Annotated in this window: 55 protein-coding genes (1 of these 55 cut by a window edge); 11 read left to right on the forward strand and 44 right to left on the reverse strand. The window is 70.7% G+C overall.

Annotated elements, in window-relative coordinates:
* Positions 1 to 446: 446 nt before the first annotated feature.
* From ABZ564_RS23525 to ABZ564_RS23535, 3 genes are all read right to left on the reverse strand, one after another.
* On the reverse strand, positions 447 to 2,945 hold the full coding sequence (locus ABZ564_RS23525) for a Helicase associated domain protein (RefSeq protein WP_360859813.1): 2,499 nt from the start codon (positions 2,943 to 2,945) through the stop codon (positions 447 to 449).
* An 84-nt stretch (positions 2,946 to 3,029) separates the two neighbouring features.
* On the reverse strand, positions 3,030 to 3,602 hold the full coding sequence (locus ABZ564_RS23530) for a transcriptional regulator (RefSeq protein ID WP_360859816.1): 573 nt from the start codon (positions 3,600 to 3,602) through the stop codon (positions 3,030 to 3,032).
* Between the two features lie 176 nt (positions 3,603 to 3,778).
* A complete protein-coding gene (locus tag ABZ564_RS23535; protein WP_360859819.1) occupies positions 3,779 to 4,255 on the reverse strand; it encodes a hypothetical protein in 477 nt (158 codons plus the stop codon).
* Positions 4,256 to 4,865: 610 nt separating this feature from the next.
* Here ABZ564_RS23535 and ABZ564_RS23540 point away from each other — a divergent pair.
* The 3 genes from ABZ564_RS23540 to ABZ564_RS23550 all read left to right on the forward strand — a co-directional run bounded on the left by ABZ564_RS23540 (position 4,866) and on the right by ABZ564_RS23550 (position 6,380).
* Positions 4,866 to 5,258 (forward strand): hypothetical protein, encoded by a 393-nt coding sequence (locus ABZ564_RS23540; protein WP_360859822.1) that lies wholly within the window; start codon positions 4,866 to 4,868, stop codon positions 5,256 to 5,258.
* 69 nt (positions 5,259 to 5,327) lie between these two features.
* Positions 5,328 to 5,570 (forward strand): hypothetical protein, encoded by a 243-nt coding sequence (locus ABZ564_RS23545; protein WP_360859826.1) that lies wholly within the window; start codon positions 5,328 to 5,330, stop codon positions 5,568 to 5,570.
* Positions 5,571 to 5,843: 273 nt separating this feature from the next.
* On the forward strand, positions 5,844 to 6,380 hold the full coding sequence (locus ABZ564_RS23550; RefSeq protein WP_360859829.1) for a helicase associated domain-containing protein: 537 nt from the start codon (positions 5,844 to 5,846) through the stop codon (positions 6,378 to 6,380).
* Positions 6,381 to 6,561: 181 nt separating this feature from the next.
* On the opposite strand, the gene ABZ564_RS23555 is transcribed toward ABZ564_RS23550, so the two are convergent.
* The 8 genes from ABZ564_RS23555 to ABZ564_RS23590 form a co-directional block, all read right to left on the reverse strand.
* A complete protein-coding gene (locus ABZ564_RS23555) occupies positions 6,562 to 7,149 on the reverse strand; it encodes a DsbA family oxidoreductase (RefSeq protein WP_360859832.1) in 588 nt (195 codons plus the stop codon).
* Positions 7,146 to 8,471, reverse strand: coding sequence for a nucleotide disphospho-sugar-binding domain-containing protein (locus ABZ564_RS23560; protein ID WP_360859836.1), 1,326 nt, complete (start codon positions 8,469 to 8,471; stop codon positions 7,146 to 7,148). Before ABZ564_RS23560 ends, ABZ564_RS23555 begins: the two co-directional genes overlap by 4 nt.
* A 25-nt stretch (positions 8,472 to 8,496) precedes the next feature.
* Positions 8,497 to 9,645 carry a nucleotide disphospho-sugar-binding domain-containing protein gene (locus tag ABZ564_RS23565; protein ID WP_360859839.1) on the reverse strand — a complete coding sequence of 383 codons (1,149 nt, stop codon included), beginning with the start codon at positions 9,643 to 9,645 and terminating at the stop codon, positions 8,497 to 8,499.
* Between the two features lie 41 nt (positions 9,646 to 9,686).
* Positions 9,687 to 10,562, reverse strand: a complete 876-nt coding sequence (locus ABZ564_RS23570) for a hypothetical protein (protein WP_360859842.1) — start codon at positions 10,560 to 10,562, stop codon at positions 9,687 to 9,689.
* Between the two features lie 99 nt (positions 10,563 to 10,661).
* A complete protein-coding gene (locus ABZ564_RS23575) occupies positions 10,662 to 11,255 on the reverse strand; it encodes an NAD(P)H-dependent oxidoreductase (RefSeq protein ID WP_360859845.1) in 594 nt (197 codons plus the stop codon).
* 67 nt (positions 11,256 to 11,322) lie between these two features.
* A complete protein-coding gene (locus ABZ564_RS23580; protein ID WP_360859847.1) occupies positions 11,323 to 12,381 on the reverse strand; it encodes a ketoacyl-ACP synthase III family protein in 1,059 nt (352 codons plus the stop codon).
* 52 nt (positions 12,382 to 12,433) lie between these two features.
* Positions 12,434 to 13,900: an MDR family MFS transporter gene (locus ABZ564_RS23585; RefSeq protein WP_360859986.1), complete on the reverse strand. Its 1,467-nt coding sequence runs from the start codon at positions 13,898 to 13,900 to the stop codon at positions 12,434 to 12,436.
* Positions 13,901 to 14,045: 145 nt separating this feature from the next.
* Positions 14,046 to 14,480, reverse strand: a complete 435-nt coding sequence (locus tag ABZ564_RS23590) for a nuclear transport factor 2 family protein (RefSeq protein WP_360859989.1) — start codon at positions 14,478 to 14,480, stop codon at positions 14,046 to 14,048.
* Between ABZ564_RS23590 and ABZ564_RS23595 the strand changes: the two genes are divergently transcribed.
* Positions 14,373 to 14,600, forward strand: a complete 228-nt coding sequence (locus ABZ564_RS23595) for a hypothetical protein (protein WP_360859995.1) — start codon at positions 14,373 to 14,375, stop codon at positions 14,598 to 14,600. The genes ABZ564_RS23590 and ABZ564_RS23595 overlap by 108 nt on opposite strands.
* A gap of 164 nt (positions 14,601 to 14,764) precedes the next feature.
* On the opposite strand, the gene ABZ564_RS23600 is transcribed toward ABZ564_RS23595, so the two are convergent.
* The 29 genes from ABZ564_RS23600 to ABZ564_RS23740 all read right to left on the reverse strand — a co-directional run bounded on the left by ABZ564_RS23600 (position 14,765) and on the right by ABZ564_RS23740 (position 45,324).
* On the reverse strand, positions 14,765 to 15,784 hold the full coding sequence (locus tag ABZ564_RS23600; RefSeq protein ID WP_360859850.1) for an alpha/beta fold hydrolase: 1,020 nt from the start codon (positions 15,782 to 15,784) through the stop codon (positions 14,765 to 14,767).
* Between the two features lie 53 nt (positions 15,785 to 15,837).
* Positions 15,838 to 15,981 carry a hypothetical protein gene (locus ABZ564_RS23605; protein ID WP_360859853.1) on the reverse strand — a complete coding sequence of 48 codons (144 nt, stop codon included), beginning with the start codon at positions 15,979 to 15,981 and terminating at the stop codon, positions 15,838 to 15,840.
* Complete coding sequence (locus tag ABZ564_RS23610) at positions 15,974 to 16,945, reverse strand: Gfo/Idh/MocA family oxidoreductase (RefSeq protein WP_360859855.1); 972 nt, start codon at positions 16,943 to 16,945, stop codon at positions 15,974 to 15,976. Before ABZ564_RS23610 ends, ABZ564_RS23605 begins: the two co-directional genes overlap by 8 nt.
* Entirely contained in the window at positions 16,942 to 18,324 is a 1,383-nt protein-coding gene (locus ABZ564_RS23615; protein ID WP_360859858.1) for an NDP-hexose 2,3-dehydratase family protein, read from the reverse strand. The genes ABZ564_RS23610 and ABZ564_RS23615 overlap by 4 nt, the downstream gene beginning before the upstream one ends.
* The gene (rfbH, locus tag ABZ564_RS23620; protein ID WP_360859861.1) at positions 18,321 to 19,625 is read right to left on the reverse strand and encodes a lipopolysaccharide biosynthesis protein RfbH; all 1,305 of its coding nucleotides are present in this window, start codon (positions 19,623 to 19,625) and stop codon (positions 18,321 to 18,323) included. Before rfbH ends, ABZ564_RS23615 begins: the two co-directional genes overlap by 4 nt.
* 43 nt (positions 19,626 to 19,668) lie before the next feature.
* On the reverse strand, positions 19,669 to 20,592 hold the full coding sequence (locus ABZ564_RS23625) for an NAD-dependent epimerase/dehydratase (protein ID WP_360859864.1): 924 nt from the start codon (positions 20,590 to 20,592) through the stop codon (positions 19,669 to 19,671).
* On the reverse strand, positions 20,589 to 21,578 hold the full coding sequence (rfbB, locus tag ABZ564_RS23630; protein ID WP_360859867.1) for a dTDP-glucose 4,6-dehydratase: 990 nt from the start codon (positions 21,576 to 21,578) through the stop codon (positions 20,589 to 20,591). Before rfbB ends, ABZ564_RS23625 begins: the two co-directional genes overlap by 4 nt.
* Complete coding sequence (locus tag ABZ564_RS23635) at positions 21,575 to 22,642, reverse strand: glucose-1-phosphate thymidylyltransferase (protein WP_360859870.1); 1,068 nt, start codon at positions 22,640 to 22,642, stop codon at positions 21,575 to 21,577. The genes rfbB and ABZ564_RS23635 overlap by 4 nt, the downstream gene beginning before the upstream one ends.
* Positions 22,639 to 22,884 carry an acyl-CoA carboxylase subunit epsilon gene (locus ABZ564_RS23640; RefSeq protein ID WP_360859873.1) on the reverse strand — a complete coding sequence of 82 codons (246 nt, stop codon included), beginning with the start codon at positions 22,882 to 22,884 and terminating at the stop codon, positions 22,639 to 22,641. Before ABZ564_RS23640 ends, ABZ564_RS23635 begins: the two co-directional genes overlap by 4 nt.
* Before the next feature lie 26 nt (positions 22,885 to 22,910).
* Entirely contained in the window at positions 22,911 to 24,473 is a 1,563-nt protein-coding gene (locus ABZ564_RS23645) for an acyl-CoA carboxylase subunit beta (RefSeq protein WP_360859876.1), read from the reverse strand.
* Between the two features lie 35 nt (positions 24,474 to 24,508).
* Complete coding sequence (locus ABZ564_RS23650; RefSeq protein WP_360859879.1) at positions 24,509 to 25,462, reverse strand: ACP S-malonyltransferase; 954 nt, start codon at positions 25,460 to 25,462, stop codon at positions 24,509 to 24,511.
* A 23-nt stretch (positions 25,463 to 25,485) separates the two neighbouring features.
* Complete coding sequence (locus ABZ564_RS23655) at positions 25,486 to 26,301, reverse strand: 4'-phosphopantetheinyl transferase superfamily protein (RefSeq protein ID WP_360859882.1); 816 nt, start codon at positions 26,299 to 26,301, stop codon at positions 25,486 to 25,488.
* The gene (locus tag ABZ564_RS23660) at positions 26,298 to 26,666 is read right to left on the reverse strand and encodes an acyl carrier protein (protein ID WP_360859885.1); all 369 of its coding nucleotides are present in this window, start codon (positions 26,664 to 26,666) and stop codon (positions 26,298 to 26,300) included. The genes ABZ564_RS23655 and ABZ564_RS23660 overlap by 4 nt, the downstream gene beginning before the upstream one ends.
* Positions 26,663 to 28,066 carry an MFS transporter gene (locus ABZ564_RS23665; protein WP_360859888.1) on the reverse strand — a complete coding sequence of 468 codons (1,404 nt, stop codon included), beginning with the start codon at positions 28,064 to 28,066 and terminating at the stop codon, positions 26,663 to 26,665. Before ABZ564_RS23665 ends, ABZ564_RS23660 begins: the two co-directional genes overlap by 4 nt.
* 114 nt (positions 28,067 to 28,180) lie before the next feature.
* Complete coding sequence (locus ABZ564_RS23670; protein ID WP_360859891.1) at positions 28,181 to 30,490, reverse strand: SDR family oxidoreductase; 2,310 nt, start codon at positions 30,488 to 30,490, stop codon at positions 28,181 to 28,183.
* A 2-nt stretch (positions 30,491 to 30,492) separates the two neighbouring features.
* Positions 30,493 to 31,452, reverse strand: coding sequence for an aromatase/cyclase (locus ABZ564_RS23675; protein WP_360859894.1), 960 nt, complete (start codon positions 31,450 to 31,452; stop codon positions 30,493 to 30,495).
* A 48-nt stretch (positions 31,453 to 31,500) separates the two neighbouring features.
* Positions 31,501 to 32,286 carry a 3-oxoacyl-ACP reductase FabG gene (gene fabG / locus ABZ564_RS23680; RefSeq protein ID WP_360859897.1) on the reverse strand — a complete coding sequence of 262 codons (786 nt, stop codon included), beginning with the start codon at positions 32,284 to 32,286 and terminating at the stop codon, positions 31,501 to 31,503.
* A 112-nt stretch (positions 32,287 to 32,398) separates the two neighbouring features.
* Positions 32,399 to 32,671, reverse strand: a complete 273-nt coding sequence (locus ABZ564_RS23685; RefSeq protein ID WP_360859900.1) for an acyl carrier protein — start codon at positions 32,669 to 32,671, stop codon at positions 32,399 to 32,401.
* Positions 32,672 to 32,703: 32 nt separating this feature from the next.
* On the reverse strand, positions 32,704 to 33,921 hold the full coding sequence (locus ABZ564_RS23690) for a ketosynthase chain-length factor (protein ID WP_360859903.1): 1,218 nt from the start codon (positions 33,919 to 33,921) through the stop codon (positions 32,704 to 32,706).
* Positions 33,918 to 35,174 (reverse strand): beta-ketoacyl-[acyl-carrier-protein] synthase family protein, encoded by a 1,257-nt coding sequence (locus ABZ564_RS23695; RefSeq protein WP_360859906.1) that lies wholly within the window; start codon positions 35,172 to 35,174, stop codon positions 33,918 to 33,920. Before ABZ564_RS23695 ends, ABZ564_RS23690 begins: the two co-directional genes overlap by 4 nt.
* 20 nt (positions 35,175 to 35,194) lie before the next feature.
* On the reverse strand, positions 35,195 to 35,524 hold the full coding sequence (locus tag ABZ564_RS23700) for a TcmI family type II polyketide cyclase (RefSeq protein ID WP_360859909.1): 330 nt from the start codon (positions 35,522 to 35,524) through the stop codon (positions 35,195 to 35,197).
* A gap of 33 nt (positions 35,525 to 35,557) precedes the next feature.
* Positions 35,558 to 36,214, reverse strand: coding sequence for a TetR/AcrR family transcriptional regulator (locus tag ABZ564_RS23705; RefSeq protein ID WP_360859912.1), 657 nt, complete (start codon positions 36,212 to 36,214; stop codon positions 35,558 to 35,560).
* 44 nt (positions 36,215 to 36,258) lie between these two features.
* Complete coding sequence (locus ABZ564_RS23710) at positions 36,259 to 37,734, reverse strand: FAD-dependent monooxygenase (RefSeq protein ID WP_360859914.1); 1,476 nt, start codon at positions 37,732 to 37,734, stop codon at positions 36,259 to 36,261.
* Positions 37,735 to 38,137: 403 nt separating this feature from the next.
* Entirely contained in the window at positions 38,138 to 38,629 is a 492-nt protein-coding gene (locus tag ABZ564_RS23715; protein ID WP_360859917.1) for a nuclear transport factor 2 family protein, read from the reverse strand.
* Positions 38,626 to 39,690: a 2-oxoacid:ferredoxin oxidoreductase subunit beta gene (locus tag ABZ564_RS23720; RefSeq protein WP_360859920.1), complete on the reverse strand. Its 1,065-nt coding sequence runs from the start codon at positions 39,688 to 39,690 to the stop codon at positions 38,626 to 38,628. Before ABZ564_RS23720 ends, ABZ564_RS23715 begins: the two co-directional genes overlap by 4 nt.
* Positions 39,683 to 41,590 carry a 2-oxoacid:acceptor oxidoreductase subunit alpha gene (locus tag ABZ564_RS23725; RefSeq protein WP_360859923.1) on the reverse strand — a complete coding sequence of 636 codons (1,908 nt, stop codon included), beginning with the start codon at positions 41,588 to 41,590 and terminating at the stop codon, positions 39,683 to 39,685. Before ABZ564_RS23725 ends, ABZ564_RS23720 begins: the two co-directional genes overlap by 8 nt.
* Before the next feature lie 10 nt (positions 41,591 to 41,600).
* Positions 41,601 to 43,358, reverse strand: a complete 1,758-nt coding sequence (locus tag ABZ564_RS23730; RefSeq protein ID WP_360859926.1) for a biotin carboxylase N-terminal domain-containing protein — start codon at positions 43,356 to 43,358, stop codon at positions 41,601 to 41,603.
* A gap of 86 nt (positions 43,359 to 43,444) precedes the next feature.
* Entirely contained in the window at positions 43,445 to 44,383 is a 939-nt protein-coding gene (locus ABZ564_RS23735; RefSeq protein ID WP_360859929.1) for an NAD-dependent epimerase/dehydratase family protein, read from the reverse strand.
* Between the two features lie 26 nt (positions 44,384 to 44,409).
* A complete protein-coding gene (locus ABZ564_RS23740) occupies positions 44,410 to 45,324 on the reverse strand; it encodes a ScbA/BarX family gamma-butyrolactone biosynthesis protein (RefSeq protein WP_360859992.1) in 915 nt (304 codons plus the stop codon).
* A 474-nt stretch (positions 45,325 to 45,798) separates the two neighbouring features.
* On the opposite strand from ABZ564_RS23740, the gene ABZ564_RS23745 reads away from it, so the two are divergent.
* Positions 45,799 to 46,524: a response regulator transcription factor gene (locus ABZ564_RS23745; protein ID WP_360859932.1), complete on the forward strand. Its 726-nt coding sequence runs from the start codon at positions 45,799 to 45,801 to the stop codon at positions 46,522 to 46,524.
* 319 nt (positions 46,525 to 46,843) lie between these two features.
* Positions 46,844 to 47,512 carry a ScbR family autoregulator-binding transcription factor gene (locus tag ABZ564_RS23750; RefSeq protein WP_360859935.1) on the forward strand — a complete coding sequence of 223 codons (669 nt, stop codon included), beginning with the start codon at positions 46,844 to 46,846 and terminating at the stop codon, positions 47,510 to 47,512.
* A gap of 31 nt (positions 47,513 to 47,543) precedes the next feature.
* On the opposite strand, the gene ABZ564_RS23755 is transcribed toward ABZ564_RS23750, so the two are convergent.
* Positions 47,544 to 48,116, reverse strand: coding sequence for a TetR family transcriptional regulator (locus tag ABZ564_RS23755; RefSeq protein WP_360859938.1), 573 nt, complete (start codon positions 48,114 to 48,116; stop codon positions 47,544 to 47,546).
* Positions 48,117 to 48,440: 324 nt separating this feature from the next.
* Here ABZ564_RS23755 and ABZ564_RS23760 point away from each other — a divergent pair, with 324 nt between their 5' ends.
* Positions 48,441 to 49,097 carry an ADP-ribosyltransferase gene (locus tag ABZ564_RS23760; RefSeq protein WP_360859941.1) on the forward strand — a complete coding sequence of 219 codons (657 nt, stop codon included), beginning with the start codon at positions 48,441 to 48,443 and terminating at the stop codon, positions 49,095 to 49,097.
* Positions 49,098 to 50,595: 1,498 nt separating this feature from the next.
* Here the strand turns inward: ABZ564_RS23760 and ABZ564_RS23765 are convergent.
* On the reverse strand, positions 50,596 to 51,396 hold the full coding sequence (locus ABZ564_RS23765; RefSeq protein ID WP_360859944.1) for an alpha/beta hydrolase: 801 nt from the start codon (positions 51,394 to 51,396) through the stop codon (positions 50,596 to 50,598).
* A gap of 44 nt (positions 51,397 to 51,440) precedes the next feature.
* Positions 51,441 to 52,061 (reverse strand): TetR/AcrR family transcriptional regulator, encoded by a 621-nt coding sequence (locus ABZ564_RS23770; RefSeq protein WP_360859947.1) that lies wholly within the window; start codon positions 52,059 to 52,061, stop codon positions 51,441 to 51,443.
* Positions 52,062 to 52,187: 126 nt separating this feature from the next.
* Between ABZ564_RS23770 and ABZ564_RS23775 the strand changes: the two genes are divergently transcribed.
* The 3 genes from ABZ564_RS23775 to ABZ564_RS23785 are packed head-to-tail and all read left to right on the forward strand — an operon-like array spanning position 52,188 to position 53,721.
* Positions 52,188 to 52,739, forward strand: coding sequence for a dihydrofolate reductase family protein (locus ABZ564_RS23775; protein ID WP_360859950.1), 552 nt, complete (start codon positions 52,188 to 52,190; stop codon positions 52,737 to 52,739).
* Between the two features lie 47 nt (positions 52,740 to 52,786).
* Positions 52,787 to 53,455 carry a DUF998 domain-containing protein gene (locus tag ABZ564_RS23780; protein WP_360859953.1) on the forward strand — a complete coding sequence of 223 codons (669 nt, stop codon included), beginning with the start codon at positions 52,787 to 52,789 and terminating at the stop codon, positions 53,453 to 53,455.
* A 56-nt stretch (positions 53,456 to 53,511) separates the two neighbouring features.
* On the forward strand, positions 53,512 to 53,721 hold the full coding sequence (locus tag ABZ564_RS23785) for a DUF4287 domain-containing protein (protein ID WP_360859956.1): 210 nt from the start codon (positions 53,512 to 53,514) through the stop codon (positions 53,719 to 53,721).
* 49 nt (positions 53,722 to 53,770) lie between these two features.
* Here the strand turns inward: ABZ564_RS23785 and ABZ564_RS23790 are convergent, their stop codons facing one another.
* Entirely contained in the window at positions 53,771 to 54,013 is a 243-nt protein-coding gene (locus tag ABZ564_RS23790) for a hypothetical protein (protein WP_360859959.1), read from the reverse strand.
* A gap of 511 nt (positions 54,014 to 54,524) precedes the next feature.
* Between ABZ564_RS23790 and istA the strand changes: the two genes are divergently transcribed.
* Positions 54,525 to 55,585, forward strand: the 5' portion of a protein-coding gene (gene istA, locus ABZ564_RS23795) for an IS21 family transposase (RefSeq protein WP_360859962.1). It continues 196 nt past the right edge of the window; 1,061 of the gene's 1,257 nt are visible here — the first part of the coding sequence; the start codon lies at positions 54,525 to 54,527; its stop codon lies off the right edge, out of view.

The raw sequence follows: 55,585 nt of genomic DNA on the forward strand, positions 1-55,585 counted from the left end.
GACGCTCACGTACCGCGTCTACAAGGACGGGGCGAGCACCCCCGTCCACACCACGACGGGCTACTCCGTGTTCTGGGACCGGCCGCAGCTGCGGTCGCGCGCTTCGCTCCGCGAAGACAACGCGCCGTCGCTACGCGACGGATACATCGTGATGCTCCGCATCACTGACCCTGCGTCACTCCGTGACGCAGTCGGCCGCTCTGCGGCCGAGCGTACGAGATCCCGCTCCGCGGTCTCTCTCAACGGAGCTCGCTCCGCGAACTCCTAGGCTGGCTATAGGGGCCGGTGGCCGGCCGCGTTCGAGGGCCTTCGGAGTCTTGAATGCTGGGCCTCGAGGTTCCGAACTACTCTCGTTTCGATGAGGTGACCCGAGGTTAGGCGGCTCCTCCATCGTACCCACGGTAGCACTTTCGGGGTGCTTCCTTACGGAAGTGTGGGCAAAAAAGTTACGGGACCTCTGAGTTTTCGGGACGCTCCTCTTTGGCGGGGGTAGCGCCGGCTTCGCGGAAGATACTCTGGATCAACTGGCTTCGTTTCTCGGAGAGTTGGCCGTTCTTCTGGCCGGTGCGGACCTTGCAGAGCCAGGGTCCGATCATGACGCGCTCCCCGTCCACCTCGATCCCCTCCCGGGCTCCGGGAAGGCGGTCGTGACGTTCCACGAAGGCGCGCAGCAATGTGGCTGTCTGTTCGAAGGAGCGGCGCTTTCTGGTCTGGGGAGCGTTGGGCGTGGCGGGGGCGGTGGTGGTCTTCTTCGTCGTGAGGGTGATGTGCTCCGGGGTGAGGCCGAGGTGGGCCAGGAGGTGGCGTTGGCCGGGGTTGAGGGTGTTCCAGGTGGTGAGTTGGCGGTGCAGCCAAGCGCCGGCCTTCACGCCGTCAATCACCTTGTCACGGTGCAGAGTTGTGGGGTCGTGTCCGTCCTGGAGGTGGCGGGCCAGGAGGTGGTACTTGCGGTGCCAGTCAGGTCCGTGAGGGAGGAGCCAGTCGGCGTCGAGGGCGGTGAGGCGGGTGTGGCGGGTTTCGGAGAGTTTGCCTTTGCGGGCGAGGCCGCGTTGGTCGACGAGGAACTGGCCGCCGGGGTCCTGGGCGGGGATGGCGAGGTGGCCGTGTTCGGCGTGGAAGGTCTCGATGAGGGTCATGTTGCCCTCGAAGGCGGCTTCGTTCTCGTCCCAGATCATGCCGAGGTTCTCGAGTTCGGCAGTCCAGTCGGTGGTCAGGGTGCCTCGGCGGTGGGCGGTGCGTTGGCCTGCGATGAATGCTCCCAGGCGGTAGCCGTATGCGTCGGTGTAGTCAGCCGGGGCTTTCAGGTGGCCGTGTTCGGCGTGGTAGCGGGTGGCCGCTGCCAGACCGGCGCGGCGGGGTGCGGAGAGCACCGCGCCGGTGGAGGGCCAGGCCAGCATGTCCATCGCGCGGGCGATCGCCTGGGGGTCGAGGGTGAAGTCGAAGCGGAACCGGCGTGTAAGAAGGCGGTGGGTGGTGTTGTCCAGGCGGTGCGCGGTGGTCTTGCGCGGGGCGCGGGCGGCGATGGTCTGGTCGTGGTGGCGTAGCGCGGCGGTGATGAGCCAGAGGGCTTCGTAGGGAGTGTCGAGGAGGTTGGTGGGGTCGGCGTCGGGTGGGGTGTAAGCGGGGATGATCAGGCTTGCGGTCTTCACGTCGGTGGTGGGGGGTTTGCGTAGGGCGCGGCCTAGGGCCTGGACGATGCGGCGCACGCTTTGCGTGCGGGAGGCGAACACGATCGCGTCCACGGCGGGCAAGTCGATGCCCTCGCCCAGGACTTGGGCGTTGGAAATTACGGCGCGGTCGGCGTTCGCGAAGTGGTCGAGGAGTTTCGCGCGCTGGTCGGGGGTGTGGTTGCCGTTGATCGAGGAGACGGACAGGGTGCCGGCCCAGGAGGGGCGTTGCTCGGGTGGGAGGGTGCGCAGGGTGTGGGGGAACTGGCGGGCGAAGTCTGCGGCGTCGGCGACCTGTTGGAAGTAGACGATCACATGCTTGAGATTGTGTTCGGTCATCGCTTTGAGAACTGCCAGGTGCAGGGCGGTCGTTCGGCGCGCGGTCGGGGCGAAGCCGGTGTGCGCGCCGTGAGGGTCGGTCAGGACGGTGCGCAGGTCGGTGTCGGTGATGGTGGGGACGAGGAGCTGGTAATCAGCGAGGATGCCGTCCTCGATGGCTTGGGCGTGGGTGTAGGTGTGCAGGCGAGGGCCGAACACTTTCGGGTCGTCCATGGAGGCGATCAGGGACGGGGACTCCCACTGTGGTGCGGTCGACGCGGTCCGCTTCGGGGTCGGGCGGGTGTCCGGGGCCTCGGCCAGGCGTGGCGCTTCCCACTCATAGGGTGTGGCGGTTAGGTACAGGCGGCGGTCAGTGCGGATCCGGGAGGAGTCGTGGACCATGGTCCATTCCTTGTCCCAGGAGCCCGCGGTGCGGTGCGCCTCGTCCACGATCGCGAGGTCGAAGGCTGGAGCCGGGAAGACGGAGTGCTGGGTCTCCTCGATCCGCTGGAGGGAGTCCAAGGTGACGAATACCGTCGCCTGCTCGTTCTTCTTGGCGCGCTGGGTCAGCCAGTACGCGAGGTACTCCCCCGATCCTGTACTGCTTGCTCCTGCCTCGGCGAGGGCGGGGTGCTTGTCCGCGTTCAGTGACGACACCGCCATCAAAGACTCGGTCCGGCCGTCCGCGCGGGCCGCGGCCGCCCACTGGCCGATCAGGTCCCTCGAGGGCACCACTACCAGCAGGAACCGGACGTCGAGGGCCTCGGCCGTACGCAGGGCGATCAGTGTCTTGCCTGTGCCGCAGGCGGAGACCATGTGGCCCCGAGTTCCGGGCTTTCTCAGTCCGCGCGCCCCACTGTCCACTGCCGCTTGTTGATCTGGGCGCAGCACCCGGCGGGGAGTGGCGGTGCGAGGGCCGGGGGGTGTGGTCGTGACCTCGGGTTCGGAGGGGGCTGGCATAGGAGTGGGACCTCGGCAGACGGCGGGGAGTGGGCTGTTTTATCCTCTCGTTCCTGGATTGGGCCCAGATAAGGTTGTCTGGCTTCAGGCAGCGAAGCCGATGTTGGACACGTACTCGTACTGGCCCCACTGGGAGCCCAGGTCCGGGAGGACATCGGTGGTCCAGATGTCGTCGAGGGCTCGGAGGTCACCGGTGGCCCACGCGGACACGATGTTCTCCCAGTGGCGCACGTTCACCCTGCGGTACTCGATGACGCGCTGGTGCGGTGTTTGGACTTGGGCCTGGTTGAGAGGGTGGATCTCTACGCGGGTTCCGCCGCTGGAGTTGAGGCGTTTGATGAGGTGGCGGGCTATGTTGTGGCGGCGCACCGTGCGGTAGGCGGTCTCGATGCGTTCCAGGTTGGCTTTCGTGGGGTGTTGTGTGCCGGCCAGCCAGGCTTTCAGGGTGCGGTCGGTGACTGTCAGGCCGGCGGTGCGGGCTGCTTGCAGTTTCCGGGGAGACTTCGTCAGGTAGTGCAGACGCGCCGTCAGGCCACGCGAGGTCGTAATCGGGGTGGCGATGAAGTCGGCTAGGTCGTCCAGACGGCGTGCTACGAGGTCGCTGCCTTTGACGCCTTCGGCGCCGTATTGCCCGAAATCGTGTGTCTGTTCCGGCACTTACCCCGCTCCGCTTCCTTATGGTCCTGGCTGGTAAGCCTACGGGCTCGGGTATGGGTATGGGTGTTCTTGGGGGTAGGCGTCGGCGGCAGGACCGGTTCCTGCGTGATGTCCGTTCCCAGGTGGTTGCATCGCTTTGGAACGTGCTGTTGGAAGGCGGCGTGTTCCAGGGCAGGTCACTGGTAGAGAAAGTCTGTCCACCACACCTCGAGTCCGGCGACCAGGGTGACGGCGTTGTCGGCTGCTTCCCGCCGCTGTGCCACGCTGCACGCGTTGTACACGGTGCTGCCTTCCTCTCGGTGCTTGTGGTATTTGGCGGCGATCCGGATGAAGGTGGCCGAAGGGCGGAAAAGGGTGTCCGCTGCCGCGTCTTCGTCTACGAGTTCTGCGGGAAGCCCGCCGTAGACCTCGGAGGCGATCCAGCAGGACCAGTCCAGCAGTTTGTGTGTCGCGACCGCGTCGTTAGCGATGCGGTCAAGCAGCATCGGGCGGCATTCGGGATCGAAGCATCTGTCCCTCGTGGCGTAGAACAGCTGGTCCAGCACGGCATCGTCCGCACGGCGCGGGAGGTCGGGCAGGCACAGCTCGGAAGGGCTGCTGAACTGCCGTTGTGGAGGTGTTCCATTGGGGTGTGCGTGGTCAGTGCTGGTCATGGTGTTCTCCACGGTCTTCTTGGTAGTGGGTTCCTGCTCCGTCTTCTCGGCCGTGCTGCGGGGCGCGACTGCGGTTCAGGTCGTCATGAGGCGGTGGTAGTCCTCGACCCGCTGGACCAGGTCGTCTTGGGGGATGTGAGTGAAGGTGCTCATCCGTGCGTAGGTGATGCCTTATCAGGCCGGTCAGCGCGAGTTCGTACAGGGCCTGGTCGTTGCGGGCCCTGGCGGCGCCGAGGCTGGCCAGGCCGAGCTCCACAACGTCCGCAGCTGGCGTCGTCCCTTCGATGGCGAGTCGTCACAGGCATCGTCACCAGCAGCCGCTTCCCCTCCGTTTGCTCCCGCCAACCCCCACCTACCCACCCGCCGTCTCCCGGCAACATGATCAACAAGACAGAGGAGCGCAACCAGCCGCGGGCGCCAGTGCCGTCAGCGGATTCCGGCGTTGTCCGCCGCATCAGTGCCCGGTCCATCCATGACGCCCCGCCCGGGATCAGGCAGGCATCGCCGGGGAAACACAGGGCCACAGTGCTCCCGGTCGCCGTCGGCAGTCAGCTGGAAAAGAGGCTCTCAATTTTCCTCATATTCTCTCACTCGGATGTAAACTGTCCCCATGCCCAAGAACATCACGGTGGACGATGTCACCCACACTCAGATCACCCTGCTCGCCCGCGCCTGGGACGTCACCCCCGGGGAGGCGGTGCGCCGGTTGGTCGATCACTTCCAGCGCCCCTCCCCCGCCACAGCCCCATCCGCCCCCGCAGGCAACCGGGTTGCCGTCCATGCCATTTACGACGGAGTGCACATCCCCGGCCTGTACGATCCCGCAACCCAGGCGCTCACGATCACCGAGGGCCCGGCGGCCGGCGCGTACCGCACACCCAGCGGGGCGGCCAGTGCGGTCCTGCAGGCACTCAAGCCGCACGTGAAGCCCAATCGCAACGGCTGGGGCTTCTGGGCTCTCGACGACAGCGGTGAACTCCTTCAGACGCTCCGCCGACGCTAAGCGACCGGCGTCTCCCCGGAACCGCCACGAACTCAATATTGCTCACACCTCTCTGCTTCGCTACTATCGATGCTCATCGTGGTGGTGGCCGTACCGCCGCTTCGCGCACGAGGCTGGGAGCCGCATGTGCACAACGACCGAGACCCGCTGCTGAGCCAACGCTCTGCCCTCATCCTGCTTCTGGGCGTGCTCGTGGGTATCGGCGCCGGAACCGTGGCCGCACTCGGAGACGCCGACCCAGCCACCGCCGTACTGACCGGCGCAAGTGCCTCCGGCGCAGGCGTCATCTTCTTCAACGCCACCATCGCCTAGAGCCCGCCCAGCCTCGGAACAGGGTCCGGTCGCTCGCGCCGACCTCCTCGCCCAGGGCCGCCACCCGTTCGTGCCATGAGAGATATCCCGCCGCCGTCCGTACTGACCTCGTCCACCACCACGGACGACAGATGAGAGAACGCCGCGGAGAACACCGAGAACACGCTGCAATCACACAAAGGGCCATCCTGCCAGCCGGTTATGACGCCCTGTCACCGCTCCACAAGAAGTGGATCAGAGCCCAGGAGAGAGACCGGTGCGCAGCAGCTGCGGGTGGCGTACGACTACGTCACTCCCGAGGTGTGGTCGCCGGGCGGGTTCCCGCTCGGGGTGTGGCTGAAGACGCAGCGCACGGCTTTTAGGGCGGGGCGGTTGGAGCGGGAGCGGGCCGCTGAGCTGGGTGCGCTGGGGATGGTGTGGTCGCACCAGGACCTCGCCTTCGGAGAAGGCCTCGCAGCCGGGCGGAAGTGGGCGAGCGTGCACGGGCATTTCCTGCCGCCGGTGGGGGCGGTGTGGAACGGCTACCCCGTCGGGAACTGGGCCAAAGCACAGCGGGCAGCAGCAAAGCTCGCTGACGAGCTCGAGGCCCGCCGCGCAGCGGGCGAGCCGGTCGGCTCGGAGGCCGGGGCGCTGCCCGAGTCACGGCGGGAGGCGTTGGAGGAGATCGATGCTGAGTGGTGCCCGACCGCGTGGGACAGCGCCTGGCAACGCAACTTCCGGCTCGTACGCATCCACACAGCCGGCGGCGGCACCGTGCCGACCGAGGCCGGCGAGACTCGTTCGGCCAGTTCCACAATCCCGAGCATCTGACGCGCGGAGTCCGCGTCCCGCACGCCCTTGATCGCCGCCTGCGTGCCCAGCAGCGAGCCGCCCAGCGCACCCGCCAAGCCGATGCCTGGTGTGAGAACCGTCGCCCACCCCGGATCGATGGCCCGCTCATGCCCGGGTGATGCCACTCATCAGCGTGTGCGGCGTGGGCGAAAGCCCTGTGTCAGGTCGTCAGGGCCGCCGTCAGCGTCTGCTCGCTCTGCGAACCGCTGAGCACCTTGCCGTTCTCGAAGAAGAAGACGGGTACGCCGGTGATGCCGAGGGAGCGCACCCGGGCCAGCTCGGCCTCCAGTTCGGCGCGTCCGGTGTCGTCGAAGGTGACGCCGGTCTCGTCGGCGAGGCGGGCGAGGACGGCCGGGTCGCCGATGTCGAGGCCTTCGGTGAAGTGGGCCCGGAACAGCCGCTCGGCCATGGGTTCCTGACGTCCCTGGGCGCCGGCAAGGGCGAGCAGCCGGTGGCTCTCGAACGTGTTGGTGGCGAGGGCCCGTTCGTAGTCCAGGGTGAGTCCGTCGCCGCGGGCCTCGGTCGCCATCCACTCGATGCTCTCGCGCACGCCCTGCCCGAGGTGCCGCTCCAGGGCCTCGATCAGCGGGGTGGCCGTGCCCGAGGCGTGGGGTGCGAGCTGGAACGGCAGGAAGGAGATGGTGATCTCCTCTCCCTTGGCGCGCAGTGTGCCGGCCGCCCGGTACAGGCGGGTCACGGCGACGTAGGAGTGGGCGCAGGCGATGTCGATGACTACCTGGACGTTCACGGGGTCTCCTTGGTGAGGGGCTGGTCCGGCCGGGCCGCCAGACGTTCGAGGGTGGGCACGAGTTCGGCGGGGGTGGGTGCGCTGAGGGTGTCCTGGTGCAGGCGGTGCGCGCCCTGTCTGGCCCAGGGGTGGCACAGCACCTGTTGCAGCTTCTCGCGCAGTGCGTCCGGGGTGAGTTCGGTCGGCGGCAGGACGAGGCCGGCGCCGCGCTCGGCGATGTAGCGCGCCTGGCTGATCTCGTCCCAGCGCTCGTTGGGCACGATGACCTGCGGTACGCGGTGGGCCACCGCGGCGGCCACGGTGCCGGCGCCGCCGTGGTGGACGATCGCGGCGCAGCTGGGCAGGACGGCGTTGAGCGGCAGGTAGTCGATGACGCGTACGTTGTCGGGGAGCCGGCCGACCTGGGCCAGCTGGTCGGCGTTGAGGGTCGCGACGAGTTCGATGTCGAGCCCTTCGGCCGCGGCGATCAGGTCGGCGACGGACACGTCGGTGCGGCCGAAGCGCACCAGGGGGCGGCTGGTCTGGCCCAGGGTGAGGCAGACGCGCGGCGACCGAGGGGGCTGGACCAGCCAGGGCGGGAGCACGGTGGAGCCGTTGTAGGGGACCGCGCGCACGGGCAGGTACGTCAGGCCGGGAAGGTCGTGGCGGGCGCGTCGTCCCGTGCGCAGGATGTCCACGGTCCACTGGCCGAGCAGGATCTCCTCGGTGTAGTCGAGGCCGTGGCGGCGCAGCAGCGGGTCCATCCAGGTGATGAGCGGGTCGTGCGCGGGGTCGGTGCCGGTGCGGGCGCAGTCGGCGAGGGACAGGGCCCTGATGTGCGCGACGTTGTCGTTGCCGAAGAGCACCCGTCCGTGGGCGACGCCGGCGGCTCTGGCCGCCATCGCCGCGGGGAAGCACAGGGGGTCCCACAGGACGAGGTCGGGTTCCGTGTCGCGTACGAGGTCGACGAGGTGGTCCACGACGGGGCGGCCGCCGTCGGCGGGGGCGTCCAGCGCGTAGTTCATCGCCCACTGGAAGGCCATGCCGGCGCGGGTGGTCCGCCAGTCGTCGAGGTGCTCGGGGTCCACCGCGAGGGCGTCGGGGGCGAGTTCGGGGTGCTGTCCGGACAGGCGGGCCCGTCCCATGGGCAGCAGGTCCTCCCGCACCCCGAGCGGGACGACGGTGAGGCCGGCCCCGGCGGCCATCTCGGTCATGTCGGGTTTCAGGAGGCCGGGTTGGGTGGCGACGGTCACGGTGTGTCCGGCGGACTGCAGGGCCCAGGCCAGCGGTACGAGGGGATACAGGTGGGACGCGAGGGGGAAGGCGGCGATCAGTACGCGCATGGTTCGGTCCGTTCCGGCCGGGGGGTCAGGGCTGTCTGCAAAGCTGTTCCAGGGCCGCGACGACGGTCGACGGCAGGGGCATCCCGGCGATCTCGTCGGCCAGGTTCCGGGCGGCGGCGCGGTAGGCCGGCTCGCCGACGATGTGGCCGGCGGCCTTGGCGATGGTGCGGGGCGCGTCCTCGTCCTCGCCGAGCACGACGGCGCCGCCGCGGTCGGCGAGGCGGTGGGCGGCGGCGGCGAAGTTGGCGGCCTTCGGCACGATCACCTGCGGTACGCCCGCGTTGGCGGCGGTCAGTGCGGTGACTCCGCCGCCGTGGTGGACGATCACGTCGCAGGTGGGGGCGAGCACGTCGAGCGGGACCCAGCCGATGCGTGCGCCGGTGGTCTCCTGGCGCAGTCCCTGGGCGGCCTTCTCCGGTGCGGCCACGACGAGTTCGGCGCCGAGCGCGGCGAACTCCTCGACCATGGCGCGCAGGAACGTGTAGTTGCGGTCGACCTCCTGGCCGCTGGCGACCCGGCTGCCGGAGGTCAGGCAGATGCGCGGCCGGTCGCCCTTGGTGTACATCCAGGGCTCCAGCTGCCGCTGGGCGTTGCCGGGGGTCCAGCGCATCGGCTGGATCGGCAGGTCGTGGTCGGGGCGGACGGACGGCGGGCTGATGTCGATGAACAGGTCGGGCGCGGGCAGTGCGGTCAGCCCCGCCGCGGCGAGTTCCGGCGCCAGTTCGTCCTCGGCTCCGGCGTCCATCGCCGCGTACTCCATGGCGTCCCACGCGTGTCGTACGCAGGGCACGCCGAGGCGGGTGGCCAGCAGCGGGGCCGCGTAGGACAGGGTGCCGCCGACGACGAGGTCGGGGTGCCAGGCGGCGGACAGCTCGTCGAGCGCGGGCAGGCTGTCGACGGCCATCCGGGCGAACCAGCCGCCTGTGTGGTGCATCTGGGCGGCGGGGGTGGTGGGTACGGGGACGGGGTTCCCGGCGCGGTCCCGCAGGAGGAAGTCGGGGATGGTCTTGGCGGTGACGGGGACGGCGGGCAGGCCGACTCCGGTGATGACCGGGGTCATCTCCTGCGTGGCCGCCATGATCACTTCGTGTCCGGCCTGGCGTGCGGCCGTGGCCAGGGGTGCGAGCGCGAACACGGTGGCCGAGCTGGCCCCCGCGATGAAGAGGATGCGCATGTCGGGTCGTCTCTCCTGGTGGGTCCGGGTCGGTGTGCGGGTCAGCCGCGCCGTGCGGGGGCGAACAGGTCGACGAGGAACGGCGGGAAGGCGCCGCCGGCGGCCGCCGCGGCGACGAACTCCCCCGCGAGTCGTGTGAGTTCGGCCGCGCCGTCGGCGCCGAGGTGCTCGTAGGGCGCGCGGTCGCGCCGGTCGGTGTCGTGCTCCAGGTCCTCGCGCAGGGTGCGGCCCTGTCCGGTGAGGCGGCCGTCGGCGTCCAGGAGTCCGCGCTCGTTCAGGCGCCGCTCGGCGGCCGTCCAGTCCCCCTCGGTCCAGCCCCGCTTGGTCATCACCACGTCGCGCGGCATACCGGTGTCACTGGCGCTGTGCGAGACGAGCGCCTCGATGCCGTCCAGGTCCGCGGCGGTCAGTGCCCCGATGTGGCTGTCGCCGCGGTGTTCGCGCAGCAGGGTGGCCGCGTGCCACAGGGCGAGGTGCGGCTCCTCGGGCACCGGCTGGTCGGCGAGGGCGGCGTACAGGGTCCGCCCGTGGCGGGTGCCGCCCTCCGTGGCGCGCAGCGCCAGCAGCGCGGCCCGGCGCATCGCGGAGGAGCCGATCGCCTCGGGGCCGAGGACGCGGCGCAGGGTGAGGTCGGCGGCGCGGGTCCGGGCGGCCGTCGCCTCCTCGGGCGTGATGCGCTGCCACAGGGCGGGCAGGTGCCCGCCGATCATGTCGTGCCGGAAGCTGTAGAACGCGGCGGTGACGACGCCGGGGCCGACCGGCCCGAGTGCGGCGGCGCGGCCGGCCAGGTAGCAGGCCATGGGGTCGGTCACGCCGAACGCCGCCATCTCCCCGTCGTGGTCCGGGCTGAAGTAGACCGTGGAGTGGATGGTGTTGAGCACGCTCTGGCACTGCCGTACGGGCAGCTGCGTGGGCATGAGCGGGGTCCTCCTGACGGGGTGGGGTGCGGGCGGACACTGCGACGGCCGGCCCGTGGGTCCGGGCCGGCCGTCGAGAGGGTGTGGGCCGCCGGCGGGTCAGGCCTGGTAGGGGCGGGTGGCGCGGGCGTACCGCAGGGTCTCGCCCCACCAGGACAGCTGGTCGAGCAGGCCCTTGGCGGCGGCCTCGCTGCCCTCGGGGCTGACCGCCTCGCCGTCCTCGTGGAAGCTGGTCCAGGCGTTGTGGAAGCTGAGCATGTCGCGCACCGTGATGGCGTGCAGCTCGGCGAAGATCTGCCGCAGGTGCTCCGCGGCGCGCAGGCCGCCGCCCATGCCGCCGTAGGAGATCAGGCCGACGGGCTTGGCCTCCCACGGCGCCTTGTACCAGTTGATCGTGTTGGCCAGGGCGGGCGCGACGGTGTGGTTGTACTCGGGCGTGACGACGACGAAGGCGTCGGCCGCGCCGAGGCGCTCGCCGAGCGCGGCGTGGATCTCGGCGGTCCGCGCGTCGGGCTTCTGCCCGAACGACGGCATGACCAGCGGCAGCGGGAACTCGGCGAGGTCGATGAGGTCGACGTCGAGGTCGGTCCGCTGCTCGGCCTGGCCGGCGAACCACCGGGCGACGGTCGGGCCGAACCGGCCGTCCCTGACACTGCCGATGATGACGGCCAGCTTGAGGGGGGCGTTGCTCATGGGTTTCCTTCCTACGGCGCACGGTGCGTGCGTCTGGTGTGTGGGGGTGCGTGCGGGGTCGGGCGGTTCAGGCCGACGGAGACCAGTCGGGCTCGGCGGTGATCTCCAGGACGGCGCAGCCGAAGGTGAATCCGCTGCCGAGGCCGCACAGGGCGATCCGGTCGCCGATGTGCACCCGGCGGGTCTCGAAGAGGTGGGCGAGGGCGGCCAGTTGGTCGCCGGCGCCGATGTGGCCGACGTCGCGGCCCCAGTCCCAGCAGGTGCGGGAGAAGCCGATGCCCTGTTCGGTGAGGCGGAACATGCGGTCGGCGGCCTGCCGGCCGAGGTTCGGCAGCACCAGGACCTCAAGGTCGTCGAGGCTCGTCTTGGCGTCGGCCAGCGCGATCCGCAGGGCTTCCGCGTTGCCGCCGAGCAGGGTCTGCGAGACGGCGTGCCCGGGCTGCGCGTCGGTGCGCAGGTACCCCTCCTTGCGGGCGCGCAGGTCGACGGGCCAGCCGGCCTCGCCGGGGGTCGTCGTCCACTGCTGGCCGGCCCGGTGGATCTCCTCGTGCGTGGCGTCGCCGACCAGGGACGTCGACAGGACGCGGGCGACGCCGTGGCCGCGGGTCACCAGCATGGCCGCGCTGCCGTCGGCGCGGACCGTGCCCTGGTCGGAGCGGTAGCGGTCGAAGACGGGCAGGGGGTAGGTGTCGCCGGTGGTGATCAGCACCGCCGACGACGACGCGGCCGAAGTGACGTGTGCGGCGGCCAGGTTGAGGGCGACGAGCGCGCCGTTGGAGGCCTGCTTCACCTCGAAGGCGGCGGCGCGCCCGCCGACGGTCCGGTTCTGTATGTAGGCGGCGGGGCTCCAGTGGTCGATGCCCTGGAAGCCGACGCTCGCGTGCATGAGCAGTTCCACGTCGGCGCCGGTGCGGCCGGAGCGCTCCATCGCGAGGCGGCCCGCGGCCACGGCCATGTCGGCGGGGTTCTGTCCGTCGGCCGCGACGCTGATGTGGGCGTAGTCCTGAAGCTCGGCCTCCCGCGCGTCGCAGCGCCCTTGGCGGACGGCGTCGGCGACGCTCTCGGGCGGGGCGAGGGATGCCGCCGCCGCGGAGATGTAGACGTCACTCCACTGCACTTGCTTCACCTGTCCAGGGTTGGGGGACAAAGGAGGGGATCGGGGGTGCGCGGCCGGGTGCTCAGTCCGTGCTCGCGTTGTGCTTGGCGAGCGGGGCGGCCGGTCGGGTCGCCTGGGGCGTGTTCCCGTCCGCGAGGGGGACGTCCTTGAGGAACCAGGCGGTGACGAAGCCGGCGGCGGCGATCACCGCGGCCAGGACGAAGGCCTTGTGCGAGCCGCTGACCACGGCGTGGGTGTAGGTCGAGCGGGCGGCCTCGGACATGCGGGCCAGCGAGGCGGCGTCCAGTTGGGCGTGCGCTCCGTTCGCCCCGGTGTCGATGGAGGAGGTGAACACGGTGCCCATCACGGCGACGCCGAAGGCACCGCCGATGGTGCGGATGAGGGTGGCGGTGGAGGAGGCCACGCCGAGGTCGCGCGCCTCCACGTTGTTCTGCGAGACGAGCAGCGTGGTGCGGGTGATGAACCCGGCGCCGGCGCCGTAGACCACCATGTACAGCGAGGAGGTGACTGCGGAGGTGCCAGCTCCCATCAGGGCGAACAGGGCGAGGCCGATGGTCATCAGGGCGGTGCCGATCAGTACGTAGCGACTGAAGCGACCGCTTTCCGTGATCCGTCGGCCGCCGATCATGCCGACGGCTGTCATCGCGATGACCACCGGGAGCAGCAGCAGGCCGGAGTCGGTGGCCGAGGCGCCCTGGACGCTCTGCTGGAACACCGGCAGGTAGGTCATCGCGCCGAACATGACGAAGCCGGCGAAGAAGCCGACCCCTGTGATCAGGGAGAAGTTGGAGCTGCGGAACACCCGCAGCGGGATGACCGGTTCGGCGGCCCGGCGCTCGGCCGCCACGAACGCGGCGAGGGCGAGCGCCCCGAGGACGGCCAGCCCGACGATGGGCGCCGAGGCCCAGGCGTAGCGCGTTCCGCCCCAGGTGGACAGCAGGACGAGGGAGACGATGCTGACGGTCAGCAGTGCGGCCCCGAGGTAGTCGATCCTGGCCTTGGCCCGCTTCTTGGGCAGCTTGAGCACGAGCGCCAGGGTGATCAGGACGACGATGCCGATCGGTACGTTGATGTAGAAGGCCCAGCGCCAGCCGAGGTGGTCGGTGATCACGCCGCCGACGAGGGGTCCGGCGACCATGGAGACGCCCATGACCGTGGCCAGCATGCCTTGGTAGCGGCCGCGTTCCCGCATGGGGATGAGGTCGCCGATGGTGGCGAGGGCGCCGACCATGAGGCCGCCGCCGCCCAGGCCCTGCAGGGCGCGCAGGGCGATCAGCTGGCCCATGTCCTGGGACATCCCGGCGAGCGCCGAGCCGGCCAGGAAGATGACCACGGACGTGAGGAAGATGCCCTTGCGTCCGTACATGTCGCCGAGCTTGCCCCAGATCGGCGTGGAGGCCGCGGTGGTGAGGGTGTAGGCGGTGACGACCCACGACAGGTGGTCGAGGCCGCCGAGGTCGGCGACGATCGTCGGCATCGCGGTGCCGACGATCAGGCCGTCGAGCATCGCCAGCACCATGGCAGTCATGAGGGCTGCCAGGATCCAGTACAGCTGCCGTACGGGAGGCTTCACTTCATTCGTCGTCACACCGTTCTCCAAGGTGGGGGGGTGGATCCGTCGCTTCAACACCGACGCTCCACCCTCAAGTGCGCTTGAGGTCAAGCACGCGTGTTCACATCACCGGGGTGCCGTCCGGTCCGGGACCGTCGGCCCAGACGAGACGGAAGCCCCACTCGCGCAGCCGCCAGCCGTTCCGGGTGCGCACGGCCTCGCCGCTGTAGTAGCCGCCGATGTCGAACAGCGGGCCGATCCGGTCCGCCTGCCCGGGCAGCGGCGCGTGGACATGGGTGGCGACCACGTGCATCCGCACCCGTGCCGTGTCGCCGGCCAGGGCGATGTCGTGACTGGCGCCCACGTGCAGCGTCCGGTCGAACCTGACCTTGGCCGCGTGGTGGAATTCGGCGACCTTCTCGATGCCTTTCACCGTACCGATCGGAAAATGCATCCGAACATCCTCGGTGAATATCGTGGACGGCCAGCTGCTGTCGAATCCGTTCTCGTCCTGGATATCGAGGAGAACGATATAACGATCGATGAGCCGGCTGATTTCGGCACGATCGCTCAACTCGCGCACCGTGCTCTGCAGCTCCTCTATCTCTGCGGCGAACCGCCGGAGGGGGAGCGCGACATCTTGCTGGCCTTTTTCGGCTACACCCATCCCGAATAACTCCCTTGACATTGGGTTCAGCTGGTCAGGAGTCACGCGGAATCAACTATGCCCCCCTCATTCCGCACCCGTTGACCCTTCCAGGATCCCGGAGTCGGCAACCCGTATCAATAGCGCCCATTACAGAGCTCTGTCATTTTTCGAGGAACTACGTCAGAGAAGTGTCAGACAGTGCGCGTCAGTCGATTCCCCGGAAGATGCAGCGGTCGGGGACCTCCTGCTCCTCCCCCGCCAGCAGCGCCGGCCGTGTCCCGTCCTCTTCCTGCCGTGCTTGCGTGTCCATCGTTCCTCCCGGTGACGTTGACGGTGGGCGGTGCTGCCTGCGTGCGCACGAGACAGTCCTCCAGAAAGCCGATGGCCCTCAGGTGGTAACTGCGCGCCGCCCAGCCGAGGCTGATGTTGTGGCCCGCGTTCGGCTGGTGGTCGACGCTCACGTCGGCCGCGGACAGCGGGCGGCGCAGTTCGGCGAGGGCGTCCTCGTCGAACTCCCACCACCTCTCCTGCTCCGCGAACGTGAAGCGGACCGGCACGGTGACGAACGCCGCGATGCCCGGGTACAGGTCCGGCCACAGCGGCCCCTGATGGGACTCGTGCAGCGGCACGGGCGAGATCAGGTCGCGGGCGAGCCGGAAGGCGTCGGGCGGGTAGAGGCGCAGCGAGCCCCAGTGCCGGCGCCAGTCGCCGTGCCCGTCGAGGCCGGGCAGCTGGTGCGGGCCGACGGCGAGCCGGCTGCCGAGACCGGAGATGTCGAGGCCCAGCAGCGCGCCGCCCTCGTCGGCCGCCGCGGCGGCCAGGGCGAGCTTGCCCCCGTTGGAGTGTGCGAGCAGGAAGAAGCCCGCTCCCACGTCGTGCCTCTCGGCGAAGGCGGCCAGGATCCCGTGCAGGGTGGTGGCCTGGTCGGTGACCGTCTGGCCGTCCGGCAGGTGCTCGGCGGAGCGCCCGTAGCCGGGCCGGTCGACGGCCAGCACGGTGTAGCCGAGCTGCGCCCCGAGGGCCAGCAGGGACAGTCCGGGGCGGGCGCGGCTGTCGAAGTAGGCGGCGCTCATGCCGCCGCCGTGGATCGCGACGACGACCGCCCGGGGCGCTCCGGCCGGCTCGGCGAGCAGCGCCGAGTACGGGATGCCGTCCACGTCGAGGACGAGTTCGCTTACCTCCGGAGCACCGGAAGTGCGGGGATCGGTCATGAAGTCCAGGCTCCTGGGTGCTCAAGGGCCGGGTGGTGGTGCGGCCGTGCCGGTCAGCGCGGTCTGCGCAGCGGCGCGGCGGCGGCCACGCTCCAGGCGATACGTCGGCGTACGAGTTCGTGGATCGGGGCGCACGCTCCGGTGCTCCGGGTCCCGGCCTTCGGCCGGTCCGGCTGCGCCCTGGCGGTGTCAGCCACGGCGCACCGCCGCCGAGGCACCGATGTCGCGGACCAGGCGGGCCTGGTGCAGGGTGTCGTCGTCGCCGCGCGCCTTGTCGGCCACCGACCGGACGAACGACCTTACGACCGCGGCGACTTGGTCGGCGGCGGGCAGGACTTCCGTCCGTGTTCCGGAGCGGAGCTCGACGCGTACCTGCGGCCGGTGGCCGGCGGGGGGTGTGAAGGCCCGGTCGACGGTGATGCGTCCGGCGCTCCCCCACAGCAGGTAGCGCGAGCTGTAGCCGTGGTCGAGGCCGAACGTGAGGTGGGCCGTGACCCCGTCGGGGCGCCTGAGCAGCGCGGAGCCCGCGGTGTCCACGGTGTGTCCGGCGGTGCCGTGCAGCGTGGCGCCGACGACGTCCAGCTCGGGGCCGAGGAAGTGCAGCGCCGCGCGGACCGGGTAGACGCCGGTGTCGAGGAGGGCGCCGCCGCCGAGCCCGGCGTCGTATCGGATGTCGGTGCCGGGCAGCTTCGGGATCGCGAACTCGGCCTGGAAGGAGCGCAGTTCACCGATCAGGCCGTCGGCGACCCATTGCCGTACCGTCGCGTGCTGCGGGTGGTGGACGAACAGCACGTTCTCGGTGAGGACCAGGTGCGACTCGGCGGCCAGGGCGAGCAGGTCGCGGGTGCGTTCCAGGTCCGTGGTGAGCGGCTTCTCCGCGAGGACGTGCTTGCCCGCGCGCAGCGCGGCCTCGGTCCAGGTGGCGTGCAGCGCGGCGGGCAGCGGGATGTAGACCGCGTCCACGTCGGAGCGCTCGAGCAGCGCGGCGTAGCCGTGCACCGGGCGGGTGCCGAAACGCCCGGCGGCCTCGCGGGCCCGTGCCGCGTCCCGGCTGGCGACGGCAGCGATCTCGACGTCGTCGGCCGCGGCCATGGCCGGCAGCATGCGGCGCAGCGCGATGTCCGCGCAGCCCAGGACTCCGATCCTCAGGGGTGGTCTCACGCCGGGGTCCGCATCGCGTTGAGGCAGGCCAGCAGGGTGCGGCCCTGCACGTTGACGTAGTGCCCGTGCCGGACGAGCGAGGTGAGCTGGGCGGGCGTGACCCAGCGGTAGCCGGGCGGCGCGTCCAGCGGTGCCGTGTCCTCGTCGGCCTCGACGATCAGGTAGCGGCTCTCGGCGTTGAGGAACCGGCCGCCCTCCTCGGCGTGCACGGCCGCGTAGCGGATCCGGTCGGCGGGCGCGTCGAGGACGAGGTCGAGGAACGGCGGCCGGTCCCCGCCGTGCAGGTGGGCGTAGTTGCCCGGGGTGTACTGGACGGTGGGGCCGAGCTCCGTCGTGTCGAGGAACCCGGCCTCGACGCGCGCGTGCGCCAGGACGTGCGGTACGCCGTCGAAGGTGCGGGTCAGGAAGGCGGCGACACCGAGTCCGACCGGCTCGAACAGGGGCTGCGTCCAGCCGGTGACCTCGCGGCTGCCGGCCTCGACGCGGACGGCGACGACGTCGAAGTAGCGGCCGTCGCGGTGGCTGACGGTGTGCTCGTCCTGCGTCCAGCCGGGCAGGTCCTTCAGCGGGACGCGCTGGACGGCCAGGTCGTGGCGGGCCCGCTCGGCGGTGAACCAGGACAGCAGCTCGGTGTCCGAGTGCAGGGCCGCGTCCGTGTCGTCCGGGAACGGCGCGCAGGCGAGCACCGTGCGCGCGTCCATGTTCACCACGTTGTCGCGGCGCAGGAGCTGACCGATCTGGCCGAGGGTCAGCCAGACGAAGTCGTCGTGCAGGGGCACCTCGCCCCGCGCCTCGACGATCATGTTGCGGTTGCTCTTGTGCAGGAACCAGGAGCCGTGTTCGGACTGGAGCGCGTCGGCGAGGACGCGGCCGCGGTCCGATTGCACGAAGTACTCGATGTACTTCACGTCGGCGCCCTTGTGCACCTTGGTGTAGTTGCTGCGGGTGGCCTGCACGGTCGGCGACAGCTGGAGCAGGTTGGGGTTGCCCGGCTCCATCTTGGCCTGCATCAGGAAGTGCAGGACGCCGTCGAACTCCTTGACGACGATGCCGAGGATCCCGACCTCGGGCTGCTTGATGACCGGCTGGTGCCAGGTCGCGTCGTCCGCGCCGACCCGCAGGCCCTCCACGGAGAAGAAGCGGCCGCTGGCGTGGACGAGATTGCCGGTGCCCTCCTCGAAGGACCAACCCTCGAGCTCGCCGAACGGGATCTTCTCGACGGCGAAGCGGTGCGCGCGGCGGCGGCCGTCCAGCCACGGCGTGACCTCCTCGGTGCGCAGGTGCGCTCCGGTGGTGGCGGCGGCCGAGCGGGCGATCCGGGCGGGCAGGCCGGGGTCGTGGCGGGCGGTGAGAAGCGTCTCGGCGGCGGGCGCGGTCACGAGTTGGCCTCCACGAATTCCTTCACCGAGGCGATCATGTAGTCGAGCATCTCGTCGGTCAGCCCCGGGTAGACGCCGATCCAGAAGGTCTGCTCGGTGATGATGTCGCTGTTGGCGAGGTCGCCCACGATGCGGTGCGGCTGGTCGTGGTAGGCCGGGTGGCGGGTCAGGTTGCCGGCGAACAGGCGGCGGGTGCCGATCTTGCGGTCCTCCAGGAAGTCGACCAGCGCGGCCCGGCTGAACGGCGCGTCCGGCTCGACGGTGAGCACGAAGCCGAACCAGCTGGGGTCGCTGTTCTCGGTGGCCCGCGGCAGGATCAGGTGCGGCACGTCGGCCAGACCGTCGCGCAGCCGCTGCCAGTTGGCCTTGCGGGCCTCGATGAAGCCGTCGAGCTTGCCCAGCTGGGTCAGGCCGAGCGCGGCCTGCAGGTCGGTCGCCTTCAGGTTGTATCCGACGTGCGAGAAAATGTACTTGTGGTCGTAGCCGGCCGGCAGCGTGCCCATCTGGTACTTGAACCGCTTGAGGCACTTGTTGGACTCGCCCGGCTCGCACCAGCAGTCCCGGCCCCAGTCGCGCAGCGACTCCACGATCCGCGCGAGGGCCAGGTTCGAGGTGAGGACGCAGCCGCCCTCGCCCATCGTCAGGTGGTGCGCCGGGTAGAAGCTGACCGTCGTCAGGTCGCCGAAGGTGCCGGTGAGCTTGCCGTCGTAGAGCGCGCCGACGGCGTCGCAGTTGTCCTCGATGAGGAACAGGTCGTGGTCCTCGGCGAGCTGGGCTATCTCCGCGACCTCGAAGGGGTTGCCGAGCGCATGGGCGATGATGATGGCCCGGGTCCTGGGGCCGATGGCCTGGGCGACCCGGTCGGCGGTCGTGTTGTAGGTGCCCAGGTCGACGTCGACGAAGACCGGCACGAGGCCGTTCTGCAGGATCGGGTTGACGGTGGTCGGGAATCCGGCGGCCACCGTGATGACCTCGTCGCCGGGGCGCAGCCGCCGGTCCTCCAGCAGGTGCGAGGTCAGCGCCGTCGTCGCCAGCAGGTTCGCGGACGAGCCCGAGTTCGTCAGATGCGCCTTGCGCCGTTTCAGGCGCCGCGCGAACCGGGACTCGAACTGGCGCGAGCTGCGGCCCGCCGCGATCCGCATCTCCAGGGCCGCCTCGACCAGGGCGACCCGGTCGTCCTCCTCGAGGACCGCGCCGGAGGGCCAGATCTCCGTCACCCCGGGCACGAAGACACCGTCGGGCCGGGTGTCCTGGTGGTACTTGCGGACCTCGTCGAGTACGAGTTCCTTGTGGACGCTCATCGTTGACTTCCTGACTTGTGAGGCGGGAAAAGGGTTTCGGGGCTCACACGGAGGCGAGCAGGTCGCGCAGGGACGCGTCGAGGCCGCGTCGGGGCCGCCAGCCCAGCAGGCACCGGGCGAGGGTGATGTCGGCCTGCTGCCAGTCGGCGGCGGAGCGGACCGGGTCGGCGGGGGCCTGTTCGACGAGCCGGACGGTGAGGCCGCTCAGCTCGATCATCCGGTCCACCAGCCGCCGGGCGGCTACGGCCTCGCCGCGGGCCACGTTGAAGACCCGGCCCGCGGTCCCGGGCCTCGGCTCGGCCGCGGCGACGACGGCATCGGCGACATCCCGTACGTCGACGAAGTCCCGGCGGGCCCGCAGCGGGGCCAGCCGCAGCTCGCCGACGGGCCGGCGCCGCTCGGCCTGGCGGGCGAGGTGGGAGGCCACCTTCCCCGGCAGGCTCTGCTCCGGCGCGCCCGGGCCGCACGCGTTGGTGACCCGGACCACGACGGCGTCGAGGCCGTCGCGGGCCGCGGCCAGGACCTGCTCGGTGCCGCGGAGTTTGGTGCGGCCGTACGTGCCGACGGGGGCCGGCGCACGGTCCTCGGTGATCAAGGTGCCCTCGGGCACCGGGCCGTACTCGTGGACGCTGCCGAGCTGGACGAGGCGCGGAGCCGTCGGCAGGGCCGGCAGCACGCCGACGAGACGGCGCACGAACGTGTCGTTGAGCGCGCGCATCCGCTCCTCGTCGGCCTGCCACACGGTGCCCGCCGCGTTGACCACGACGTCGGGCCGGTGCGCCGCGAGGAACGCGGCGAGCTCTCCCGGACCGGCCGCGGTCAGGTCGAGGGCGGCGCGGCCGGGCGCGCCGCCGGGCGGTGCGCTGCGCGAGACGCGCAGCACCCGGTCGCCGGCCTCCTCGAAGGCGCCGGCGACGTGCCGGCCCAGGAAGCCGGTGGCGCCCAGGACCACGACCGAGCGGTTCACGTCCGGGCCGTCCGGGCCGTCCGGTCCTTGGCCGCCTTCCACCAGTACGGGTTGTCCTGGTACCAGGCGACGGTCTCGGCCAGGCCCCGGGCGAAGTCGACGCGCGGTGCGTAGCCCAGCTCGTCGCGGATCTTGGACTCGTCGAGCGAGTAGCGCAGGTCGTGCCCCTTGCGGTCGGCGACGTGCCGGACCTGCGACCAGTCCGCGTCGCACAGCCCCAGCAGGCGCTCGGTGATGTCCCGGTTGGTCTGCTCGTTGCCGCCGCCGACGTTGTACACCTCGCCGGCCCGGCCGCCGGCCAGGACCAGCTGGACGGCCCGGCAGTGGTCGTCGACGTGCAGCCATTCGCGGATGTTGCGGCCATCGCCGTACAGCGGCAGCGGGGTGCCCTCCAGCAGGTTGGTCACGAACAGCGGGATGAGCTTCTCGGGGTGCTGGTAGGGCCCGTAGTTGTTGGAGCAGCGGGTGATCGACAGGTCCAGGCCGTGGGTGCGCCAGTACGACCGGGCGATCAGGTCGGCGGACGCCTTGGACGCGGCGTAGGGCGAGTTGGGCCGCAGCGGCCACTGCTCGGTCCACGAGCCCTCGTCGATGGTGCCGTACACCTCGTCGGTGGAGACGTGCACGATCCGGGCGATGCCGGTGCGCAGGCAGGCCTCCAGGAGGGTCTGGGTGCCGCCCACGTTGGTGAGGACGAAGTCGGCGGCGGAGGCGACGGACCGGTCGACGTGCGACTCGGCCGCGAAGTGCACGACCGCGTCGTGTCCGGGCAGCAGGTCGAGCAGCAGGTCCAGGTCGCAGACGTCGCCCTGGACGAAGGTGAGCCGCTCGTGCGCGGCGGGCAGGTTGTCGCGGTTCCCGGCGTAGGTCATCTTGTCGAGGACGGTGACGTGGGCGTCCTCGTAGCCCGGGTAGCCGCCGTCGAGCAGGGTGCGTGTGTAGTGCGAGCCGATGAACCCGGCGCCGCCCGTGACCAGGATCTTCATGCCGCCACCTCGATCTGTGTGTGGTCGCCGACGACCAGCCGGTGATGGGAACTGCCCACGTCCGCGGGGCCGATGCTGGCCATCCGGCCGATGAGGGAGCCGTGCAGGCCCCGTACGTCGGTGACGGTGGCGCCGTCCAGGGCGATGGAGGAGGCCAGGTGGGTGCGGCGCAGCACGCAGTCGCGGCCCACGGAGGTGTACGGGCCGATGTGGCTGTGCTCGACGAGGGTGCCGGCCGCGATAACGGCCGGGCCCTCGATGCGCGAGCCGACGACGCGGGCGCCCTCCTCGACGACGACCGGCCCGATCAGGACGGAGGCCTCGTCGACGTCGCCGCGCACCGCCGGTACGAGGCTCTCCAGGAGCTTGCGGTTGCAGTCGAGGACGTCGTCGGCCCGGCCGGTGTCCTTCCAGTAGCCGTCGTACACGCTGGCCTTGACGTCGGTGCCGTGCTCGACGAGCCACTGAATCGCGTCGGTGATCTCCAGTTCGCCCCGGGCGCTCGGGGCGATCGAGGCGACCGCCTCGTGGATGGCGGGCGTGAAGAAGTACACGCCGATCAGGGCGAGGTCGCTGCGCGGCCGCTCGGGCTTCTCGACGAGCCGCTCCACGCGTCCGTCGGCGTCCAGCTCGGCGACGCCGAAGGCGCGCGGGTCGGCGACCTTGTGCACGACGATCTGGGCGGCGGGGCGCCGGCGGGTGAACTCGCGGGCGATGTCCGCGACGCCGTCGGGCAGCATGTTGTCGCCCAGGTACATCACGAAGTCGTCGTCGCCGAGGAACTCGCGGGCCAGCGTCACACAGTGCGCGAGGCCCAGCGGCAGGTCCTGGCGGATGTAGGTGACCTTCAGGCCGAGCCGGGAGCCGTCCCCGATCACCGCCTCGATCTGGGCGGCGCGGTCGCCGACGATGATGCCGACCTCGTCGACGCCCACCTCCCGCAGGTTGTCGAGGACGTGCTCGAGGACCGGCTTGTTGGCTATCGGGATGAGCTGTTTGGGCATGGAGTAGCTGAAGGGGCGCAGACGGGTCCCGGACCCGCCCGACAACACCAGTGCCTTCATGACAGTTGATCCTTTCGCCCCATGACGGGGGTTTGCCAGCTGCGGGCATCGCGGTGCCCGGACATGCGGTCGGGGCGGCGCCAGGCGGCGAGCGGGTGGTCGGGCCCGAGTGCCACGTCGTTCTCCTGGCCGCTGCCGCGCGTGGCGATCAGGGCCACGGTGATCGCGGCCAGTTCCTCCGGGGTGGGGGCTCCCTTCTCGACCCGGATGAGCTCGGCCGGTGCACAGGCGGGGACGGTCACGTGGGACTCCTTCACTGCGGGCGGGTTCACTGCGGCGGGTTGCCGTGCTTGCGCGAGGGCAGTTCGGCGTGCTTGGCGCGCAGCATCTCCAGCGAGCGGATCAGCACGGAGCGGGTCTCGCGCGGGTCGATGACGTCGTCGATCAGCCCGCGCTCGGCCGCGTAGTAGGGGTGCATGAGCTCGTCCTTGTACTCCTGGATGCGCTCGGCGCGCACGGCCTCCGGGTCGTCGGCGGCGTTGATCTCGCGCCGGAACACGACGTTGGCGGCGCCCTCGGCGCCCATCACGGCGATCTCGTTGGTGGGCCAGGCGAGCGCGAGGTCGGCGCCGATGGAGCGGGAGTCCATGACGATGTAGGCGCCGCCGTACGCCTTGCGGACGACGAGGGAGATGCGCGGCACGGTGGCGTTGCAGTAGGCGTACAGGAGTTTGGCGCCGCGCCGGATGACGCCGTTGTGCTCCTGGTCGACGCCGGGCAGGAAGCCGGGCACGTCGACGAGGGTGATCAGCGGGATGTTGAACGCGTCGCAGAACTGGACGAAGCGCGCGCCCTTCTCGGAGGCCTCGATGTCCAGGACGCCGGCCATGGCGGCGGGCTGGTTGGCGACGATGCCGACGACGTGCCCGTCGAGGCGGCTGAACGCGCACACGAGGTTGGGCGCCCAGGCCGGGTGCACCTCGAAGTACTCGCCGTCGTCGACGACCTCCTCGATGACCTTGCGCATGTCGTACGCCTGGCCGGGGTCGGCCGGGACCAGGTCGATCAGCGCCTCGTTGAGCCGGTCGGCCGGGTCGCTGGTGCGCTCCACCGGGGACAGTTCGCGGTTGTTGGCGGGCAGCAGCGACAGCAGGTAGCGCACGTCCTCGATGCAGTGCTCCTCGTCGTCGTACGCGAAGTGCGCGACGCCCGAGGTGCCGGCGTGCACGTCGGCGCCGCCCAGGCCGTTCTGGGTGATCTCCTCGCCGGTCACGGCCTTGACGACGTCGGGTCCGGTGATGAACATCTGCGAGGTCTCGCGGACCATGAAGACGAAGTCCGTGAGGGCGGGGCTGTAGGCGGCGCCGCCCGCGCACGGGCCGAGCATCACGCTGATCTGCGGGATGACGCCCGAGGCCTTGGTGTTGCGCTGGAAGATGCCGCCGTAGCCGGCGAGCGCGGTGACGCCCTCCTGGATGCGGGCGCCCGCGCCGTCGTTGAGGGAGACCAGGGGGGCTCCGGCGGCCTCGGCCAGGTCCATGATCTTGTGGATCTTCTGGGCGTGCGCCTCACCGAGCGCGCCGCCGAAGATGCGGAAGTCATGGGCGTAGACGAAGACGGTGCGGCCGTGGACGGTGCCCCAGCCGGTCACGACGCCGTCGCTGTGCGGCTTCCTGAACTCCAGGCCGAAGCCGGTGGCGCGGTGCCGGCGCAGGGTCTCGACCTCGTTGAACGAGCCCTTGTCGAGCAGGAGCTGGACGCGCTCGTGCGCGGTGAGCTTGCCCTTGGCGTGCTGGCGTTCGGTGGCGGCGGCGTCTCCGGCGCGCGCCGTCTCCTTGAGCTGCGTCAGCTCCTCGACCCGGGCCCGTATCGTCGTCTCGCTCGCGGACATGGTGTTCCCCACTCTCCTTGGTAAGAAGTCGGTGATCAGACGGCGGCCGGTGCCAACCGGTCCTGGGTGAGGCCGAGTTGGCGGGAGTTGGCGCCGGCGTGGACGCGGGCGCCGGGGTCGATCGAGCGGATCAGCCCGCCGAGCACGAGGCCGGGGCCGCTCTCGACGAACCGTTCGGCGCCCAGTGAGCGCAGCCGCAGCAAGGTCTCGCGCCAGCGCACCGGGCTGGTCAGCTGCCGGCGCAGGGCGTCGACGGCCTCGGCGGCGGTGGTGACGGGCCGCGCGGTGACACTCGAGACGACCGGGATGCGCGGGTCGCGGAAGTCGGTGTCGTCGAGCGCCTCGGCGAACTCCGCCTCGATCTCGCGCAGCAGGCTGGAGTGGAAGGGGCCGCCGGCCCGCAGCTCGGCCACACGCAGCGCCCCGGCCTGCCGGGCCCGCCGGGCGAAGTGGTCGAGCGCGCCGCGCCGGCCGACGACCACGGCCTGGTCCGGCGCGTTGTCGGCGCCGATCTCCAGCAGCTCGCCGGTGGCCTCGGCCGCTTCCTCGCACAGGTCGGCCACCTGGCCCCGGTCGAGGCCGACGACGGCGACCGAGCCGCCGGGCAGCCGGTCGTCGACGGTGGCGACGAGTTCGCCGCGCAGCCGGACGAGGGCCAGCGCGTCGGTCCAGCGCAGGGATCCCGCGGCGACCAGGGCGGCGTACTCCCCCAGGCTGTGGCCGGCGACCACCGTGGGCTCGATGCCGCGCGAGCGCAGCAGTTCCCAGGTGACCAGGCCCGTGACGAGGACGGCCGGCTGGGCGACGGCCGGGTCGGCGAGGTGCCGGGCGGGCCCGCTGCGGCACAGCCGCGCCAGCGGGATGCCGAGGTGCTGCTCGGCCACCCGGTGGTAGGCGGCGGCCAGTTCGGGCCGGGCGTCGAGCACGGCCTGGCCCATGCCGACGCGGGCGGAGCCCTGCCCGGGGAAGACAAATGCGGTACCGGTCATCCTGATCACTTCCTTGTCGTCGGTCAGCAGGCGAGGGCCGCAGCCGCGGCCTGTGGGTCCGGCGCGGTGGCCGACCGCAGCCACTCCTCGGCCAGCCACCGGACGTCGGCGCTCAGCAGCTCGGCCCGGTGCACGGCGAGGGCGGCGGCGTGGGTGGCGCCGCACGGAATGTCCAGCACGCTCCAGCCCGCCGGGTGCCGGGCGGCGTCCGCGCCGAGGTAGTCCTCGGCCGCGGAGCGGCTCAGGCCGGTGCCGATGCCCTTGAGGAAGGCCTCCTTGCGGGTCCAGATCCGTCCGAAGTCCTCGGCCCGCTCCGACGGGCTCTGCGCCGCGGCGAGTTCGGCCTGCTCGTCGGGGTGCAGGAAGCGGGCGCACACGTCGATCGTCGAGGGCCTCGGCAGCCTCTCCACGTCGACGCCGATCGGCACGCCGGCCACCCCCACCAGGGCGACGGCGCTGCTGTGCGACACGGAGAAGTGCAGCGGCAGCGGCGCCAGGTCGAGCGCGGGGCGGCCGTGACCTGCGCCGCAGCCGGGGCAGGTCTCCCGGGTGAAGCGCACGTCGCGCGGCGTGGTGCGCAGGTAGCGGGCGAGCAGCCGGCGCAGCGCGACATGGACGGTGGCGTAGAGCAGTCCGTCGGCGGGCCGCAGGAACGCGTCGGCGCGGGCGCGCTCGGAGTCGTCGAGTTCGGAGCGGTCGAGCAGGTGGGCGGTGTGGGCGCCGGGGCTGCGCATCAGCCACAGGTCGGCCTGCCCGTCGGTGAGCACGAAGTCCTCGTCCGCCTGGTGGGCGAGCAGCTGCGGCTCAAGGTCGCGTACGTTCACGTGGGGCGCGTTCATGCGGGCACCGGCGGCTCGTGACGGGGGTGCGCGGGCTGCGGGCCGAGCTGTCCGGCGAGGCACTCCACGAGTTCGGCCGCGCTGTTGGCGAGCAGCAGCATCTGGAGGTTGAGCCGCACGTTCAGCGCGCTCTCCATCCGGGCCTGGAGTTCGAGGCCGGCGATGGATCCGATGCCCAGGCAGCGCATGGGCCGGCCGACGGTGTCGACGAGGTGCGGGGCGAGGTCGATGAGGCGGCCGAGTTCCTGGCGGACGTATCCGTCGAGCAGTCTTCGGCGCTCGGCGTGGCCGGCCGCGGCGAGCGTGGCGCGGTCGGGCGCCGCGGTGGACGGGCACGTGCGGGTGGAGCGTGCCGTGCGGGTCACTGTCCCTTCCTTTCCGGTACGGCACGCGGGGGCACTAGGCCGCGCAGTGCGACGAGCAGGCCGAGCAGTCCCACGGCCGTGATCAGGTGCAGCACCGTGCGCTGTCCGGTGGGCAGCAGCGCGGCGCACAGGGCGGTCATGACGGCCGCCCCCAGTTGCACGGAGGTCTGGTAGAGGCCGCCGGCCGCGGCCTGGTCGGCGGGCGCCACGGAGCTGGTGGCCTGTACGTGGAAGGCGGTGAAGGCGAGTACGAACGCGGCGCCGACCAGCAGCAGCGTGGGCAGCACGTCGGTCCCGTAGGACGGCTGGGGGCCGTCGTGGCGGTAGAGGGCGTAGCCGAGCGGGGCCGCCGCGGCGCCGGCGGCGATCAGCCGGGGCGGGCCGAACCGGGCGACGATCCGTCCGGAGTACAGCGCGGTCAGCGCGAGGGGCGCGGCGGCCGGCAGGAAGGCGAGGCCCGTCTGCCACGGGCTGTATCCCGCGCGCTGCTGCAGTTGGAGGGTGAGCACGAGGAGGAGGCCGAGGTACGAGCCGTTGAGCGCGCCGGCGCCGAGTGCGGAGCGCAGCAGCGGGCCGTGGCGCAGCAGGTCGAGTCGTAACAGGGGTTCGCGGACGGTGAGTTCGAGGCGGACGAAGCCGAGGCCGAGCAGGGCCGCGCCCGTGAAGCACAGGAGTGTCGTGGGGTGGTGCCAGCCGTGCCGGCCGCCCGCGGCGAGGGCGGCCACCAGCAGCAGCATGGCGCCGGTCAGTGTGGCCGCTCCGGCGGCGTCGTAGCGGCGCGGCGCCTCGGCGGCCGGCGCGTCGCGCGGGATCAGGCGCAGTGCGGCGGCGAACAGCAGCAGGGCGGCGGGGGCGGGGAAGGCGGAGGTCCAGCGCCAGCCGGCCTCGGTGAGCGCCCCGGACAGCAGCAGTCCGGCCGAGAAGCCGCCGGCGCCGAAGAGGGAGTACACCGACAGCGCCCGTGATCTGGCGGGTCCTTCGGGGAACGTCGACGCGATGATGGCGAGCCCGGTGGGCGCGGTCAGCGCGGCGCAGAACCCCTTCACGAAGCGGGTCGCGAACAGCAGTGTGGCGCTGTCGGTGAGCGCGCCCGCCAGGGACGCGGCGGCGAACACCAGGAGCGCGGCGAGGTAGACGGGCCTGCGGCCGAGTATCGCCACGAGCCGGCCGCCGAACAGCAGCAGCCCGCCGAAGCCGACGGCGAACCCGGAGACCACCCACTGCAGTCGCGCCGCGGCCAGGCCGAGGTCCGCGCCCACACGGGGCAGCGCGACCAGGGCGGCGGACACCTCCAGGGCGTCGATGAGCATGTTGCCCGCGAGCACGAACAGCAGGCCCCATTGGGCGGGGCTCCACCGTGGGCCGGCCCGCTCGGGGCGCGTGGGTGTGGAGAGCGTCATGATCCCGTTCCGCAAGAGGTTCTGGAGGGGGGTGGGCCGGCCGCGTGCCGGGGGAAGTCCGCGGCCGGCCCGGAGGGCGGTACGGGCGCTGCCGTACCGGCTGGGGGGCTCGGCTCAGCCGAGCAGGGTGCCGCCCGTGGCGTCGACGAACGAGCCGGTGATCCAGCGCGCCTCGTCGGTGGCGAGGAAGGCCACGACGTCGGCGATGTCCTCGGGCTCGCCGACCCGGTTGAAGGCGGACAGCCGGGCCATCGCCTCGACCGCCTCGGGGATGCCGAAGACGGGGTTGCCGTTGCGGGTGATGCCGGGGGCCACCGAGTTGACGGTGATGCCGCGCGGTCCGAGCAACTTCGCGAAGTGCAGGGCGAGTTGGTCGACGGCACCCTTGGTCATCGCGTACGCGATCTCGTCCGGGTTCGCGAACCGGGTCAGCCCGGAGGTGATGTTGATGATGCGGCCGCCGTCGGGCATGTTGCGCAGCGCCCGCTGGATGAGGAAGAACGGGGCCTTGGCGTTGACCGCGAAGAGTTCGTCGAACTTCTCCGGGGTGGTGTCCTCCGCCTTGACGCCGCCCATCACGCCGGCGTTGTTGACCAGGATGTCCAGGTCGGTGGTGCCGGTGCGCTCCCGCAGCCCGTTCTCCAGACCGAGGAAGAGCTCGTGCACGTCGCCGGGCAAGCCCAGTTCGGCGCGGACGGTGAAGGCCCGGCCGCCGTCCTTCTCGATCAGGGTCACGACCTCGTCGGCGGCGTCCTTGTTCGCGGTGTAGTGGACGGCGACGAGCGCGCCCTCGGCCGCGAGCCGGATCGCCGTCGCGCGGCCCATGCCGCGGCTCGACCCGGTGACGAGCGCCGTCCTGCCGATGAGCCTTTCCATGTTCCCTCTCCTCTTCTCGGCCGCCGGCCCGGCGGCCGGCCTGGTCTTGGGCCTGGTCCTCGGCCCGGTCTTCGGCCTGGTGCCGGCCGCCGGGTCGCCGAACCAGCGGGTCAGTGCCTGTGTCGGGTCCGCACCCGGGGTGTCGCCCCATACGACGTAGCCGTCGGGGCGCACCAGCAGCGCGTCGGTGAACGGGGCCGTCTGCGCGGTCACCGTGCGCACCAGCGGCGCCCAGGGGGCGGCGGTCCTGCGCAGTTCCTCCTGGCGGGCCGCCGCCGCGGGGGCGATCAGCAGCAGGCCGCGCCCGCGGCGCAGCAGCTCGGCGGTGGTGACCTCGCCGTCGCCCGTGACCAGCCGCTCCCGCGGCAGCCGCCGGCCGAGCAGGGGGTGGCGGCCCGGGCCCACGTCGTAGCGGATGTCCAGGCCGGAGATCATTCCGGCCAGGTGGGTCCGTACGTTCTCGCTCTCGTCGATCAGCTCGGCGAACACCTCGCGGGTGGCGTCGACTTCGCCGGCGCCGAGCAGCAGCAGCGCCTGGGTCCTGATGTTGCTCAGCACCCGCCGGCCCACAGCGCGGCGTTCCGCGTCGTAGCTGTCGAGGAGTTCCTCGAACCCCCCGGACAGCACCTGCGCGGCCAGTTTCCAGCCGAGGTTGGCGGCGTCCTGGAGGCCCAGGTTGAGGGCCTGACCGCCGATCGGCATCTGCTGGTGCGCCGCGTCACCGGCGAGCAGGAGCCGGCCGTCGCGGTAGGTCCCGGCCTGCCGTGAGGCGTCGTCGAAGGAGTTCACCCACAGCGGGGTGCCGCCGCTGATGTCCTCCCCGGTGACGCGCTTCCAGGCGTCGACGACGTCCGCGAAGTCCGGCTGCGTGTCGCGCGGTGCCGCGCCGGACTCGTGCACCATCACCCGGGTCACTCCGTCGGGACGCCGGGCGGCGACGGCCATTCCTCCCGCGAGGCGCTGGAAGCGGCGGCCCGGGATGTCGATGCCGGCCACGTCCGCGCGCAGCAGTTCGCGCTGGGCGCCCGCGCCGGGGAAGGCGAAGCCGCCCAGTCGGCGTACGGCGCTGTTCTCGCCGTCGCAGCCGACGATGTACGCGGCCCGGAAGAACTCCGTCGTTCCTTCGGTGGTGCGTACTTCGGCCTCGGCGTACTCCCCGGTCACGGTCAGGCCGGTCACCTCGTGTCCGCGCCGGATGTCGGCGCCGAGGTCGGCCGCCCACTGTCCGAGCAGTTCCTCGATGCGGGTCTGCGGGACCTTCCACTGGCCCGGCCAGGGGCTGGGCAGTGTGAGGTCGAGCGGGATGCCGCCGAAGTGGCCCTTGGGTTCGCTCGGCAGGTCGCCGAGCTGCTCCAGCAGGCCCCGTGCGTCGAGGAGTTCCATGGTGCGGGCGTGCAGGGTGGACGCCCGCGACTCGGTGGTCGGCGCGGTGAGCCGTTCGAGGACCACCACGTCCGCGCCCGCGAGCCGGAGCTCACCGGCGAGGAACAGCCCGACCGGGCCCGCGCCGACCACGATCACCTGGGTTGCGGTGTGGTCCCCGGCCATGGTCAGGCCGCCTTGTCCGCGGCGAGGTTCTCCGCGTGGGCCTTGGCGTAGCCGAGCGTGGCGCGGCTGTTGGTGCTCAGCGCGGTGTGGACGTACTCCCGCGCGTCCGCGACCGTCGCGTCCTCGCCGAGGATCCTCGCGATGTTCGCGGTGTTGAGGGTGACGGTGTGCTGCGAGGAGGCGGCGACACCGCCGGCGTTCTCGGCGAACGTCCAGTAACCGGTGTGCAGCGTCATCAGCGCCGGCAGAGTCACCTGCTTGTACGCGATCCGTTCGTGCGGGAAGGCCACCCGGTACGACTTGGTGGTGTGCACCGAGCCGTCCTTGGCGCGGGTGTCCATCTCCAGCTCCTGCAGGCCCGGCGAGGGCTCCTCGAAGCGGACGGTGGCCACGTGGGCGAGCCGCTCGGGCCACAGCTGGGCCTCGTTGACGAAGTCGAAGACGTCCTTGGCCGACCCGTTGATCTGGACGGTGTCCTCGAAGGAGAACGTCAGGTCCTCGGCGGCGTGCGCGGCTTCGACGTTGGTCTTCAGGGCGGCCAGTTCCGAGCGCGAGTTGCGGTCGACGGCCTCGTCGATCCACTTCAGGGACGCGGGGTCGTCGTCGACGGCCCGGTAGTCGTGCAGCAGCCGCACGCGCGACTCGGCCGCGGAGACCGGCTCGATGATCCAGGTGCCGCCCATGGCGGCGACGGGCGGGGCGGAGACCTCCTGGCGGAAGGTGATCCGCAGCCGCTCGGGGTCCAGGGTGCGGCGCGACGTCCAGTTCTTGGCCTCGCCGTTGGCGGTGGCCCAGATACGGATGCGCTCCTGGGTCGCGGACCGCTCCACGTGGTCGACGTAGATCGTCGGCGGGAAGATCCGCGGCCAGTTCTGCACCTCGGCTATCAGCCGGTACACGGCGGCGGCGGGGGCCGAGACCGTGATCTCGTGCTCCACTTCGCGCAGGCCGGACTGCGACATGCTGGTGACTCCTTGGGTCGGAAGGCGGGGTGAGGATGTCCGGGTGGCTCAGAAGTTGCCGAGTCCGCCGCAGACGTTCAGGGCCTGCGCGGTGATGGAGGCGGCCGTGTCCGAGGCGAGGTAGCCGACCAGGCCCGCGACCTCCTCGGGCGTCGAGTAGCGGCCCAGCGGGATCTTCGACTGGAACTTGGTGAGGATCGCGTCCTCGGACGTGTCGTACGCGGCGGCGTAGCCCTGCCGCACGCGCTGTGCCATCGGCGTCTCGACGTAGCCGGGGCAGACCGCGTTGACGGTGATGCCGGTCGGCGCGAGCTCGTTGCCCAGCGCCTTGGTGAAGCCGACGACGCCGTGCTTGGAGGCCGAGTACGGGGCGCCGAGGACGACGCCCTGCTTGCCGGCGGTGGACGCGATGTTGATGATGCGGCCGCGGTCCTTGTGCCGCAGGCCGCCGGTGGTCAGCACCTCGCGGGTCAGGCGGAAGACCGAGTTGAGGTTGGTGTCGATGACGTCGTGCCACAGCTCGTCGTCGAGGTCGGCGGTGACGCCGCCGCCGGAGCGGCCCGCGTTGTTGACGAGGACGTCCACCGTGCCGAAGCGGTCGACGGCCGCCTGCACGAAGGCGCGGGCGTCGTCCGTGGAGCGCACGTCGAGGGTGGTGCCGTCGACGTCGAGGCCCTCGTCCTGGAGCTGCTTGACGGTCTCGGCGACGTTCTGCGCGCTGCGGGCGCCGATGAACACCTTGTGGTTCTGGGTGGCCAGCAGTCGGGCGACGGCGAGGCCGATCCCGCTGGTGGCGCCGGTGACGAGGGCGACCCGCTGGTCCTGCTGCGACATGGCTTGCTACTCCAAACGAAGTGACCGAAGAAGCTGGGAAAGGGGAGGGGAGGTGGCCGCCCGCCGGGACGCCGCGCGCCGGCGCCGCGCCCCGGCGGGGGCGGCGGCGGGCTCAGGCGGCGTCGGCCAGCGCCCCGAGGTAGCCGTTGATCGCGGCCACGAGCGCGCGCGGGGTGCGGTTGTCGGCGAATATGTCGTCGTCGAGGGAGATCCCGTACTCGCGCTCGATGCGGCCGCCGGTCTCCAGGAGGGCGAGGGACTCGTAGCCGAGCTCCTCGAAGTCGGTGTCGAGGATGTCGCCGTCGAGGTCCACGCCCTCGTCGGCGCCGGCGCCCTCCAGCAGGATGTGCTTGAGGTCCTCAAGGGTGAATTCCTGAGCGGACATGGTGTTCCCTTCGTGAGTGGTGGTGAGGTGCGTCAGTCGGCGGAGCGCACGACGACGGCGGAGTTGAAGCCGCCGTAGCCGCGGGCCAGGACCAGCGCGGTGCGCACGGATGCGGTGCGCGGCTGACCGACGACCAGATCGATGTCGTACGCGGGCGACAGCTCCACGTTCGTGGTGGGCGGGATCAGCCCCTCGTGCATGGCGAGCACGGCGGAGACCACGTCGACCGGCGCGGCGCCGGAGTACAGGCGGCCGATCATCGTCTTGGGCGCCGTGACCGGTACGCCGCACGGCCCGAACACGGCGATCAGCGCGTCGGCCTCCTCGCGGTCGAGCCGCGGGGTGCCGGCCGCGTCGGCGAACACCACATCGACGTCCTTGGCGCGCACGCCGGCGTCGGCGAGCGCCACCTCGATGGCACGGCGCAGCCCGGGCTCCCGGCCGCTGCCCGGCTTCGGGTCGAACGTCGAGCCGTAGCCGGCGACCTCGCCGTAGATGTTCTGCGCGCCGCGCTCGCGGGCCGTCCGCTCGTCCTCCAGGATCAGCAGGGCGCCGCCCTCACCGGCGACATAGCCGTTGGCGTCCGCGTCGAAGGGCAGGTAGGCCCGCTCGGGCTCGTCGCTGGTGGACATCCGGCCGCCGGCGATCTGCGCGGCCCAGCCCCAGGGGCAGATCGACGCGTCGAAGCCGCCGGAGAAGATCAGCTTGCTGCCCTTGCGGATCTGGCGGCGGGCCTGCGCGATGGCGTCGAGGCCGCCCGCGTGGTCGCTGACGACGACCCCGCTGGGACCCTTCATGCCGTTGCGGATGGAGATCTGGCCGCTGTTGACCGCGTAGAACCAAGCGAAGGACTGGTAGGCGGACACGTACTGGCTGCCTCGGCTCCACAGCTTCTGCAGCTCGTTCTGGCCGAACTCGAAGCCCCCGGAGGTGGAGGCGGTGACGACGCCCATGTCGAACTCGGGGATGTCGTCCGGCTTGACGCCCGCGTCCTCGAAGGCGCAGTCGGCGGCGACGAGGGCGAGCCGCGTCATCCGGTCGGTCTGCGGGAGCAGCCGGCTCGGCAGGTGGTCGGCGGCCTCGAACGTGCGGATCTCGCCCGCCAGCCGGGAGGGGTACGAGGACGCGTCGAACCGGGTGATCGTGCTGATGGCGTTCTTGCCGACGCGGGTCGCGGCCCAGAAGTCGTCCACGCCGAGCCCGTTGGGGGTGGCGACACCGATGCCGGTGATCACTGCCTTGGCGCTCATGCCGCACTCCTTTCGGGACGGGCCAGCACCATCGCGCTCTGGAACCCGCCGAATCCGCTGCCGACGGTCAGGACCGCGTCGGTGCGCCGCTCGCGCGCTGTCAGCGGTACGTAGTCGAGGTCGCACTCGGGGTCGGGGGTGTGCAGGTTCGCGGTGGGCGGCACCACGTTGTTCTCCATCGCGAGGACCGACGCGGCGATCTCGATCGAGCCGATCGCGCCCAGCGAGTGCCCCACCATCGACTTGATGGAGGAGACCGGGGTGCGGTAGGCGTGCTCGCCCAGGCTCAGCTTGAACGCGGCCGTCTCGTGCCGGTCGTTCTGCTTGGTCCCGGAGCCGTGCGCGTTGATGTAGTCGATGGCCTCGGGGTTCATCCGGGCCTCGGCCATGGCCACGTTGATCGCCTCGGACATCTCGCGGCCGTCGGGGCGCAAGCCCGTCATGTGGAAGGCGTTGCAGCGCGAGGCGTAGCCGGCGATCTCGGCGTAGATGTGCGCGCCGCGCTTCCTTGCGCTCTCGTACTCCTCCAGGACGAAGGCGGCGCTGCCCTCGCCGAGCACGAAGCCGTTGCGGGTGCCGTCGAAGGGCCGCGAGGCGTGCTCGGGGTCGTCGTTGCGCGGCGTCGTCGCCTTGATCGCGTCGAAGCACGCCATGGTGATCGGCGAGATCGGGGCGTCGGTGGCGCCGGTGATCATCACGTCGGCGGTGCCCTCGCGGATCAGCTCGACGGCGTGGCCGACGGAGTCGATGCCGGAGGTGCAGCCGGTGGAGACCACGGTGGCGGGCCCCTCGGCGCCGACCGCCCAGGCCACCTCGGCCGAGAACGAGCTCGGCACGAAGTAGTTGTACAGGTGCGGCACCGCGTAGGTGTGGTCGACGGCGTCGAGCTGTCCGTCGTTGCTGACCACCCGGTACTCGTCGTCGAGCCCGGTGGTGGCGCCGACCGCCGAGCCGATGGTGACGCCGGTGCGGTGCGGGTCGAAGCCGGCCAGTTCGAGGCCGGAGTCGGCGAGCGCCTCGCGGGCGGTGACCACGCCGAACTGGGCGGCGCGGTCCATGCGGCGGATCTCCTGCGGGCTCAGCCCGTGCAGCTCGGGGTCGAAGTCGGCCTCGGCCGCGACCCGGGAGCGGAAGGAGGAGGGGTCGAAGAAGGTGATGCCGCGGGTCGCCGTGCGTCCCTCGCTGAGCAGGCTCCAGAAGTTCTTGGCGCCGATGCCGCCGGGCGCGAGGACCCCGACGCCGGTGATGACCACACGGCGGCCTCCGGGCGGCGTCACTGGGCGGCCTGCCAGTCGTAGAAGCGGGTGGCCATCGCGTCGGCCGGGGAGCGCCAGGTGGCCGGGTCGTAGGCCTCGATGAACGGCTTGAGGTCCTGGCTGATCGCCACGAACCGCGGGTCCGTCTTGGCGTCCTCGATGAGCTCGCCGCCGTTGTCGCTGTCGAAGTCCTGCAGGTGGAAGTACAGGCCCTTGTACGAGAACAGCTGGCGACGCCGGGTGCCCATGCGGTGCGGCATCTCCGTCTCGTCGAACTCTGCGAAGAGCTTGGCGACCTGGACGCTGGACTCGACGTCCATGCGGGCCACGATCAGGGTGCTGTGCAATGTCTTCTCTCTTCCGTGGGTGTCGGGCGCGGCTCAGGCGTCCGTGCGGCCGAAGAGGCGGACGAAGTCCGACACGCCGTCGGCGATCAGTTCCTCGGTCACGAAGTCGGCGAGCGGCAGCGCGCCGTGGAACGAGCGCTGCACGACGCTGCCGGCGACCAGCTGCACGAAGCGGCCGGCCGCGTGGTCGGCGTCGGCGATGTCGAGCAGCCCCGCGCCGGCCAGGCGCTCCAGGCGCCGGGCGAGTTCGCGCTGGGCCTGGCGGGGCCCCGCGGTCTGCCACATCTCCAGGACGCCGGTGGGCAGCAGGGTGACCTCGGCGCTGATGTGCCGCACGATGGCGAAGTGCTCGGGGAAGGCGGTCAGCGGCGTGAGCCAGGCCCGGCCGAGCGCGGTGAGGTCCTCGTGCAGGTCGGTGACCTCGCTGAGGTGGCTCTCGGCGATGACGGTCAGCGCGGCGGCGACCGACGCGGCGCTGTCCAGCAGGACGGACAGGAGCAGCTGCTCCTTGTCCTTGAAGTAGTGGGCGACCGTGGCCGTTTCGAGTCCGGCCTCCTCGGCGACGGCGTCGAGGGTGGTGTGCGTCCAGCCCTGCCGGGCGAAGACGGTGCGGGCCGCCCGGACGACGTCCCTGCGTTCCTCCGCCGGCCCTGCTTGGACCGGTGCCAGAGTTGCCTGCGGCATAGCCATGTCGTGCTCCTCCAATTGACGTGCTGGTCGGGCGGCGTGCCGCGTCAGCCGGCGAGCGGCTTGCCGAACCAGCGCTCCAGCGCCATCGGCAGGTCGTGGTGGCTGCCGGGCGCGGCCCAGGCGAGGTATCCGTCAGGGCGCACCAGCAGGGCGGTGGTGCCGGTGAGTGCGCTGTGCCCGGCGACGGCGTCCGGGGTGGCGGTGACGATGTCGACTCGGTCGCTCCAGCCTGCGGCGCGGGCGCGCAGGCGCGGGTTGTCGTCGAGGTCGATGAGCAGTCCGCGGGCGGAGCGCAGCAGCTCGGTGCTGGACGTGGTCTTCCGGTCGGTGGTCAGTTCCAGGTGGGGCAGCCGCTTGCCGAGCAGCGGGTGGCTGCCGGAGCCGACGTCGTAGCCGATCTCCAGGCCGCTGACCATGCCGGTCAGGTGCCTGGCGACGTCCTCGTACCGGATGAGCTCGGTCAGCACGTCGCGCAGCGGCTGCACCTCGGGGCCGCTGAGGAACAGCAGGCCCTGTGCCTGCGTGTTCATCAGGAGCCGCTTGCCGACCTGGTGGCGCTCGGAGTGGTAGGTGTCGAGCAGTTCCTGGCCGGCGGTGCCGTTGACGACGGCGGCGAGCTTCCAGCCGAGGTTGACGGAGTCCTGGATGCTGGTGTTCATGCCCTGACCGCCGGCCGGCAGGTGGATGTGGGCGGCGTCGCCGGCCAGGAGGACCCGGCCGCGCCGGTACTCGGTGACCTGGCGGGTGGCGTTGCCGAAGGCGCTGACCCACACCGCTTCGGCGCCGGAGATGTCTTCGCCGGTCAGCCGCTTCCAGGCGTCGGCGACCTCCTGCCACTCGGGCGGGGTGTCGCGGCGCTGAGGCGGTGTGCCCCGCTCGCAGACGATGATGCGGGTGGTGCCGCCGGGCAGCGGGCCGACCATGACCATGCCGCCGGGCAGCGTCTCGCCGATCATGCGGGTCTTGAGCTCGACGCCCTTGATGTCGGCGAGGAACATCTCCATCGTCGCCGCCGTGCCGGGGAAGTCGAAGCCGGCCAGCTTGCGGATCAGGGAGCGCCCGCCGTCGCAGCCCACCAGGTAGGCAGCGCGCAGGCTGTGTTCACCCTCGGGGCCGCGCACCGTGACGGTGACGCCCTCGCCGTCGTCCTCGATGCCGAGCACCTCGTGGCTGCGCCGGATGTCGGCGCCGAGGCTGGTGGCCCACTCCTCCAGGTGCGTCTCGGTGGCCGACTGCGGCACCGACTTGGCGGCCTGGTGGGCGCCTTCGAGGAGGGAGAAGTCGATCGGCAGGCCGCCGAAGTGGCCCAGGTCGCTGGTCTCGACGTCGCCGAACCTGCTGAGGATGCCCCGCTGGTCGAATATCTCCATGGTGCGGGCGGTGAAGCCGAGCCCGCGGGACTCCCCAGTGCGTCTCGCGAGGCGCTCCAGGACGACGACATCGACTCCCGCGAGCCGCAGCTCGCCCGCCAGCATCATTCCGGCGGGGCCTGCGCCCACGACAATCACTGAAGCGTCCATGTACCTCTCCTTGACCATCTGGGGAATTCCTTCGGGAGTCCGGTGCGACACAGAACTGCGGAAGCCGGGAATTAGCTTCTTCGCCCCGCGACGGAAGTTCAAGGCGCATCGATTCAGATCTGCGCGGTGTTCTGTCATGCCTCGACGCACGGTCCACAAATACGTCCGGCGAACGTCAGAGAACGACAAACTCCCACGCCGCACGGCCTGCCGGCCGGGGACTTTCAGAGGAATGAAATATTGTTCCGGACTTCGCCAACCGCTCCACAAATACCGTCCGGTTCATCGCCCGCCGGAAAGTTCGGCCATTTTTCTGTGAAGGACCCCGCAAGGCGATCGTGCCGCGGACAGCACTGTGGCGCGGAGCCCGAAAAAAACGGACTCCGCGCCACAGCGAAAAGGGTTACCGCGCGGCGTCCGCCGCGGTCCGGGTACGGTCGTCGATCCAGGTGACGGCCGTGGTGAGCCTGCTGATCCGCCAGCCGTGGGGGGTGCGCACGGCCTCGAACTCGTAGCGCGCGCCGCCCGTGAACAGCGGGCTGTCGGGCCCGTGGGGAACGTGCGTCGCCTGCACGTTGGCCCGCCCCGTGGCCGTGCCCCCCGTCACCTCGACGATGTGGTTCGAGGTCATGTGATGGGTACGGGCCCACTGCTTCTTGGGTACGCCGAAGAACTCCGGCACGCCCGCGATGCCCTGGTGCACCCCGTTGGGCATGTCGAGCACGATGTCCTCGGTGAACAGGGAGCGGTACCAGGCCTCGTCGGCCCACGCCGGGTCCACGTGGTCGAGCCCCGACACGAACCGGTCCACGAGCGCGCCGAGCCGGGCCTGCTCGGTCAACTGCTGGACCATTTCCTCGAGTTGTTCGACCCGTTCCTGCGTGCTGCCGGTCATGACGCGCTCCTTGTCCCGACGGTCCAGGTGTCGTTGCCGGCGAGGAGCGCGGCGAGGTCGCCCTTGCCGTTCTGCTCGATGGCGGCGTCCAGCTGGTCGGACATCTGGACGTCGTAGACGGGCCGGCGGACGTTGCGGAACACGCCGATCGGCGTGTGGTGCAGGGTGTCCGGGTCGGCCAGGCGGGACAGGGCGAAGGCGGTGGTCGGGGACGTGGACTGCGCGTCGTGGACCAGGATGTCCGCCCGGTTCGCGTCCGTGACCGGCACGACCTTCAGGTCGCCGGTGGCCGGGTCGCGCACGACGCCCTTGGAGCCCTCGGCCCCGAAGGTGATCGGCTGGCCGTGCTCCAGGCGGATCACGGCCTCCTCGGCCTGCTCCTTGTCCTTCAGGGCCTCGAAGGCGCCGTCGTTGAAGATGTTGCAGTTCTGGTAGATCTCCACCAGCGCCGTGCCCGGGTGCTCGGCCGCCTCGCGCAACACCGAGGTGAGGTGCTTGCGGTCCGAGTCCACGGTCCGGGCCACGAACGAGGCCTCGGCCCCGATCGCGAGCGACACCGGGTTGAAGGGCGCGTCGAGCGAGCCCATCGGCGTCGACTTGGTGATCTTCCCGACCTCGGAGGTGGGGGAGTACTGCCCCTTGGTGAGCCCGTAGATCCGGTTGTTGAAGAGGAGGATCTTGAGGTTCACGTTGCGGCGCAGGGCGTGGATGAGGTGGTTGCCGCCGATGGACAGGGCGTCGCCGTCGCCGGTCACGACCCAGACGGACAGGTCGCGGCGCGAGGAGGCGAGGCCGGTCGCGATGGCGGGGGCGCGGCCGTGGATGGAGTGCATCCCGTACGTGTTCATGTAGTACGGGAAGCGGGAGGAGCAGCCGATGCCGGAGACGAAGACGATGTTCTCCTTGGCGAGGCCGAGTTCGGGCATGAAGCCCTGCACGGCCGCGAGGATCGCGTAGTCACCGCATCCCGGGCACCAGCGCACCTCCTGGTCGGACTTGAAGTCCTTCATGGACTGCTTGGCCTCGGCCTTGGGCACCAGGTTCAGGAGTGACTCAGTCATCGATGGTCTCCTTGAGAGCCTTGGCGAGCTGCTCCGCCTTGAACGGCATGCCGTTGACCTGGTGGTAGCTGTGGGCGTCGACCAGGTACTTCGCCCGGACGAGGGTGGCGAGCTGTCCCAGGTTCATCTCCGGGATCACCACCTTGTCGTAGCGCTTCAGCACCTCGCCGAGGTTCGCGGGGAACGGGTTGAGGTGGCGCAGGTGGGCCTGGGCGATGGCGTCACCGGCGGTGCGCAGGCGGCGGACGGCGGCCGTGATGGGGCCGTACGTCGATCCCCAGCCGAGGACGAGGGTGCCGGCGTCGCCGTTCGGGTCGTCGACCTCGAGGTCGGGCACCTGGATGCCGTCGATCTTGGCCTGGCGGGTGCGGACCATGAACTCGTGGTTGGCCGGGTCGTAGGAGATGTTGCCCGTGCCGTCCTGCTTCTCGATGCCGCCGATGCGGTGTTCGAGGCCGGGGGTGCCGGGGATGGCCCAGGGGCGGGCCAGGGTCTGCGGGTCGCGCTTGTACGGCCAGAAGACCTCGGTGCCGTCGTCCAGGGTGTGGTTCGGTCCCTGGGCGAACTGGGTGCGCAGGTCGGGAAGTTCGTCGACCTCCGGGATCCGCCACGGCTCCGAACCGTTCGCCAGATAGCCGTCGGAGAGGAGGAAGACCGGGGTACGGTACGTGACCGCGATCCAGGCCGCCTCCAGCGCCGCGTCGAAGCAGTCGGCCGGGGTGCGCGGGGCGACGATCGGGACCGGTGCCTCGCCGTTCCTGCCGTACATGGCCTGGAGCAGGTCGGCCTGTTCGGTCTTGGTGGGCAGGCCGGTGGAGGGGCCACCGCGCTGGATGTCGACGACGAGCAGCGGCAGTTCGAGACTGACGGCCAGGCCGATCGTCTCGGACTTGAGGGCCACACCCGGGCCGGACGTCGTCGTCACGGCCAGGGAGCCGCCGAAGGACGCGCCGAGCGCGGCGCCGATCCCGGCGATCTCGTCCTCGGCCTGGAAGGTGCGCACGCCGAAGTTCTTGTGCTTGGACAGCTCGTGCAGGATGTCCGAGGCCGGCGTGATCGGGTACGAGCCCAGGTACAGCGGCAGATCGGCCTGCTTCGAGGCGGCGATCAGGCCGTACGACAGGGCCAGGTTCCCGGAGATGTTGCGGTACGTGCCCGTCGGGAACGCGGTGGCGGCCGGCGCGACCTCGTAGGAGACCGCGAAGTCCTCGGTGGTCTCGCCGAAGTTCCAGCCGGCGTGGAACGCGGCCAGGTTCGCCTTCATGATCTCCGGCTTCTTGCCGAACTTGGCCTTCAGGAAGCGCTCCGTGCCCTCGGTGGGCCGGTGGTACATCCACGACAGCAGGCCCAGCGCGAACATGTTCTTGGAGCGCTCGGCCTCCTTGCGCGAGAGGTCGAACTCCTTCAGCGCCTCCACGGTGAGCGTCGTCAGCGGCACCGGATGCACGTGGTACGCGTCCAGCGAGCCGTCCTCCAGCGGACTGGAGTCGTAGCCCACCTTCGCCATCGCCCGCTTCGTGAACTCGTCCGTGTTCACGATGACCTCGGCGCCGCGCGGCACGTCCGCGATGTTCGCCTTCAGCGCGGCCGGGTTCATCGCCACCAGGACGTTCGGCGCGTCGCCCGGCGTCAGGATGTCGTGGTCCGCGAAATGGAGCTGGAACGACGAGACGCCCGGCAGCGTGCCTGCGGGCGCCCTGATCTCCGCCGGGAAGTTCGGCAGAGTCGACAGATCGTTGCCGAACGACGCCGTCTCCGATGTGAAACGGTCGCCGGTGAGCTGCATACCGTCACCGGAGTCGCCCGCGAACCGGATGATCACCCGGTCCACGCGCCGCACATCCTTGCCGTCAGGCCCGGACGTGCTCGCGGAAACGGTCGTAGTGGTGTCGACAGACATGAAAGTGCCCTCAGTCCTTGATTTCGCAGATGGTGGCGCCGGAGGTGAGGGACGCGCCGATCTCGAGGGAGAGACCCTTGATGGTTCCGGCCTTGTGCGCGTTGAGGGGCTGTTCCATCTTCATGGCCTCCAGGACCACGACGAGGTCGCCTTCCTTGACCTCCTGGCCCTCCTCGACGGCGACCTTGACGATGGTGCCCTGCATCGGGGACGCGAGGGTGTCACCGGAGGCGGCCGGGCCGGACCTCTTCGCGGCGCGGCGCTTGGGCCTGGCGCCCTCCGCGAGTCCCCGACGTGCGAGCGTCATGCCCATGCCGGCGGGGAGGGAGACCTCCAGGCGCTTGCCGCCGACCTCCACCACGAGGTTCTCGCGCCCCGTCCCCTGGTCGGCGTCCGGATCGACGGCGGGCACGCTGAAGGCCGGGATGTCGTTGACGAACTCGGTCTCGATCCACCGGGTGTGCACCGTGAACGGGTCCGCGGTGAACGCGGGGTCCTCCACCACCGCCCGATGGAAGGGAATGGCTGTCGCCATGCCCTCGACCTGGAACTCCGCGAGTGCCCGGGAGGCCCGTTCGAGGGCCTCCTTGCGGGTGCGGCCGGTCACGATCAGCTTCGCCAGCAGCGAGTCCCACGCCGGGCCGATCACGGAGCCGGACTCGACACCCGCGTCCAGGCGCACACCCGGGCCCGAGGGTGCGTCGAACTTCGTGACGGTGCCGGGGGCGGGCAGGAAGCCGCGGCCCGGGTCCTCGCCGTTGATACGGAACTCGAAGGAGTGGCCGCGCAACTGCGGGTCGCCGTAGCCGAGTTCCTCGCCGTCGGCGATGCGGAACATCTCGCGGACCAGGTCGATGCCGGCGACCTCCTCGGTCACCGGGTGCTCGACCTGCAGGCGCGTGTTGACCTCCAGGAAGGAGATCGTGCTGTCCGCGCCGACCAGGAACTCGACCGTTCCCGCGCCGACGTAGCCGGCCTCCTTCAAGATCGCCTTCGAGGAGGAGTACAGCTCCTCGACCTGCGCCTCGGACAGGAACGGGGCGGGGGCCTCCTCCACCAGTTTCTGGTGGCGGCGCTGCAGCGAGCAGTCACGCGTGGAGACGACCACGACGTTGCCGTGCGCGTCGGCCAGGCACTGCGTCTCCACGTGGCGGGGCTTGTCGAGGTAGCGCTCCACGAAGCACTCCCCCCGCCCGAACGCCGCCACCGCCTCGCGCACGGCGGACTCGTACAGCTCGGGGACCTCGTCCAGGGTGCGGGCCACCTTCAGACCACGACCACCGCCACCGAACGCGGCCTTGATCGCGATCGGCAGGCCGTGCTCCTTCGCGAACTCCACCACCTCGTCCGCACCCGACACCGGATCCGGAGTACCCGCGACAAGCGGGGCACCGGCACGCTGCGCGATGTGCCGGGCGGCGACCTTGTCACCCAGGTCCCGGATCGCATGCGGCGGCGGACCGATCCAGATCAGACCCGCATCCAGGACGGCCTGGGCGAACTCGGCGTTCTCCGACAGGAACCCGTAACCCGGGTGGATCGCGTCCGCCCCCGAGTCCTTGGCGGCCTGCAGCACCTTGGCCATGTCGAGATAGCTGGTGGCCGGGGTGTCACCACCCAGCGCGAAGGCCTCGTCGGCCGCGCGGACGTGCAGAGCGTCCCGATCCGGATCGGCGTAGACGGCAACGCTCGCGATCCCGGCATCCCGGCACGCCCGGGCAACGCGGACAGCGATTTCGCCTCGGTTGGCGATCAGGACTTTGCGCACGATGCCTTAACTCCCTTGATAATGTTGATACTTGTAATAGGTGCTGCCTGGCTTGCGTCCGGCACCGGACGGAGGCCGCGGTGCGGTCAGACCGCTGCCGGCAGGTCGTCGTCCCACTCGCTCATGTCCACCGCGTCCACGCCCCGGCCGGAGCCCGCGGACCGGCCCAGGTCGTCCCAGAGGGGAGTGCTGTCGAACCAGTGGTCGGTGGCCAGCATCTCCAGGACGCGGGTGAGGGTCCCGTCGCCCGCGAGCAGGGCGCGGGCCTGCGCCGGATCCACCGTGCGGCCGGTCGGCGGCAGCGCCGCCCGCGTGGCCACCGAGCGCAGCAGCTCGCCGGCCGTGACCGGCTGCGGGTACGCCGCGTGGTAGACGGAGGACGAGAGCTGTTCGCGCGGGGCCCGGCCGAGGGCCACGATCAGCTCCGCCAGTTCGGCCACGGCGATCACCGACAGCCGGGCGTCCCAGCCGGCCGGGGTGCCGTGCAGCGCCCCCAGCAGCCGCCGCAGCGCGGGCCGCACCCACGCGTCGCCGGGGCCGAGGACCAGATGAGGCCGTACGACGATGCCGCCGGCATCGAGGACCGCGTCCTCCGCCTCGGCCCGGGTCCGCGACGTGTGCGACAGCGGCCGGCGCGGGAGGTGTTCGGGCAGCGCGTTGCGGAAGACGCCGCGTCCGTACACGGATGCGGTGCTGAGGTAGACGATGCGGGGGACTCCGGCGCGCTGCGCCTCGGCGACGAGCGCGGCGGTCCCCCGGGCGTTGACCGCCTCGTTGGCCTCGGCGCTCCCTCCGATCCGGGACGCGCAGTGCAGGACGGCGTCGACGCCGTCGCACAGGCCGCGCACGGAGTCCGGCTCCGCCAGGTTCATCCGTACGACACGGGTGCTGGCCCGTCCCCCGAGCGGTACCGGGGGACGTCTGCGGTGCGAGACCAGGGTCAACTGCCCGCCGAACCGGGCCGCTTCGCGGGTGACGTGGGTTCCGATGAACCCGCCGGCCCCGGCGATCAGGACGTTCTGCATGTAAGGCTCCGATCGCGCAGGGCGGGTCAGTGCGTACGCGTGCGCAGGGTGACGTACGCCTCGAAGACGGCTTCGCCTTCCTGCTGTCCGCGCACCCGTACCTGGACGTCGCCCGCCGCGTCGACGCCGGTCGGCTCGGCCTCCACCAGGCAGGGCGCGTCGAGTTCGGCGTACCGCTCGAAGGTGCTGTCCAGGGCGACGACGAGGGTGTCGGGCATTCCGGTGACGGCGTGGGCCGCCTGCCGGGCGGCCTCCAGGAGCACCATGCCGGGGACGTGGTCCACGGGGTGGTCGAAGAAGATCGGGTGGCCGCAGTCGACGCGCAGCTCCCACCGGTCGCCGGCGCCGCGCGAGATCTCGGACAGGACCACGTGCCGCGCGTCGGTGCGGCCCACCAGGGCCGGGTCGATCGGCAGGCCCGGCAGGCGGTCGCAGTGGGTGGACCGGCCTCCGCGCAGCCGCCCGTAGACGGAGGGCCGTATGCAGGTCATGGTCGCGCCCGCGGAGCCCAGGGACTCGCCCTCGACCACGGCGGTCACCTCGTAGCGCATGCCGGCGAACCGCTTGCCGCGCTGCACGATGTCGTGGCACGCCACGTGCAGTTCGACCTCGGTCGGGGCGGGGGTGGCGACGAACAGGGGTGCCGGGGCGGCGAAGTGCATCGACCCCATGAGGAACTGGTCGCCGAACTCGACCCCGTACTCGGCGTGGGCGAGCAGCGCCCCCACCTGGCGAACCGATTCGGCGAAGAGCATCGGGTCCTGGTAGCCGCCCGACTGGGCGAAGAGTGCGTGGCCGCGGGGCCACTGGGTGCCCACGACGAAGGTGTGCGGCTCCTGCGCGGGCCGCCAGCCGGTGAGCAGCACTTCGGAGATGGCGGCGCGGTGCACGTACTGGCGCGGAACGGTAGTGGTGAACGCGGTGAGATCGAAGTCGAGCATCGCGGTCAAGGCAGGCGCTCCTGTAGGTAGTTGGCCCAGGAGGGAGCTGCTGTGTGGCAACAGCCCCCGGTCCACACGCAAACAAAATACAGACAGGTCTGTAGGGTAAATCAAGTAAAGCTTGAGCAAGGACGCCGACGGCCAGGCCGCAAAAAACGGCGTCCTTGCCTGTTCTTGACCAACTCTCGACACTCGATGCCGCCACCAAGAGCCCGATGAACAACCGGACTTATCCATGATCGGCACAGGTCACATGGCATGTAACGCCTTGAGGGAGGGTGCCGTGAACGACATTGACAATCAGACAAGTCTGTTTGTTACTCTCCTCTGGCACCTGAACTTCAACACGAGCATGTGAAGGCAGCCGACACCGGCACGCTCCAGGAGGACCAGTTGAACCAGCAGGTAGCGGACCCGCCCGGCCTTGCCACAGTCGGTCGGCACTACGCCGCGCCCCAGCCAACCCGCCCCGCCATGCCCCGACTTCACGTTCCGGTCGAGCACCCCGCCCTGCGCATCCTGGTCGTCGAGAACGAGGAGCGGGCCGCGAAAGCACTGGTCCAGGATCTGGTCCGGCGCGGATACCGCGCCGACAGCGTGGCCACCGGAACGCAGGCCCTGCGCGTGCACCGGGAGGCCGATCTGATCCTGCTCAACCTCGACCTCACCGACATCGACGGCCTGGAGGTCTGCCGCAGCATCCGCGCGATGAGCGACACCCCGATCATCGCCGTCACCGAGCGCGGCAGCGAGCTCGACCGTGTCCTCGGCCTGCAGGCGGGCTCGGACGACTACGTGGTCAAGCCGTACGGGTTCCACGAACTGCTCGCCCGCATCGGCGCGGTGATGCGCCGGGTGCGGCCGCTGTCCTCGACGGCCCGCACGATCGAGCACGGCCCGCTGCAGATCGACACCGACGTCCGCAGGGTCACCCTGCACGGGAACCCGGTGAGCCTCACGCGCAAGGAGTTCGACCTGCTGCACGTCCTCGCGATCCAGCCGGGCGCGGTGGTCTCCCGGCGGCAGCTGATGACCCAGGTCTGGGAGGACGCCTGGTCGCACAAGGGACGAACGATCGACACCCATGTCAGCAGCGTGCGCGGCAAGCTCGGGTCCAGCCATTGGATCGTCACGGTCCGCGGTGTCGGTTTCCGTCTGGGCGGGCCGCCCTCCATGCCTGTCCTGGGCCAGGCCGGGTGACGTACCCGCCACCACCGCAGGTCCCGGCGCCGGCCCGGCCGTGCGCCGAGCGGCGCCCGAGCCTGGTGCGAGGACTTCTCCGACTGGTACAACCTTGGTCACCGCCACAGCGGCATCGGCATGCACGCACCCTTCGGCGTCCCCTTCGACCGCGCCGGACAGCTCCGCGGGACGCGGCGCGCCCTGACGTCCCCGTGACGTCTGCACCGAGTGGGCGGCCCGTTCCGCCTTCTGCCGCCGCCCCTCTGGCGAGTCTGGAAGGTCCAAGTACAATGCAGACTTGTCTGTATTGATAGTTGACTCACAGCAAGGACCGGGTATGGCGAAGCAAGAACGCGGGATGCGATCGAGGCAGGCAATCCTCGCGGCCGCCGCCGAGGTGTTCGACCTTCGCGGATACGACGCCGCGAGCACGAACGAGATCCTGGCGCGCACCGGTCTGACGCGTGGCGCCCTCTACCACCACTTCCGGTCCAAGGAAGCGATCGCGGCCGCGCTGTTCGACGCGCACAGCGACGCCCTCGCCGCCCCCGAGCGGTCCACCAAACTCCAGTCGATCATCGATCTGACCTTCGGCTTCGCCGTACGCCTGCAGCACGATCCGGTGCTGCGGGCGAGCGTGCGCCTCGCGGTGGAGAAGACGTCGTTCCCGCGCCCGGTCAACACGCCCTACGAGCAGTCGACCGAGGCCATCCATCACCTGTTCACCGAGGCCCAGTCGCAGGGCGAGATCCTGCCCGGCGTGGACCTGCGCGCCGCCACCACCGTCATCGTCGGCGCGTTCACCGGGCTGCAGGCGATGTCGCTGGTCTACACGGATCGCAATGACCTGCCCGAGCGGCTCACCGAGATGTGGCGGTTCCTGCTGCCGGGCATGGTCGCCCCCGGCATGATCGGCACCCTGCGCGTCACTCCCCCGCCCGCGGCCCTCGTCGCGCAGGACGAGGGCCGGGCGGAAGCCCTGGCCGCCGGCGCCGTCACCTCGTAGGACGCGGGGGCGGGCGGGCCGGCGCGGCCGGTCACACCCCGGCGGCGCCGACCGGCGATTCCCGCACGACCAGCGGCAGCAGCACGTCCCAGATCCGCTCCGCGCGCTCCTCGCCCCACCACGCCGGGTCGGCGTAGCCCAGCGACTCCAGGCCCGCCACGACCACGACCGCCAGATCCGCGAGCACCGCGCGGTCGAGTCCCGCCGGCACCCGCGCCAGGGTCTCGGCACGCACCCGGTCCAGCACTTCTTCCCTCAGCCGGGGCGGGTCCTCGGTCCCGTCGGGGGCCAACCGAAGCCCCGCGCGCATCAGTTGGTCGCTCGCCAGCGCCTTGCCGAGGGCGACACTGAAGCGCGCCGACGCGTCCGCGCTGGGCTCCGCGAAGGTCTCGTCGGCCAGGGCGAACACCTGGTCCCGGGCCTGCGCGTGCACCTCGCACACCAACTCCGCGATGGAGCGGAAGTGGTGGTAGAGCGCACCACGGGTGACCCCCGCTGCGTTGCAAATGTTGACCAGTCCCGCGTCGGCGAGCCGACGGGTCGCGATGAGTTCCATGGCAGCACTCACGAGTGCCTGACGGGAAGTTTGCGCCCGCTTCTGCATCGCGCATGCCCCTTGCCTGATGTGACGGCTCTCAAAAACAGCAGTGAGCAGACGCAGTCCGGCGCCTCCTCCTTCTGAGTAACCATACAACGGTGCCTGTTTCTCTGAACACCCAGTGGCCGCTTCGAATTCAGAACCGCCGGGGCTCGGCCAATTCCTGCCGCCGGATGTCTCGTTCGGAGGGGAGGTCAAGGGAGGCCCTCAGATGACCAGATGAACCAGACAAACAGGTCTGTATCTTTTCAGTGACAGTGCGTCCGCGCGGACGCGCCCACGTTCGGGTGGCGGCCCGGTGCCGCATGCCGTGCGCCCGGTGATCATCGAGTGATCAAGAACCCCTTCTTCGGCAAAGCAGCGGCTGCCCTCGGTGTCCTCGTGAGCCTGGCCGCCACGTCCGCCGCCTCTGCCACCACCCCGGCCGCCACCACCACCGCTCCCGCGCACGCCGCCGCCCTGACCGCCGCCGCAGCGGCACCCGTGTGCCCCGTGGTCGAGGACAAGCTCTACGCAGCGGTCGAACGCCCCGTCCCGCTCGAGAAGATCACCCCTCAGCCGGTCTTCCGCAAGGACTGCAAGACGCTCTACCGCGCCGACGGCCGCGCCCCCGACAGCATCTTCAAGGAGGGCTTCCACCCCCGGGACACCGTCAACGGCCAGTACGACCTCGAGAAGTACGTGCTGGCGAACCAGCCGTCCCCGTTCGTCTCCACCACCTACGACCACGACCTGTACAAGACATGGGCGAGGTGGCTGAAGCCCGGCGCGTACAACTACTACATCGACGCGCCCAACGGCATCGACGTCAACCGCACCATCGGCGACACCCACAAGTACGCGGAACAGGTCGAGGTCGCCTTCCCCGGTGGGATCGCCCCGCGGTTCATCATCGGGGCCTGCCCGATCGACAAGCAGACCCGCACCGAGATCATGTCCGGCTGCCAGAGCAACCCGGCCTACCAGCCCGCCACCGCGGACAAGTAGAGCCGCCGGCGGCTCCGGGGGCAGCGGCCGGATCGGTTCGGGCTGCTTCGGTTTCAGGACATGCAGCCCCGTCGGCGCAGCCTCTCGCCACGACCTCGACCGTGCCGAATGCGGCCGAAACCGCCTCGACATCCACCTCGTCGATCCCCTCGAAAACCAGCGAGTTCCAGAACGGTGCGTCAGTCTGCATGACCAGCACCATCACCGCTCGCAACGGTCCACACAGCGATAGGCAGAAACCTGAGGGAGCGTCAACTCTGATCGTCGGACAACAAGGCGTACGCGGTCTCACGCGAGCCTGTCTCCTTGCAATCGAACAACAGGGTCACGCTCCGCGACGACTCCCCAAGATCTGTGCCAGAACCCCCAACTCATCGACATTGATCATGCGGCCGCGTCACGACGTGACTCCCGAAGTCGCGCGGGTCGCCGGGGCGCGGGCGTACAGCGCCTGGCCGCCGGGCCACCGTCCAAGCTCGGTCATCCGCTGAGGCTGAACGTACCCCGGCCGAGCCGGACTTGCAGGTAAGCGTTACGGTGGCGAGCAGGGCCTGGTGCTGCATCCCCCGTCAGCACCAGGCCCTAACCGTTGCCATGTGGGGGCCACGGGTGTCACGCCCGACCAGGACCGTAGTCGTTGGTGGAGCATGAACCACACAGGCACCACGCACGCGCAGCCCGGCGGCACCTAGGCATAAACGCTGGAGAAGCGGCAGCGCGACGTCGCCGAACTCCGTGCCGATCCCGACCTGTCCGCACTCGAGTACCGCCTCGACGACCTCGGCTAGGCGTCGGCCCACGCGCTGCGCACCCGTTGCTCCTGGCGCGTGGCGACAGCGGCCGGGCGCGGCGTGACCGGGAGCCGGAACTGACTCGGCCCTTGGCGTCTTTGGCGGCCAGGGGAAGCGGACAACGACGTCAGCCAAAGACGCCCGGGTCGCAACGGCAACGCCCAGGCCTCACCGGCGGCCGCCGCGTCACCGCCGGCGGCCAGGACCTCCGCGTCGCGCACACCGACGCCGAACTCGTCGGAATCCTGCAGAACGGGGGACGCGACGACGCGATCGAACTCTTCGATGAGCTGGCATGGCTGAAGTGGCTCGGCGACAACGCCCACCGATACACCCCACCCGCATTCGCCGGGCCTCGGTGTCCTGTTCGGACCCAGCAGCGGCGGACTCAGCAGTGAGCAGCACAGCAGGCAGGGCACCGAGGTCCGGCGTGTGGAGCGGCCGGGCCCGGGGGTGAGGCCCGGCCGCTCCACAGGGGTGTCCCGCGCACGGGCGCCGACAAACCCTCCCGCCGTCCGATCGGGACCGACCCAGGCCGTGGTCAGTTGCCCACCCTGCCGTCGTAGGCATCGGGTGCTGTGCCACTGGGGCACGGCCGCTACTTCCACCTGGACCGCGGCTCCTGCGGCCTGTGGGGCGTGCGGCGCCTGGACGCCGGCGGGAGGGCCTGATTCTGTCCGGGGGCAGGCCCTGCCCTCCTTGCGGGTTCAGGGGTGGTGCTCGAGGAACTGCTCCACCAGATGCAGTACAACGCTGGGGCTCTCCAGATGTACGTCATGGCCCGCACCCGGGATGCTCACGGCAATAGCCCCTGGGTGTTGTCGGAGCATTGTTTCGGACTCGCCGGGCGGGATGATGCCCGACTGCCCGAGGATGATCAGGGTCGGGAGTGTGATCCGCGCCCATTCCTCCCAGAAGGAGCGCTGGGCGACCTCGGTCAACGAGTCGACCATGACGTCGCGTTCGAAGCGGGGCCACCAGCCGTTGTCGCGCTCCTCCAGTCCGGCGGCCCAGCCTTCGCCCACCGCGCCGCCGCCGAGGAAGGCGACGGCGGCCTTCCTCGATGGGAACGGGGTCGGCCAGGTGTCGAGCCATCCTCCGATCTCGGCCTGCACGTTCCGGTTCGGTCCGCCGGGTCCGGCTTCCACCAGGGCGATTGCGCGCACGAGGTCAGGGTGTGCGGAGGCGGTGAGCATGGCGGTGTGGCCGCCCAGGGACTGCCCCACCAGGATCGGGCGGTGCAGCTCCAGCTGTTCGAGGACGGCGACGACGTCGGCTACGTATGCGGCCCGGCTCACGTCGCGCGGGTGTCGCTCGGCGGCGCCATGGCCGCGCTGGTCCACAGCGACGACGCGGTGACGGGTGCTCAGGGCTTCTGCGAGGGCGTCCCATTCACCCGCGTGCCCCGCGAGTCCGTGCAGCAGAACGACCGGCGAGCCGGAGCCGCCCCAGTCACGGCAGGACAGTCGGACGCCGTCGCGTTCCACGACGCGTTCACTCCAGGGCATGCGGTTCCTTTCCGAAACAGGTGGATCGGGCGGTGGTGTGTCGGTCAGCGGTAGGCGGCGAGGAAGGCGCGGGTGCCGGCAGCGGCGTATCGGTCGAGGTCGGCGTCGGTGTGCTGGGCGCGTCCGGTGAACATGGCCTGGTTCACCGGGATCCACAGCAGCAGGCCGGAGAAGTGGTTGGCGGCCAAAAGCGTGTCGTCGATGTGGAGCAGCCCTTCGTCCGCCAGGCGCTGGAAGGTCGCCGCGAGTGTGGCGAGCCCCCGCTCGAAGCCTCTCTGGTACCACTCGGTGCCGAGGTCGGGGAAGACGTCTGCGTTGGCGATGATCAGTCGCCGCAGCTGGATGACCTGGGGGTGCGTGAGGCTGGCCAGGAACTCGCGGGCGAGCCGGGTCAGGTTCTCTTCCAGGTTCGCGGCGTCTGTCGGAATGTCGGCCAGCAGGTCGATCGTGGTGTCGAGGCGGTCGGTGGTCGCGAGGACTATGGCGGCGAAGAGCTTCTCCTTGTCGGAGAAGTGCTTGTAGACGGTCTGCTTGGACACCGCGGCCAGCCTCGCGATGTCGTCCATGCTCGTGCCGGCGTAGCCCTTCTCCATGAACACCGCCGTCGCGGCCTCCATGATCGCCTGGTGCTTGAGGGCCGAGCGCCCTTGCCCGCTGGTTTCCATGCGTCGTCTCCTTCGGTGAACTTCGTGAGTACTGGACAGTCTAGTTTCTGTATGGGTACTGTACCGTCCAGTTCCGGACCGCGGGGGGAATCGAGACCGCGGGACGCATTCACTTAGGGGAGAACCATGCGGAAGATCGTTGCGGGCCTGTTCATGTCTCTGGACGGCGTCGTCGAGGGGCCGGAGAAGTGGGGCATGCCCTACAACACCGGTGAGGCCGCCGAGGCGGTGACGCGACTGTTCGACGACGCCAACACGGCGCTGCTGGGGTGCGGCACGTACGAGATGTGGAGCCAGTTCTTCCCGCACGTCACAAGCGAGCAGGTGCCGACCGCCGACTGGCTGAACGCCGCTCCCAAGTACGTCGTCACCTCCACCCCCACGGACGTCGGCCAGTGGCAGGGCAGCCGCCTGATCACGGGTGACGACATCGCCGGCCAGATCCAGGCCCTCAAGCAGCAGCCCGGCGGGAACATCAACGTCGGCGGCAGCATCACCCTCGTGCAGTGGCTCATGGGCAACGGCCTGCTGGACGACCTGTACCTGCAGATCGCGCCCGTCATCGCCGGCACCGGCCGCACCCTCGCCGACGGCGAGCAGATCCCGATGAACCTCGTCGGCACCCGCTCCTTCACCAACGGCGTCATCGAGGCGCACTACACGCCTCTGCCGCGCTGACCTCCGCCACCTGTCTCTCGCCTCTGCCCAGAAAGGGCTCTCACTCCATGTCCCAGACGCTCGACCGCCCCGCCGCCGTCCTCAACCTCGCCCCGTCCCGCCCCGCGCGCCGACTCCTGCCGGCCGCCGGGATCGCGGCAGGCCCGCTCTTTCTCGCAGTGGGCCTGGTCCAGGGCCTGACCCGGGACGGCTTCGACTTCAGCCGCAACGCCCTCAGCCAGCTCAGCCTCGGCGACCTCGGCTGGATCCAGGTCACCGCCTTCCTCATCACCGGAATCCTGGTGACCGGCGGAGCCGTCGCCATACGCCAGGCACTGCGCGATACGCCGGGAGGCACCTGGGCGCCCCGGCTGCTCACCGCCTTCGGCGCCTCGTTCCTGCTCGCCGGCATCTTCCGCGCCGACCCAGGAGCCGGCTTCCCGGCCGGCACCCCCGACGACCGGGTCCCCACACTGAGCGCCCACGGCACCGTCCACCTGCTCGCCGGCACCATCGGCTACCTCGCCCTGTGCGCCACCTTCCTCGCCGTCGCCCGGCACTTCGCCGCCCGCCGCCAGCGCGGCTGGGCCCTCGCCACCCGGCTCGCACCCGTGGGCGTCATCGCCGGATTCGCAGGGTCGGCCACCTCGGTGGCGGCCTTCACCGCCGGGGCCGGGTTCGGCCTGATCGCGCTCAGCATCGTCACCGCCCGGCTGACATGGCCCACGCGGGCCTGACCTGCGTCACCATCCACAGCACCCGCATCACAACCACACCGACGGGAGACCACGACATGACCACACCGGCCAAGGGCCCTGCCAGCTACTTCCCCGCGATCGAGAAGAAGTACGGCCGCCCGGTGGAAGAGTGGCTGGACCTCATCCACTCCTCGCCCCTCACCAAGCACATGGAACTCGTCGCCTGGCTCAAGAGCGAGCACGGCCTCGGCCACGGGCACGCCTACGCGCTGGTCGCACACGCCCGGGCGAACGACAGCAAGTGACCCTGACCCGGGGCCGGGCGGCTGCCCCGAGCCGTCGCCCCGCCGGACGTCAGGCGAGGCCTGATTCGCCGGCCGGGAAGAACTGGGCGCCCTGCACGTACTCCATGGCCGCGGTGAACTCCCGGTCGCCCAGACGGAGTTCCATCTCCTGCGGGCTCACGTCCTCCACCCGGGTCTGGATCCAGTACAGGCTGCCCAGCGGATCCCGTACCCGGCCGACCCGGTCGCCGAAGAACAGGTGTGTCACCTCGGTGACCGACGTGCCGCCCGCCTCAACGGCCCGGCAGTTCACGGGGTCGGCGTCCTCGACGTACAACCGTGCCCGGGGCCGGCGGCCGGCCCGCCGGCGCGTCGAACATCATCGCCACGGAGTCACCGATCCGTACCTCGGCATGGGCGACCGCCCCACTGCCCTCAAGACCTCGAAGCGGCCGGCCCACCGAGCGGCCCGGGCCGCGACCGAGCGGAACTGGGGGTTCCTCCCACTTGCGGGTGGTTCTTCAATGGCCGGCGCCCTTGCCACCCGCCTCGGCGGATTGGGCGCCAGCCAACATCATTTCCTCTCGGCCCTCTTCTGCTCCCACAAGGCTCAGCTTGACCGGCGGGGCAACCTAAACATTTCCGCCCGCGGCAACGGTCATGAGCCCCTGGACCGGAGGCAGACACCTGCAATGGGCAGCTAGGCCGTGTTTTAGAAGTTCTCGGCGTCGCTCGAATCCTGACCCTCTGACGGCGGATCAAAAGTGACCCACTTGGTGATCTTCGCCTGAACCTGATCTTGATCTGAGGTCAGGAGGGAGAGGGTGATCTGCGTGGAGGACTGGGCAGAGATCCGCCGGCTGCACCGGGCCGAGCAGATGCCGATCCGGGCGATCGCGAGGCATCTGGGCATCTCGAAGAACACGGTCAAGCGGGCGCTGGCGAGTGACCGGCCGCCGAAGTACGAGCGTCTGGCCAAGGGCTCGGTGGTCGACGCCGTTGAGGTGCAGATCCGTGAGCTGCTGCGGGAGACGCCGACGATGCCGGCCACGGTGATCGCCGAGCGGATCGGGTGGGAACGCGGGATGACGGTCCTCAAGGAGCGGGTGCGGGAACTGCGGCCCGCCTACGTTCCCGTCGATCCGGTCTCCCGCACGACCTATCAGCCGGGTGAGCTGGCCCAGTGCGACCTGTGGTTTCCCGAGGCGGACATCCCGCTCGGCTACGGGCAGACCGGCCGCCCGCCGGTGCTGGTGATGGTGTCCGGCTACTCGCGGGTGATCGCCGCACGGATGCTGCCCTCCCGCATGACCGGCGACCTGATCGACGGGCACTGGCGGCTGCTGTCCGCCTGGGGCGCGGTGCCCAAGACGCTCGTCTGGGACAAAGAGGCCGGGGTCGGCCGCGGCAGACTGACGGCGGAGTTCGCCGCGTTCGCGGGCCTGCTCGCCACGAAGATCCACCTCTGCCGTCCGCGTGATCCCGAAGCGAAAGGGCTGGTCGAGAGGGCCAACGGCTACCTGGAGACGAGTTTCCTGCCCGGCCGCACCTTCAGCGGCCCCGGCGACTTCAACACCCAGCTGACCTGCTGGCTGGCCGTTGCCAACCGGCGCGTCCACCGCACCCTGCAGACCCGCCCCACCGAGCGGTGGGAGGCCGACCGGGCCGGGATGCTCACCCTGCCGCCCGTCGACCCGCCCGCCTGGTGGCGGATGCAGACCCGGATCGGCCGCGACCACTACGTCCGTGTCGACACCAACGACTACTCCGTGCACCCCGACGCGATCGGCCGCACCGTCACCGTGCTGACCGACAACGACGAGGTCATCGCGCTGGCGCCCGGCGGCGTGATCGTCGCCCGGCATCCCCGCTGCTGGGCCCGCCA

The organism is Streptomyces sp. NPDC019224 (assembly GCF_040632605.1).
Taxonomy (GTDB): domain Bacteria; phylum Actinomycetota; class Actinomycetes; order Streptomycetales; family Streptomycetaceae; genus Streptomyces.

Coding starts and splice junctions, on each gene's coding strand:
- ABZ564_RS23525 (WP_360859813.1), bottom strand. CDS start 2,945: ATGCCAGCCCCCTCCGAACCCGAGGTCACGACCACACCCCCCGGCCCT.
- ABZ564_RS23535 (WP_360859819.1), bottom strand. CDS start 4,255: ATGACCAGCACTGACCACGCACACCCCAATGGAACACCTCCACAACGG.
- ABZ564_RS23540 (WP_360859822.1), top strand. CDS start 4,866: ATGCCCAAGAACATCACGGTGGACGATGTCACCCACACTCAGATCACC.
- ABZ564_RS23545 (WP_360859826.1), top strand. CDS start 5,328: ATGCTCATCGTGGTGGTGGCCGTACCGCCGCTTCGCGCACGAGGCTGG.
- ABZ564_RS23560 (WP_360859836.1), bottom strand. CDS start 8,471: ATGCGCGTACTGATCGCCGCCTTCCCCCTCGCGTCCCACCTGTATCCC.
- ABZ564_RS23565 (WP_360859839.1), bottom strand. CDS start 9,645: ATGCGCATCCTCTTCATCGCGGGGGCCAGCTCGGCCACCGTGTTCGCG.
- ABZ564_RS23570 (WP_360859842.1), bottom strand. CDS start 10,562: ATGCCCACGCAGCTGCCCGTACGGCAGTGCCAGAGCGTGCTCAACACC.
- ABZ564_RS23575 (WP_360859845.1), bottom strand. CDS start 11,255: ATGAGCAACGCCCCCCTCAAGCTGGCCGTCATCATCGGCAGTGTCAGG.
- ABZ564_RS23585 (WP_360859986.1), bottom strand. CDS start 13,900: ATGACTGCCATGGTGCTGGCGATGCTCGACGGCCTGATCGTCGGCACC.
- ABZ564_RS23595 (WP_360859995.1), top strand. CDS start 14,373: ATGCATCCGAACATCCTCGGTGAATATCGTGGACGGCCAGCTGCTGTC.
- ABZ564_RS23600 (WP_360859850.1), bottom strand. CDS start 15,784: ATGACCGATCCCCGCACTTCCGGTGCTCCGGAGGTAAGCGAACTCGTC.
- rfbH (WP_360859861.1), bottom strand. CDS start 19,625: ATGAGCGTCCACAAGGAACTCGTACTCGACGAGGTCCGCAAGTACCAC.
- rfbB (WP_360859867.1), bottom strand. CDS start 21,578: ATGAAGATCCTGGTCACGGGCGGCGCCGGGTTCATCGGCTCGCACTAC.
- ABZ564_RS23635 (WP_360859870.1), bottom strand. CDS start 22,642: ATGAAGGCACTGGTGTTGTCGGGCGGGTCCGGGACCCGTCTGCGCCCC.
- ABZ564_RS23645 (WP_360859876.1), bottom strand. CDS start 24,473: ATGTCCGCGAGCGAGACGACGATACGGGCCCGGGTCGAGGAGCTGACG.
- ABZ564_RS23650 (WP_360859879.1), bottom strand. CDS start 25,462: ATGACCGGTACCGCATTTGTCTTCCCCGGGCAGGGCTCCGCCCGCGTC.
- ABZ564_RS23655 (WP_360859882.1), bottom strand. CDS start 26,301: ATGAACGCGCCCCACGTGAACGTACGCGACCTTGAGCCGCAGCTGCTC.
- ABZ564_RS23665 (WP_360859888.1), bottom strand. CDS start 28,066: ATGACGCTCTCCACACCCACGCGCCCCGAGCGGGCCGGCCCACGGTGG.
- ABZ564_RS23670 (WP_360859891.1), bottom strand. CDS start 30,490: ATGGCCGGGGACCACACCGCAACCCAGGTGATCGTGGTCGGCGCGGGC.
- ABZ564_RS23675 (WP_360859894.1), bottom strand. CDS start 31,452: ATGTCGCAGTCCGGCCTGCGCGAAGTGGAGCACGAGATCACGGTCTCG.
- fabG (WP_360859897.1), bottom strand. CDS start 32,286: ATGTCGCAGCAGGACCAGCGGGTCGCCCTCGTCACCGGCGCCACCAGC.
- ABZ564_RS23685 (WP_360859900.1), bottom strand. CDS start 32,671: ATGTCCGCTCAGGAATTCACCCTTGAGGACCTCAAGCACATCCTGCTG.
- ABZ564_RS23690 (WP_360859903.1), bottom strand. CDS start 33,921: ATGAGCGCCAAGGCAGTGATCACCGGCATCGGTGTCGCCACCCCCAAC.
- ABZ564_RS23705 (WP_360859912.1), bottom strand. CDS start 36,214: ATGGCTATGCCGCAGGCAACTCTGGCACCGGTCCAAGCAGGGCCGGCG.
- ABZ564_RS23710 (WP_360859914.1), bottom strand. CDS start 37,734: ATGGACGCTTCAGTGATTGTCGTGGGCGCAGGCCCCGCCGGAATGATG.
- ABZ564_RS23715 (WP_360859917.1), bottom strand. CDS start 38,629: ATGACCGGCAGCACGCAGGAACGGGTCGAACAACTCGAGGAAATGGTC.
- ABZ564_RS23720 (WP_360859920.1), bottom strand. CDS start 39,690: ATGACTGAGTCACTCCTGAACCTGGTGCCCAAGGCCGAGGCCAAGCAG.
- ABZ564_RS23725 (WP_360859923.1), bottom strand. CDS start 41,590: ATGTCTGTCGACACCACTACGACCGTTTCCGCGAGCACGTCCGGGCCT.
- ABZ564_RS23735 (WP_360859929.1), bottom strand. CDS start 44,383: ATGCAGAACGTCCTGATCGCCGGGGCCGGCGGGTTCATCGGAACCCAC.
- ABZ564_RS23740 (WP_360859992.1), bottom strand. CDS start 45,324: ATGCTCGACTTCGATCTCACCGCGTTCACCACTACCGTTCCGCGCCAG.
- ABZ564_RS23745 (WP_360859932.1), top strand. CDS start 45,799: ATGCCCCGACTTCACGTTCCGGTCGAGCACCCCGCCCTGCGCATCCTG.
- ABZ564_RS23750 (WP_360859935.1), top strand. CDS start 46,844: ATGGCGAAGCAAGAACGCGGGATGCGATCGAGGCAGGCAATCCTCGCG.
- ABZ564_RS23755 (WP_360859938.1), bottom strand. CDS start 48,116: ATGCAGAAGCGGGCGCAAACTTCCCGTCAGGCACTCGTGAGTGCTGCC.
- ABZ564_RS23765 (WP_360859944.1), bottom strand. CDS start 51,396: ATGCCCTGGAGTGAACGCGTCGTGGAACGCGACGGCGTCCGACTGTCC.
- ABZ564_RS23770 (WP_360859947.1), bottom strand. CDS start 52,061: ATGGAAACCAGCGGGCAAGGGCGCTCGGCCCTCAAGCACCAGGCGATC.
- ABZ564_RS23775 (WP_360859950.1), top strand. CDS start 52,188: ATGCGGAAGATCGTTGCGGGCCTGTTCATGTCTCTGGACGGCGTCGTC.
- ABZ564_RS23780 (WP_360859953.1), top strand. CDS start 52,787: ATGTCCCAGACGCTCGACCGCCCCGCCGCCGTCCTCAACCTCGCCCCG.
- ABZ564_RS23785 (WP_360859956.1), top strand. CDS start 53,512: ATGACCACACCGGCCAAGGGCCCTGCCAGCTACTTCCCCGCGATCGAG.